Raw genomic sequence first — 53,352 nt, forward strand, 5'->3', positions numbered from 1 at the left:
GGGCAGGACAGGGGGCCGGACAGAGGGGCGGCAACCAGACGCCGATCGTCGTGACGCAGGCGGCGGGCGAGGCCGTGGTCAATGACCGGCTGAATGCGATCGGCAATGGCGACGCCATCCTGTCGGCAACGGTGACGCCGCTGGCCACCGGCAATCTCACCGAGGTTCTCGTGAAATCCGGCGACCGGATCGAAACGGGCCAGGTGGTGGCGCGTCTCGACAGCGAGGACCAGAAGGTTGCGGCGGAGCAGGCCAAGCTTGCCCGCGACAATGCCGCCGAGAAGGTCGAGCGCAACCGCAGGCTTGGCAATACGGTGGCGATCGTCGCGGTGCGCGACGCCGAATTTGCGCTGCAGGCAGCCGAACTGGCGCTCCAGACTGCGGCGCTCGACCTGAAACGGCGCGACATCATCGCGCCATCGAAAGGCATTGTCGGCATCATCACCGTCAATCCGGGCGACTACGTCACCACATCGACGCCGATCGCCGTGGTCGATGATCGGTCGCAGATCCTCATCGATTTCTGGATTCCGGAACGCTTTGCAAACAAGATTGCCGTGGGCCAGCCGGTTTCGGCCACGGCGATCGCACAGCCGGGGGCGGCGTTCAGCGGTGTCATCCACGCCGTCGACAACCGTATCGACCAGGCGAGCCGGACGCTGCGCGTGCGAGGGCGTGTCGACAATCCGGACGACACGCTGCGCGCCGGCATGTCCTTTTCCGTGGCCCTGACCTTCGATGGCGATGCTTATCCGACGGTCAATCCGCTGGCGATCCAGTGGAGTGCCGACGGTTCCTATGTCTGGCGGGTTACCGGCGAAAAGACGCAGAAAGTGCCTGTGACGATCGTCCAGCGCAATGCCGACAAGGTTCTGGTCGAGGCCAAGCTTGCCAAGGGCGATGTCGTCGTGATGGAGGGTGTGCAGCGCCTGCGCGAAGGCGGCGCCGTGGAGATCGTCGCCGGTCCGGGTGCAGACGCTCCGGGGGCAGACGCGCCAGCCGACAAGACCGGCGCGGACGGGCAGCAGAAGGTTTCTGAAGCGGGGGCCGGCCAATGAGCGGCGACGGTACCTCGAAGCAGGGCGGGACCTCCGGTTTCACGGCGCTTTTCATTCGCCGGCCGATTTTTGCCCTTGTCGTCAACACGCTGATCATCGTCGCCGGCTTGGCCGCGCTGAACGGCATCGAGATCCGCGAACTGCCGCAGGTCGACAGGCCGGTGGTCTCCGTCAATACGGATTTCGAGGGTGCATCTCCGGAAACCGTCGACCGGGAGGTGACCGCGCTCATCGAGGGCGCTGTTTCCCGCGTCCAGGGCGTCCAGGATATTTCCTCGACCTCGCAATTCGGCAGAAGCCGGGTCACGCTGCAATTTTCCGATACGACCGATATCGGCCAGGCCTCCAATGACATTCGCGACGCGCTTGGCCGGGTGACGAACCAGCTGCCTGACGATGCCGACGAACCGCGCATCGTCAAGGCGGATGCCGACAGCCAGCCGATCATGCGGCTGGCGCTGACCTCCGACACGCTGTCGATGGAAGACATGACGCTGCTCGCCGAAAACGAGATCACCGACCGCCTTGCCGCTGTCGAAGGCGTCGCGGATGTGCAGATCAATGGCGACCAGGAAAAGATCTTCCGGATCGACGTCGACCAGTCGAAGCTGGCCGGGCGCGGGCTGACCGTCGCCAATCTGCGCACGGCGCTGGCGACCGCATCGCTCGATGTGCCGGCGGGATCGCTGACCAGTGTCGACCAGGACATTTCGGTGCGCGCCACCGCCGACCTGCAAACGCCGGACCAGTTCGAAGACCTGATCATCGGTGACAATGTGCGGCTGCGCGATGTCGCGACGGTGACGCTCGGTCCGGATGTCGGGACGTCGTCGCTGCGTTCCAACGGACGCCAGGGCATCGGGCTCGGTATTATCCGGCAGGCGCAGTCCAACACGCTCGATATTTCCAATGGCGTCAAGGCGGCGGTGGCGACGATCTCCGGCATTCTGCCCGAGGGAACGCGGATCGCGATCACCAGCGATGACGCGGTGTTCATCGATGGTGCCATCCACGAGGTGGAGATCGCGCTCGGTGTTGCCGTGATCATCGTCACGCTGGTCATCTACATGTTCCTGCTCGACTGGCGCGCGACGCTGATCCCGACAATCACCATGCCGATCGCGCTGATTGGCACCTGTGCGGCCATCTATATGGCCGGTTTCTCGATCAATATCCTGACGCTGCTGGCCATCGTGCTGGCGACCGGGCTCGTGGTGGATGATGCCATCGTCGTGCTCGAAAACATCGTCCGGCGGCGCAGCGAGGGCATGGGGCCAAGGGCTGCGGCCGTGCACGGGACGCTGGAAGTGTTCTTTGCCGTCATCGCAACGACTGCGACGTTGGCCGCCGTGTTCATCCCGCTTTCCTTCCTGCCGGGCCAGACCGGTGGACTGTTTCGCGAATTCGGCTTCGTGCTGGCCTTTGCCATCCTTTTGTCCTCGTTCATTTCGCTGACACTCTGCCCGATGCTCGCCTCGCGCATGCTGCGGGCTGATGGCCATCAAAAGGCCCATACCGGCCTGCTTGCGCGCTTTGGCGGCGTGGCCGCCGGCTTCTACCGCGTCACGCTGCGGGCCTGCCTCAATGCGCCGTTCATCGTCTTCATGGTGGCCGCGCTGTTTACCGCCGTTGGGGGCGGTGCCTTCACGCTGCTGAAATCGGAACTGACGCCGACCGAGGATCGCTCGCGCGTGTTGCTCCGGGTCCTGGCGCCGCAAGGGGTTTCGCTCGAGTATACGCAGGCGCAGATGCGGCGCATCGAGGACGGCCTGCAGCCGCTGCTTGCGTCCGGCGAGATCGCCAATGTGTTTTCGATCTCCGGCCAGGGCGGTTCGGTCAACAGCGGCTTCATGGTGCTGACGCTGGCGCCCTGGAGCGAACGCGACCGCACGCAGCAGCAGATCGCTGCCGACATCAACCGGATGACGGCGAAGATCCCGTCGATCCGCGCCTTCCCGATCCAGCCCAACAGTCTGGGCATTCGCGGTGCCGGCAACGGGCTGCAGGTCGCTTTGGTCGGCAACGATTATACCAAGCTCGGTGCCGCCGCGGCGACGCTGGTGCGCCAGATGGAGGACAGCGGCCGCTTTGAAAACGTGCGGCTCAACTACGAGGCCAACCAGGCACAATTGTCGGTCACCATCGACCGCGAACGTGCCTCGGATCTGGGCGTCGATATTACCGGCCTGTCTTCGGCGCTGCAGGCGATGCTGGATGGCAACAGCGTGCTCGACGTCTATGTCGAGGGCGAGTCTTTCCCGGTGAAACTTCTGTCCTCGACCAATCCGATCAATGACCCGACCGACCTGCAGAACATTTTCCTGCGGACCGGGGACGGGCGTATCGTGCCGATGTCGACCATCGCTAGCGTTGAGGAAAAGGCGGTCGCGCCGGAACTTTCGCGTGAATCGCAACTGCGTTCCGTCTCGCTCTCTGCCGGTCTCAAGGATGGACTGGCGCTGGGCGATGCGCTGGGCATGGTCGAGACCATGGCCGAGCCGCTGCTGCCGCCGGGGTCGCGCATCCTGCCGCTTGCCGAAGCAGCGACGCTGAACGAGAACGCCAACGGCCTGTTCATCACCTTCGGCTTTGCGCTCGTCATTATTTTCCTGGTGCTGGCAGCGCAGTTCGAGAGTTTCGTCAGCGGCCTGATCATCATGTCGACGGTGCCGCTCGGGCTGGCCTGCGCGGTGTTTGCGATGCTGGCCACCGGCAACACGCTGAACATCTACAGCCAGATCGGTCTCGTTCTTCTGGTCGGGATCATGGCGAAGAACGGCATCCTGATCGTCGAATTCGCCAATCAGCTGCGCGATCGCGGGCAGGACCTGCGCGAGGCGATCGAGAATGCCTCCAATATCCGGCTGCGGCCGGTGATGATGACGATGATCGCCACCATCGTCGGCGCGGTGCCCCTGGTTCTGGCAAGCGGTGCGGGTGCCGAAGCGCGCATTGCGCTCGGCTGGGTGCTGGTCGGCGGTCTCGGCCTCGCCACGGTCGTGACGCTCTACCTGACGCCGGTTGCCTATCTCGTCATCGGCCGCTTCACCAAACCGCATGCCGACGAGGAGCGCCGCCTGCAGCAGGAACTGGCCGCGGCCGAGCGGCTGCAGCCAGCGGAGTGACGGCGCGGATAGCCCGCTGGCAAGCGTCGCTGCCAAGCGTCCTGGCACCAGTTGCGGGGAACGACGGATGGCGCATGATCTCGCGCCATGCGCCGCGGCCGAACCGGTGACGTGCGCTTGAGCCGGCTATGCTCCCGGAGGCATGACATGCATCTGCACGCTGCCGTTGTTCAGAAAGCACATCCTGTCGAAGAGCTGCAGATCCAGCGGATTGGGCAGGCGTATGTCCTGACGATCGGGGAAGCGTCTCTTGGCGGCCTCATAGCTCCGGTCTATCTGGGAGATGAACACCATGATCAGTCCGCGATCGCGCGCAAATGACTTCAGGGCACTAACCTGAACGGACAAAGGCGGACTGTCACGGTTCTGGTCGAGCAGTTGAAGATAGTCGATGACAACAAGTGCGCCGGGCGCCGCCGAGGCGAGCCGCTGCATGATATAGGCGGCATTGATGGCATCGGAGCAGTCGAACTGGAACAGGTTCTGGAACGCCGACGGTTCCACCTTGAGGGCGCGCAACCGATCCAGAATATCGATTTGCGTATATTCGAGCGTGAAGAATGCGCTGGCATTGCCGGCTTTCATCGCTTCCACCGCCAGTTCAAGGGCCATCAAAGTCTTTCCCTGACGTGGTCGTGCGCCGATCAGGACCAGATCGCCCTGGCGCAGGCAATCCAACAGCTTTTTGGCCGGTGTGGTCGCGGCATGTCGTGCTGCAAGCAAGCTCCACCCGCTATAGCCTTCCTCAATCGCAACGCTGTCGAGCGCTTCGTTCAGGGCAATGCGACTGTCGCGGGATGCGCGTCGGGCCTTGCGTTTCAAGGCATAGATGGGAGCAGACAATTTCATCGGAAACCTCCTGTCGCGAGCGGTGGCTGCAATCCCTCCGTATGCATTTGCTCGACCAGTTGGTTCGATGTCTGGATAGCCCCGTAGGATGCTTACTTTCCCGCTGGAGGGGGGAGGCGTGGGCGACGCCAGAATCAGAGCATAGCCCATTTCAGCCGAATTCCTTCCTGATTTTGGCCTTGTGTTGAATCCAAGATGCCGTTTCAACCGTGCTCTGTGACCCTCCGGTCGCACTTGTCTGGCAATCCTGCCGAAAGGCGTTGTGCTTTTGGTTGAGGTTCTGGACAAATCGATTCCGATTTGCACAGTAGCGCCTTGAAATCAAAGAGGTTCCGAGATCCGTTCAAGCGGGCGTGGCAGGCCTTGGGAGGACGAAGATGGCATTGGAGGCGATCCGGAGCGGAGAGCGCAACGAGGCGGGCATTGCCGCCGTGCTGCGGCTGCTCGGCGCGCGGTTTGGGCCGCGCGTGCAGACCGGCCAGGACATGCGCGCCCAGCATGCGCACTCCACCACCTATATCCCGGCGCAATTGCCCGATGGCGTGGTCTTTCCCGAGACCGCTGGCGAGGTTTGCGAGATCGTGGCTTTGGCGTCAGCGCATCGCGTGCCGCTGATCGCATTTGGAACAGGCTCTTCGCTGGAAGGGCATATCAATGCGCCGCATGGCGGCATCAGCGTTGACCTTGGCCGGATGGACAGGGTCCTTTCGGTCAATACAGGCGATCTCGACTGCACGGTCGAGCCCGGCGTGACGCGCGAGGCGCTGAACACCTATCTGCGCGATACAGGCCTGTTCTTCCCGATCGATCCGGGGGCGAATGCCTCGATCGGCGGCATGGCTTCAACCCGGGCCTCGGGGACCAATGCCGTGCGCTACGGTACAATGAAGGACAATGTTCTGGCGCTGACGGTCGTTACCGCCGGCGGCAAGGAAATCAGAACGGCCCACCGGGCGAAAAAATCCTCGGCCGGATACGACCTGACGCGGCTGTTCGTCGGTGCCGAGGGCACGCTTGGTATCATCACCTCCGTGACACTCAGGCTGCAGGGCATACCGGAAACGATCGCCGGCGGCGTCTGCCCCTTTCCAAGCATCAGCGACGCCTGCAATGCGGTGATGCTGACCATCCAGTCCGGCATTCCGGTGGCGCGCATCGAGCTTCTCGACGCCTTGCAGATGAAGGCCAGCAATGCCTATTCCGGCCTGAATTTCGCCGAACTGCCGACCCTGTTCCTCGAATTCCATGGCAGTCCCGACAGCGTCGCCCTGCAATCGAAGCAGTTTGCCGAGATCGCTGCCGACTTCGGCGGAGGCGCGTTTCTCTGGACCGCCAATGCGCAGGAGCGGGCGACACTGTGGAAGGCGCGGCATAATGCCTACTGGGCGCAGAAGAGCCTGGCGCCGGGGCTGGCCATCCTGTCGACCGATGTCTGCGTGCCGATCTCAAGGCTTGCCGATTGCGTCGAGGCAACGCAGGCGGACATTCTGGCGCATGGCTTGATCGCGCCGATCGTTGGCCATGCCGGTGATGGAAACTTCCATGTCGGGCTTCTGTTTGATGACAAGGACACGGCCGATGTGGCCAGGGCCGAGGACTTTGTGGCGCGTCTCAATGACCGCGCGCTGGCGATGGACGGCACCTGTACAGGCGAACATGGCATTGGCCAGGGCAAGATGCCCTTCCTGGAGGCGGAACTGGGCGGCGCGCTCGACCTGATGCGGCAGGTCAAGCGGGGGCTCGACCCGGACAATATCTTCAACCCCGGCAAGATCTTTTCGCTTTGAAATTCGCAGGCTTTAAAGGCAAACAGTGTTTTCGGCCGGGAAAGATCGATAGGGACTGGCATGCGTCATGAATAACGCTAGGTTCCGTGTAACCGGTTCGGCTGGACAAGAGAGATAGGACTTCTAACAGGTGCTTGCACGAATTCTGGTTTTCATCGGGGGGTTGATGGTCGTGGCGCTTTTTGCAGCGCTGATCGCTCCGATGTTCGTGGACTGGACGGATTTCCGCAAGGATTTCGAGCGCGAGGCGAGCCGGATCATGGGCAAGCCCGTGGTCGTGCATGGCAGTGTCGATGCGCGCCTCATTCCGTTTCCCTCTGTCACGCTGAACGACGTGCGGGTCGGCCAGTCAGAGGACGGCGAACCGCTGATCCAGGTCCAGCGCTTCTCCATGGACGCCGAACTGGCACCGTTCCTCTCCGGCGAAGCGCTGATCTTCGATATGCGGCTCGAGGCGCCGAAAGCCAAGATCCGGCTGCTAGCGGATGGCACGCTCGACTGGGCGCGCGGCCGCAAGGCGTCGATACCGGCCAAGACGGTCATTCTCGAAAGCGTCTCCATCACCGACGGCCAGATCGATTTCATCGACGAGCAGACCGGACGCACAAGGCGGATCACCGATCTTTCCGCCGATCTTTCGGCGCGCTCGCTGGCCGGGCCCTGGAAAGTGGATGGACGGGCGGCGCTCGACGGCGAGGCCGGCAGTTTTGCCTTTTCCAGCAGCGAGGTCGACAGCGAAGGCACGCTGAGTCTGCGCACCCGCCTGACCCCCGACAAGCGCCCCTTCGGCGTCGAGCTGGATGGTTATCTGAAGATCGTCGACCTGAAGCCGCTCTATGAGGGCAAGTTCACGCTGACCGAAAACCGGCAGGTGGCCGAGGCGCAGACAGACGGTGCGAACGAGGCGCGCAATGCGCTGCGCGTGACCGGCAATTTCGAGCTCAACAACGAGCGGATCCGTGTGCCCGAATATCGTCTCGAAGTCGGACCGAAGGATGATCCCTATCTGGTCACCGGCGAGGCGACGCTCGACACCGGCAAGGTTCCGGAATTCCTGTTGCTGGCCGACGGACAGCAGATCGATGTCAGTCGGATCGGCAATACCGGCGAGGCCGGCAAGACCGGTCGCGACCCGGCCGTGTCGGTGCGCCAGCGCCTGGCCGCAATGCTGGCGATTGCCGCCGATATTCCGATCCCGCAGGTGCCGGGCCGGGCCAGCCTGAAACTGCCGGCGATCGTCATCGGCGATACGACGGTGCGGGACGTGCGGCTCGACCTTCGTCCGGACGGGGCGGGGTGGATGATCGACAATGCCGTGGCGCTGCTGCCGGGGCGGACGCAGCTCGAGGCCAAGGGCCGGCTCAACCTGCGTGGCCAGCGTGCCTTTCGCGGCGAGCTTCTGGTGGCGTCTAACCAGCCGTCGGGGCTGGCGACCTGGCTTGCCGGCTCCGTCGATCCTTCCATCCGGACGCTGAAGACGGCCGGGTTTTCGGCCAGCGTCAATCTCACCGAGACGCTGCAGCAATTCGAGCGGCTGGAAGTGGCGGCCGGGCCTGCCACCCTGCGCGGCCGGATCGAGCGGCAGGCGCTGGACGGTGTGCCGCCGAGCCTTTCGCTCGAGTTGAAGGGCAATACGATCGACCTCGAGGCCCTGCAGGCGCTGGCCGGTCTGGTTGCCGGTGAAGCCTCCAGCGAGACGCTTCTCTCCCATGCCATCGCGGCCGACCTGTCCGCCGATGCGTTTTCGGTGTTCGGGGAGACCGCCCGCAATGTGCAGGTGGTGGCGACACTGAAGAACGGCCAGTTGCAGGCCGAGCGCGTCTCGATCGGTGATCTGGCCGGTGCGCAGGTGGCGCTGTCTGGACGGATGAGCGGCCAGTTGGCGGCGCCGGTGCTGTCGGCCAAGATGAAACTTGCCTCGCCGGACCTGACGCCTTTCCTGGCGATGCTCGAGCGGCATGCCGCCAGCCACCCGGCGTTGACACGGCTGGCGCGGAGCGGGCCTTATTATACCGATGCGGCGCTCGACCTGACGCTGACAGCGGGCAGCAAGGACGGCAATTCGCTTGTGACCTTCGGCATACTGGGGGCGGCAAACGGCACCAATATCGCCGCCAACTACCAGGCGCCGGACCTCGCACTGGCGCTGGCCGGGCAGGGCATCCTGCTCGAAGCCACGCTGGAAAACCCGTCGACGCCGATCCTGCTGGGCCAGATCGGCTTCGATCCCCTGCCATTCGACGCCGATGCGAACGGCATCCTGTCGCTCAAGCTGCAGAGCAGCGAGGCGGACAAGGCCAATGGTGCCTTGACCTTCACGACGGAGAACACGGCGCTGAGTGCCAAGGGCGACGTCAACCTTTCCCGCAGCAATTTTCTTGACGGAACCCTGAAGCTGACGCTGCAGAGCGAGGATTTCGAACCCTTTCTGCTGCTGCAGGGCATCGGCCTGCCACAGATGGGCAGCGGTCTTCCGCTTGCAGGCACAGCCGATGTGGCAACGACCGTCGACGCCATCACCCTGTCGAACATCGAAGGCAAGGCCGATAACAATGCGTTTGCCGGCAGTCTGACCATCGACCGCAAGACGGCGGGGCGTCCGGTGACGGGACAGATCGGCGTCGATACGCTCGACCTCGCCTGGCTGGGCGAAAGCATCGTCGGACCGGTGGAGGATGCGGTGTCCGGCGAACTCTCCGATGTGCCGGTGGCGCAATCGGCCTGGAGCGGGCTCAACGTCAATCTCGATGTCACGGCCAAGCAGTTCTGGCCGAACATTCTCGGTCCGATGACGGATTTTTCCGGAAAACTCGGCTGGAAGGGCGATCAGGTCGAGGTGACCGATGCAGCCGGCGATTGGCTGGGCGGCAAGGCCGATGGTCGGCTGCTGCTTGGCAATGGCGACGGATCCGGTTTCCTCCAGGCGCGGTTGAACCTCAAGGGGGCCGATCTCTCGCGCATTGCCTGGACATCGCATGGATCACCGGTCGCGGAAGGAAAGGTCGATGTCTCGCTGGCGCTGGAAGCATCCGGCAAGACCGTGATGACCATGGCGCAATCGGCCAGCGGCTCGGGCACGGCCAGTATTGACGGCCTGACTGTGCAGGGCCTGAACACGGCCGCCTTGCCCGCGATCCTGACGGCGGCGGACGGGCTGCAAGGCGAGATCACGCCGCAGGCGATCGAACGGGCGGCGGCAGCCTCCGTCTTCAGCGGTCAATCGGTGCTCGGCTCCGTCAAGGTGCCGTTCAGCATCGCCGGTGGAACGGTGCGGGCGCAGAATGTTTCGGCTGGGGACGGAACGGCTCTGGTTTCTGCAGATGCTGAAATCACCTTCCCGGAAAACAGGATCAACGCCTCGCTTCAGCTCAATTACCGCCCCGGAGACGAGGCGCTTGCCGGCGCCGAAGCGCAGGTCAGCCTCGATTATGCCGGCGTGCTCCGTTCGCCGGGCGTGACGCTCAATGTCACCGACCTCGCCAATTTCCTGTCGCTGCGGGCTTTCGAGCGGGAACGGCGCCGGGTTGAAACGCTGCAGGCGAACGTGCTTGAAAAACAGCGCCTGCGCCGCGAGGTCGCACTCTACAAGGCCAATGCAGCAAACCGCGAGGTGGAGCGCCTGAGGGCCGAGGAGGAGGCTCGCCGCCGCAAGGCAGCCGCAGAGGAGGCCGTCCGGCTGAAACAGCAGGCCGAAGCGAAAGCACTTGCCGAAAAACAGGCGGCCGAAGCGGCGGCAAAAGCTGCTGCCGAGAAGGCCGTGATAGACAAGGCTGCCAGTGAGAAGGCTGCCGCTGAAGCAAAAGTCGCTGCCGACGATGCCGCCCGCAGGGCGCGCGACCTGCAGGATCGGCGCACGTTACCGGTCGATCCGTCCGAAGGCGTCGAGCGTGGCGCATTGCCACCTGTCGGCGGCAGGTCGCTGAATTTCGATAGCCTGCCTGGCGTTCGGGTGCAGCCATAATACTTTGGTATAGGTTTCTCTAATTTAGGATCTTATTTGGACCTGTAACACGATATCCCATGCATTTTAGGGAAGAGTTTGAGCGGAATTTATACTCTTTGCCCGATATTTTCTTCAGGAGTGGAGAGACGCGCATGAGGTCCCTGCTGTGCATGTTCGATAGTCGCGGAATTGGCTGGATCGCGGTCTGGACAATCAGCGGAACGGTGGTCTGTACGGGTATCGCGCTGATCATCACCTATGTCGTCATCGCCCCCTACGGTCCGCAGGTCCTGCGTGCTTCGTTGGGGCTTGCGTTCTTCATTCCGCTTCTCCTGGCCATTCCACTGTTCACCTACATCGGCATCAAGCTCCAGCAACTGTCGCGGGCGAACTACCTGTTGAAGCAGGCAAACCGGATCGACGGCCTGACGCAGTGCCTGAACCGGGCGACGTTTACGGCAGACGTGAACCGCATTTTCACGCAAAGGGCTGCCGACAGATCGGAGATAGCGTCCGGGCTGCTGATCATCGATGCCGACCATTTCAAGCAGGTGAACGACCGATTCGGCCATCTGGTCGGCGATCAGGTGCTCGTGTCGATATCGGCATGGGTCCGCTCGATCGTGGGCGAGGCCGGCCTGGTCGGGCGGCTTGGCGGCGAGGAGTTCGCGGTTTTCCTGGAGGATACATCACCGCAGGCGCTGCTGGCGGTCGCCGAGCAGATCCGGCACACCATAGCGGACAATGCCGCAGGACTGGACGCCGCCTGTTTCTCCGTGACGGTCAGCATTGGCGGTGCGTGTTTTGTCTATCCCGGACACTATGAGGACGTCTTCCGGTTGGCCGACGAAAGGCTTTATCTGGCAAAGAATGCCGGGCGCAACCGGGTCTGCCTGCCGGATGTCGCGGATCGGGCCGATCTCATGGTCCGCAACCTTTTGTCGGTCGGACGCGACCTGCAGCGGGAGCCGGCGGAGCTTTCTGCAGCAAGTGTCAGTGCATAGACGCCGCTGCGAGGCTTATCCCCGTTGGTATGGCTCACGCCCGGACTACAGCGATGCATCAGCGCCGTCAGGTTTTTTGACCCAGGCGAGCACATAGACGCGCAGGGCCGACGACAGGTTGCTACCCTCGGCCCTGTTGTCGTCGATTTCAGCAATCAGCCGCGCAAGCGAGATCTCGCGGTGCGCGGCGATGCGGTTGAGCTCCTCGAAGAACGGCTCCTCCAAAGAGAAGCTGGTACGGTGCCCATGCAGGGTTGCGGAATGTTTGCGGATCACGGCTGTCCTTGAGAAAAGGATTCAACGGCTTGTCGTCCTGATTCAACGGGCGGTGCCATCCCCTTGATGCGCAACGGCAATCCGCACTCAGTCGGAGGTCTCGCTGCCGTCCCGGGGGACGCGCTTCGACTGGTCGAGATGCTGCTCGGCCTTTTCGTTGCGCGCGCGGGTCAGCGATTTTTCCGCCTTGGTGCGACCGAAGGAAACACGATTCTGCTCGGCCTGCCTGTCCTTCTCGGCACGCGTCTTCTGCTTTCGAACCTGGCGCAGATTGACGACATCGCCGGTCATGAAGGGTCTCCCGGTGAAAGGATCAGTTCTTCTTGCGGAAGGAATCGAGAGAAATGACAGAGCCGCCCGGCTTCTTGTCGTCCTCGCCCGATTTTTCGCCAGCCTCGGGGGTGCTGTCGGCTTTTTCGACGGTGGCGACCGGATAGGCGGTGATTTCGGCGGTCGTGGCGGTCTCTTCATCGATCGCCGCAACATCGAACTCAAGTTCGAAATTGACGGAGGGATCATAAAAGCCGCGGATGGCACTGAACGGAATGACCAGCTTTTCCGGCGTGTCGGAGAAGGATAGGCCGATCTCGAACTGCGTATCGGTGATCTTCAGGTCCCAGAACTGATGCTGGACGACAATGGTCATCTGCTCGGCATATTTCGCCTTGAGATGCTGGGAGATCCGCACCCCCGGTGCACCGGTCAGGAAGGTAATGAAAAAATGATGGTCGCCGGGGAGGGAACCGGTGGCTGCGACCTCCGTCAGGACCTTTCGGATGACGCTGCGCAGGGCGTCCTGTGCGAGAATGTCGTAGCGGATATGGTCTTGGGCCATCAGATCCCCGTCTTTCTGGAAACACAACTCAGTTACTGTTTATGCCGCTTTACACATTATGTCATTGGCACGAACCCGTTGAAAGACCCGCTGACCGAGTCATCGCAACATCTATAGACCATTTCGAAAGATTGGAGAAGGTGAAGGCTTCTGTTGCCAGGTGCCTTCGGACCCCGCCTTACGGTGCGAACCGGAAGGACTTGATTTGAAGTGTCACACTGCGATTAAGCAGCGAGACGAGCTTCCGCATAGTTGTCATTTGCAACTACAAGTTTAGCCCGATAACGGTGGTACAATGCCGAGCAAAGAGTCGATCTTTACGCCCTTGTCGATCCTATTTCGCCCCCATCAAAAGCCGGTCCGGCTGGTGTGATGACCGGTTTTTGGTGGAGGCGCCGGGTACCGCCCCCGGGTCCAATAGGTTTATTTCATCGCTGGTTTATCGCCATATCCGCCCGAAGACGGCAAGACTGATATAGGTCTTTCGAGCCGTCATGAAAAGGCCCCTGCTGAAAATAGCTGTATCTCCGCATCCGCTGAAGGCAGGGCGGCACTTCGACATAGGACGGGGTTGAGGATATGCGGGAAAAACGGCTTTTGGGTTTGGCCGCAAGGCGGCTTGCGCGTAATTTACCGGCAAACGAATCGGCGGCGACCCATGCAGCAATATCTCGACCTTCTCAGCCATGTGATGGAACACGGCTCCGATCGCGGCGACCGGACCGGAACCGGCACGCGCTCGGTTTTTGGCCACCAGATGCGCTTTGATCTTTCCAGGGGCTTTCCGGTCCTGACGACCAAGAAGCTGCACCTGCGCTCGATCATCCACGAACTGCTCTGGTTCCTGAAGGGCGACACCAATATCGCCTATCTGAAGGCAAACGGCGTCAGCATCTGGGACGATTGGGCGGACGAAAACGGTGATCTCGGGCCGGTCTATGGCTATCAATGGCGCTCCTGGCCGACCCATGACGGCCGCCACCTCGATCAGATCGAAACCGTGCTTCATTCGATCCGCAGCAATCCGAATTCCCGCCGGCACATCGTCTCGGCCTGGAACCCGGCACTCGTCGACGAGATGGCGCTGCCGCCCTGTCATTGCCTGTTCCAGTTCTATGTAGCCGACGGCAAACTGTCCTGCCAGCTCTACCAGCGGTCCGCCGACATCTTTCTCGGGGTACCGTTCAACACGGCCTCCTATGCGCTGCTGGTGATGATGGTGGCGCAGGCCTGCGATCTCCAGCCTGGCGATTTCGTGCATACGCTGGGGGATGCACATATCTATCACAATCATTTTGACCAGGCCCGCGAGCAACTGACCCGGCGGCCAAAAGCCCTGCCGCAGATGACGATCAATCCGGATGTGAAAGATCTTTTTTCCTTTCAGTTCGAAGACTTTGCGCTTGTCGGCTACGAGGCTGATTCAAACATCCGGGCGCCGATCGCGGTGTGACGGCATGGCCGGCAAACAAACGGCAAGCCGGCCGCCCATGCACCGCTCCTGACGCAGAAGAAGACAGGTCCTGATACATGTCCGCAATGTCCACCAGCATCATTGTCGCCGTTTCGGCAAACGGCGTGATCGGCCGTGACGGCGGCTTGCCATGGCATCTGCCGTCCGACCTGAAACACTTCAAGGCGCTGACGCTCGGCAAGCCTGTGATCATGGGCCGCAAGACCTTTGCATCGATCGGCAGGCCCTTGCCGGGGCGACCCAACATTGTGATCAGCCGCAAGGCCGATTTCAAAGCAAACGGCGTCATCGTCGTTGCGTCGCTGGAGGCGGCCTTGCAGACAGGGCGTGAACAGGCCGCCATGCTTGGCGTCAACGACATCTGCATCATCGGCGGCGGCGAGATCTATCGGCAGGCGATGGACTTTGCCGATGTGCTGCACATCACGAAGGTTGCCGTCGAGGTCGATGGCGACACAACGTTTCCGGTCATCGATGCCTCGATTTTCGAAGAAATCGCCAACGCGGTTCTGCCGCAGGGTGAAAAGGATAGTCATGCAATGCAAAGCGTGACTTATCGCCGCAAAAATCCCGCAAAATGAACTATTTTGCCGCATTTGCCTTGAAGTTGGATGCGCTGCGTTGAAAGCGGTTCGCCTGATACCTATAACGGGTTCACGTTACGACCGGCGCGTTTGCGCGACGGCGTGATTTGGGAGTTTATCAACAGAAGAGGTATTGATGCCCTGGAGCAATCAGAATGGCGGCGGCGGCCCTTGGGGCGGCGGCGGCGGCGGTGGTGATAACGGCAACAATAAGGGGCCGTGGGGCCAGGGGCCGAACCGTCCGCTTGGCGGTGGTGGTCGAGGCAATGGCGGACCGCCGGACCTCGAGGAAATTCTGCGCCGCGGCCAGGACCAATTGAAGAATGTCGTTCCCGGCGGCTTCAATGGCGGCATCGTCGTTATCGGGCTGCTTCTCGTTCTCGGCTTCGTTCTGATGAATTCGATCTACACCGTGCAGCCTGATGAGCGCGGCGTCGAAATGCGCTTCGGCAAGCCCAAGGAAGAAATTGCCATGCCGGGCCTGCACTATCATTTCTGGCCCTTTGAGACGGTCGAGATGGTCAAGATCACCGAGCAGCAGCAGAATATCGGCAGCCGTGGCGGCGCCGGCGACCAGGTTGCATCCGGCCTGATGCTCTCGGGCGACCAGAACATCGTCAACGTTCAGTTTTCCGTGCTGTTTTCCGTGACCGATCCGAAGGCCTATCTCTTCAACGTCGAAGATCCGGCCGACACGCTGCAGCAGGTCTCCGAAAGCGCGATGCGCGAAGTCGTCGGCCGTCGTCCGGCGCAGGATATTTTCCGTGACAATCGTCAGGCCATCGCTGCCGACGTGAAGACCACGATCCAGGCGACCATGGACACCTACGGCGCCGGCATTTCGGTCAACACTGTCGCCATCGAGGATGCGGCACCGCCGCGTGAAGTGGCCGACGCGTTCGACGAAGTCCAGCGCGCAGAGCAGGACGAAGATCGTTTCGTCGAGGAAGCCAACCAGTATGCCAACCAGGTTCTCGGTCGCGCCCGCGGTCAGGCCGCACAGAATCGCGAAGAGGCGGCCGCCTACAAGGACCGCGTCGTCAAGGAAGCCGAGGGTGAGGCGCAGCGATTCATCTCCGTCTACGACCAGTATGTGAAGGCGCCGGAAGTCACCCGCAAGCGTCTCTATCTCGAGACCATGGAGGACGTTCTGGGCAAGTCGAAGAAGGTCATCATCGACGAGAAGGACGGCCAGGGTGTCGTGCCTTACCTGCCGCTCAATGAAATCGTCAGGCCGGCAACGACATCGACGACCGGAGGGGCACAGTAATGACTAACCGCATCCCTTATATCCTCATCGTCTGCGCGATTGCGCTGATCGGCATCTATTCGTCGGTCTTCGTGGTCAATGCCCGTCAGCAGGCGATCGTCGTCCGCTTCGGCCAGATCAAGGAAGTGAAGACCGAACCCGGCCTCTACTTCAAGCTGCCCTTCGCCTTCATGGATGCTGACCGCGTCCAGTATGTCGAAAAGCAGGCCCTGCGCTTCGATCTCGACAATATCCGCGTCCAGGTTTCGGGCGGTAAGTTCTATGAAGTCGACGCTTTCGTCGTCTACAAGATCGCCGATGCACGGCGCTTCCGCGAAACGGTTTCCGGTGATCGGGAATCAGCCGAATCACGGCTTCGCACCCGTCTCGACGCATCGCTGCGCCGGGTCTACGGTCTGCGTGGTTTTGAATCCGCACTGTCCGAAGAACGCGCCTCGATGATGCGCGAAGTGCGCACCGACCTGAAAACGGACGCCGAATCACTCGGCCTCAACATTGAGGACGTTCGTATCCGTCGCACCGACCTGACGCAGGAAGTCTCGCAGCAGACTTACGAGCGCATGAAAGCGGAGCGCTTGGCGGAAGCCGAACTCATCCGTGCGCGTGGTAATGAAGCGGGCCAGCGTCGTCGCGCTATCGCCGACCGTCAGGTTGTCGAATTCGTGGCGGAAGCGCAGCGCGATTCGGAAATCCTGCGAGGCGAGGGCGAAGCCGAGCGGACAAGCGTGTTTGCCGATGCCTTTGCGCGTGACCCCAGCTTCTTCGAGTTCTATCGCTCGATGACGGCCTATGGTGCAGCGATCGGCAGCCCGGACACGACGCTTGTTCTGTCCCCGAATTCGGAGTTCTTCCGCTATTTCAACAATTCGGATGGAACGCCACAGCCGGCGGCAACCGCACCTGCGGCGGCAAACTGAGCCTGTCATGAGCGATTTTCTGACAGGAATCGCATTTTTCCTGATAATCGAGGGGCTGGTGTACGCACTGGCCCCTCTGGTTTTGGTGGAAATGGCAAAACGGCTGCCGGAGGTTCCCGTGCAGCAATTGCGGATTTTCGGGCTGGTCTCGGTCGCTGCGGGCGTTGCGCTCGTGTGGATCTTGCGAGGATAGAGAATGACACACAAACTGCTCATCCGTCTGGTGGACGCTGAATATGCGATCACACGGCTGACGATCGGCACACCCTTGCCGGAATGGCTGATGGGACAGGGCTTCTGGGCCGTCTCGAGTTCGCGCGAGGAGATGACGCTGGTCTGTCGCGCCGCCCGTGTGCCGTCCTACATCCAGTCCTCCGGCGGCTGGCGCTGTTTCCGCATCGAGCAGCATTTCACCTTCGATGTGCCGGGGATCCTGTCCTCTGTTCTCGACCCGCTGTCGGCGGCCGGCGTCGGTATTTTTGCCAATTCGACCTTCAGCACCGATTATGTCTTCATCATCGGATCGGACCTCGACAAGGCCGTTGCCGCATTGAAGGCGCATGGCCACGAGATCATGAGCTGAGAGGCGGCATTCAGGCGATGTGCCATCCTGTCGTTGACGAAAAGATGACTGGACGCTTCCTGAAACCGCCTTATCTTCGCACTAAGAACCAAGTGATACGGGCCTGCGCCGAATTATCCCTGTGAGTGAACACGCCCATTGAGCTGAATAAGCGCAGGGAACTGAATAAGCACAGTCCGGCAACGTTTCGGATGAAGACCATTTGCGAGCGGCGTTATCAGGGCCGACGCGCCATTTCAAATCGAGAGGACCCCCATGGACCTGTCCCACCGCTCGCGCTCCTTCCGGTCTGTCGTCGTGGCGACGGGACTTGCCCTGTCGTTGACGACCATTTCTGCCCCCTTGTCGGGCGCATGGGCGCAGGGCGCCCCGACGCAGCAAGGTCCAGAATCGGTCGCCGATCTGGCAGAGGGCCTGCTGGATGCCGTCGTCAACATTTCCACATCGCAGAACGTCAAGAATGACGACCAGGCCGTCATGCCGCAGGTTCCCGAGGGCTCGCCGTTCCAGGATTTCTTCGACGAATTCTTCAAGGGCGGGCAGGGTGGCGGGGGCGCGCAACGCCAGCGCAAGGTCGAATCGCTTGGGTCGGGCTTCGTCATCGATCCCACCGGCTTTATCGTCACCAACAATCACGTGATCGAGGGTGCTGACGATATCGAGATCAATTTCGCCAATGGCTCGAAGCTGAAGGCCAAGCTGATCGGCACCGATACCAAGACCGATCTCGCCCTGCTCAAGGTGGAGCCTAAAAAGCCGCTGACGGCGGTGCCCTTCGGCGATTCGCGGCAGATGCGCATCGGCGACTGGGTGATGGCCATCGGCAATCCCTTCGGCCTTGGCGGCACGGTGACGGTCGGCATCATTTCTGCGCGCGGCCGCAACATCAATGCCGGCCCCTATGACAATTTCATCCAGACCGATGCGGCGATCAACAAGGGCAATTCCGGCGGACCGCTGTTCAACATGAACGGCGAGGTCATCGGCATCAATACGGCGATTATCTCGCCGACCGGCGGCTCGATCGGCATCGGTTTTTCCGTGCCGACGGAACTGGCGCAGAACATCATCGGCCAGCTGCGCGAATTTGGCGAAACGCAGCGCGGCTGGCTTGGGGTGCGCATCCAGCCGGTTACCGACGACATTGCCGAAAGCCTGAAGATGGATGTGCCGCGGGGCGCGCTTGTCGCCGGCATCATCAAGGGCGGACCGGTCGAGAAGGGCGAGATCAAGACCGGCGACGTGATCCTCAAATTCGACGGTCGCGACGTGCTGGAAATGCGCGACCTGCCGCGGGCCGTGGCGGAAAGCCCTGTTGGCAAGGCGGTCGATGTCGTCATCATGCGCGACGGCAAGGAACAGACCGTCAAGGTGACACTCGGTCGTCTCGAGGATGGCGAGGCAGTCGCTGCGGCATCGGGCGGCGATGAAATCGTGCCGGGTGACGAGACCGAAGACGGCGTTGACCAGGCCGAGCCGCCGGAAGAGACCGCACCTGCGAGCGACACGGTGCTCGGCATGACGTTACTGACGCTTGACGACGAAAGCCGCACAACCTTCGGGATTTCGGCGGATGTGGAAGGCGTTGTGATTTCCGAGGTCGATCCGCAATCGGCCGCCGCCGAACGTCGGGTCACTTCCGGCGATGTCATCGTCGAGATCGGCCAGGAACCGATGAAGACGCCGGAAGATGTGACGGCCCGGATCGAGGCGCTTAAATCGGCCGGGCGGCGCAATGCGCTGTTTATGATCGCCAACAAGACCGGCGAATTGCGCTTTGTCACGGTCAGGATGGAGTAGGGCGTCAGGTCAGGGCACGCGATCTGGAACATGGGAGGGCGGCAGTCGGGCTCGCCTTTTTCCGTATCCGGCCGATGGCCGCCAATTGTGTTTCGACCTGGTCGTGTCGCTCGACTTGACAGCCTGGCCTTACACCACGTCGATGAAATCGGTCCGGCGATAGCCCTGGATGTAGAGCAGGGCGGTCAGGTCGGAATGGTCGATGCGGATTTTGGCCTGGGCAGCGACTGTCGGCTTGGCATGCAGGGCGACGCCGGATCCGGCAAGCTGGATCATGCCGAGGTCGTTGGCGCCATCGCCGACGGCCATGGCGTCATCCGTGGTGATGCCCAGACGGGAGGTAATCTCGATGAGCGCATCGACCTTGGCCTGCTTTCCGAGGATGGGGTCTGCGACCTCTCCGGTGAGATAACCATCTTTTTCGATGAGGAGATTGGCACGGTTCTCGTCAAAACCAAGCGTGGCTGCGATGCGGCTGGTAAAGACGGTAAAACCGCCGGACACCAGCGCCGTGTAGTAGCCCCTGGCCTTCATCGTGGCGATCAGCTGCGGGCCGCCGGGGGTCAAGGTGATGCGCTTGGCGATGACGTCGTCGACCACGCCGATCGGCAGTCCCTTGAGCAGCGCGACGCGTTCGATCAGCGCCGGTTCGAAGGCAATCTCGCCATTCATGGCGCGCGCCGTGATCGTCGCCACCTTCTCCTTCAGGCCGACTTCGGCAGCAAGTTCGTCGATGCATTCCTGGCCGATCATGGTGGAATCCATGTCGGCGATCAGAAGCTTCTTGCGCCGCGTTTCGGAGGGCTGGACGACGACATCGATCTTTTGCGAACCGATGGCGGCGCGCAGGCTGGCTTCCGCTTCCCGCGGGTCGGTTCCGTCGCGAAGGACGATGTCGCAGGCGACGCCATCGGCAAGCCAATAGAGGCCTGACGACGCAACCCAGGCTTCGGCCGCTTCGGCAAGGGCTGGCGTGAGAACAGGATTTGACGGATTGGCAACAAGCGTGGCAACGAAGGCCATGATGAGAAACCTTGAAAACGGACAGGATGCGATCCTGATAACCGGGCCGACCGCCAGCGGCAAGTCCGCTCTTGCGGTGCGGCTGGCGAGAGAGCATGGCGGCGCTGTCATCAATGCCGACAGCATGCAGGTCTATGACACGCTGCGCATCCTTACCGCGCGGCCGTCGGAAGCCGAGATGGAGGGCGTGTCGCATCATCTCTATGGCCATGTGCCGGCCGGACAGCACTATTCCACGGGTGAGTGGTTCCGGGATGCCGTCGCCGTCTTGAAAGCGGTCCGTGAGGCCGGGCAGATACCGGTGTTTGTCGGCGGCACGGGGCTCTATTTCAGGGCGCTGGCGGGCGGTCTCTCCGACATGCCTGCGGTACCCGACGCAATCCGGGTCGCGTTTCGTGCACGGCTTTCGGTAGAAGGTCCCGAGACAATGCATGCACTGCTGGCGGAGAAGGATCCCGAGACTGCGGCCCTGTTGCGCCCCGGGGACGGGCAGCGGATCCTTCGGGCGCTGGAAATCGTCGAGGCGACGGGCCAGTCGATCCGCGTGTTTCAGGCGCGCAAGGGGCCGGTCGCGCTCGATCCCGACAGGGCGCTGAAGATGATCGTCCTGCCGGACCGAGCGATCCTGCGCGAGCGCATCAACCGGCGGTTCGCGCAGATGCTCGATGCCGGTGCGGTGGAGGAGGTACGGGCTTTGCTGGCGCTCGGTTTGAAACCCGAAATGCCGGCGATGAAGGCGATTGGCGTCCCGCAGATCACGTCCATGCTCGAGGGCGCCATGAGCCGCGAGGCCGTTATCGAGACGGCGTCTGCGGCAACGCGGCAATATGCCAAGAGACAGATGACATGGTTCCGCAACCAGCTGGACGAGACCTGGGCGGTGGTTGCGCCGTAACCGGTGATTCACCCTCTTGTTTCACCGGTTTTTGGGAGATTTTTGCGATGGTGGCATCCGAAGGTCAAACAAGGGGCATCCGATGCAAAATCTCCCGGTTCAGTCGCGAATCATCAAGTCGGTCTGGTTCAGCCGGGAGGATGGGCGTTTGCTCGTTTGCTTCAAGAGCGGCGAAGAGCGCCGCTTTGAAGGCGTGCTTGAGGACGTAGTGCTCAATATGGTTGCTGCGCCATCGCCGGGTCAGCACTATATCGATCACATCCGCACGAAGTTTAAGCGACTGGCGGCCTAGAGATATCGATCGTCGCTCTGGACGTTTGCACGATTCCGACCATTTATGGGGAACCGGAACTCTGGAGACGAACAATGACGGAACGCTTTTTGAAAACCACGACGCTTGCGATGATTGCAGCGTCCCTCTGTGCAGGATTTCCGGCTGCGGCCGCCGACATGATCGACGACGCTGCAGCGCCGCCGTTGGCCGCAGACTACCGACAGTATCAGCCGGTGCGCAGCGCCTATGTTTACCAGCCGGCGCAGGATTGCAACGAACTGCTGATCACGTATCGGCACCCCTACAAGCCGCACTCCGAAATTGTCCAGTTCTGCGAACCCCTGTAAGGGGCCATAAAACGCGTATCACCGGCCGTGGCGCGCCCGCTGCGAGCTGATCGCGGATCACCTTTGACGACTGCAATCACTTGCGGATGAGGCTGCTCAGCGGTTTTTTGAGCAGGCTTTCGCGCAGGGATGGTGGACGGGCTGGCGGGTCGCCAGGCGGTGTGAGCGAGGGTGTCTCGCGCAAAGGCGTGCGGTAGGCATCCGCCTGCTGTCTGGGCGCCGGCTCCTCGGACAGGATCTGGCTGCGGATCTGGTTGAAGCGGTCGAGTTGCGGATTGGCAGGGCCGTCTGCACGGGGGAGCATGCCGGAATTATAGGGTTCCGGTGCGGGATAGGGTTGTGGCGCGGGTGCGGCCAGGGATGCCGGAGGCGTCCGGCGGCTGGCGATCTCGTCCGCTGACGGTCGCTGTTCATAGGCTGGCTGTTCGTATGGATTGGCCAATTCTTCCGTTGCCACCGGTTTCTGACCGGCAAGATAGCTCTGCTGGAAGCCGGAAATATCCGGTCCGCCCATAGCCCGCATGCGGCTGACGATGTTGCGCAAATCGACCGTTGCCGGGTTTTCATCCGTTATCTTGGCCGAGGCACCGTTCGCCTTCGGCAGCCGCTCGTCGATGACCCGTGTAAAACGCATGCGCATGGGCACGGCGACCGCCTCGCCGAAGGCGATGGCTTCGCCATTGCCGATCGACGAGATGAAGCTGGTTGTCGATGCCGAGGAATTGGAAATGGCGGCGCGGATGATGTCCTGGTCGCGGTCATTGGCAAGCCGCATCGCGAAAACCGTCGAACATTGCGACAGGATCGTCGGATCGAGTTCGCCGGGGCGCTGCGTGATGATGCCAAGCGAGACCCCGTATTTCCGGCCCTCCTTGGCGATGCGGGCAATGGCCTGCCGGGTGGGCAGGAAGCCGAGGTTCGGATCGGCGGGCACGTAGCGGTGCGCTTCCTCGCAGACGACGAGCATGTGCACGCCACCATTGCTCCACAGCCCGATTTCAAATGCCATGCGGCACAGAACGGAGGCAACCGAATTGACGACCTCGGAGGGTATGCCGGCGAGCTGGAAGGTGGCGATCGGACGGCCATCGCCGGGGATGCGGAAGATGCTGGCGATCGTCTCCAAGATGGTGTCGGTGATCGTGTTCGAGGAGAACATGAAATTATAGCGCGGGTCGTTGATCGCCGCGATGACCTTGACCTTCAACGAACGCAGATGTGGTTTTTCGCTGCGGCCTTCCAGCCGTCCGATGCGTTCGTCGATCGTCGCCAGCAGATCGGCCATGCGGTAGGGGACGGGTGTATCGGCCGTGATCGAGCTTTTTTCCGTGGCACGGCGCATCAGCCCGGAATCCATTGAGCCCTTGAAGGCCTTCTTGGCGTCCGGGATCGCGTCGCGCAGCACGTCGAGTTCTTCGGGCACCGGCGGGCGGCCGCGGAAGATCACCTCGGCGAACTCCTCCAGCTTCATCAGCCAGAAGGGCAGGTCCAGCGTATCCGTGTCGATGACCACCGCGAGATCCGGAAAGGCGGCGGCGAATTCGTTGTGCGGGTCAAGGATCAGGACCCGCAGCTTGGGGTCCGAGGCGATCGCCTTGTTGAGCAGCAGGGAGACGGCCGTCGACTTGCCGACGCCGGTTGTGCCGACGATGGCAAAATGTTTCGACAGCATCGAGGGGACATGGATGGCGGCATCGATCGTCTCGTCCTGCGTCAGCTTGCCGATGACGCAGGTTTCGTCCTTGCCTGTGTCGTAGATGCGGGCAAGGTCAGCCGTGCGGATGCGGTGGGCGATGGCGCCGAGATAGGGATACTGGCTGATGCCGGCGGAAAACTCCTCGCGGCCGGACGGGCCGACGTGGACTTCACCCATGAGTTCGACTTCGATGCTGAAGAGGTTGTCGACTTCCTCGCCCCAGTCGTTCGTGGTCGTGTGCATCGAATAGACGAGGGCGACGACGCGGTTTTCGCCGACCGAAATCGAGATCAGGCGGCCCACGGACCAGAGTTCGGCCAGAGCGGTCTCGCCATTTTCCGCAAGCGCCGCGATTGTTGCGCGCGCTCCGCTGCACGCAACGACGCGTCCAAGAAAGCGGTTGCCGCGCTTCAAGGTATCGCGCCGCTCCTGCTCGCCGGCGCTGATGGATGTATGAAGCTCATTATTCAGCAAACGCAAAACCTCTGCACATTCGATTCGGAGACTATCGAAAGGGCTTTAACAAGTCGTTTCGGGTATTTGAGCCATTTTGTATCCTTATCCTTCCAGAAGGCCGGTTTCTGCAAAAGCCGTTGACGCTCCCGAGGTTTGCGTCTATCAATCGCAACCATGAAAAAACTCTTTGCAATTCTTGTGGTGGGACAGCGCATGGGCAGGACGGTATAACCGTCCGGCGATAGCCACCCATGCGCGATACGAGGCTCCTGACGGGGCCTTTTTTTATGCCCTGAAACCAGCTATTCACCTTCAAAAAACGCGAGACATGGACGGAAACAGGCCAATGAGCGGGACAGACACACAGACAACCGAAAATCAGGCGGCGGGAAACCAGGCTGCTGGCATCCAGATGACAGGCGCCGAGATCGTTCTTCAGGCCCTGCGGGACAATGGCGTCAAGCACATCTTCGGCTATCCCGGCGGTGCCGTCTTGCCGATCTATGACGAGATCTTCCAGCAGGAGGACATCGAGCACATCCTGGTGCGCCACGAGCAGGGGGCCGGCCACATGGCCGAAGGTTATGCCCGCTCGACCGGCAAGGTCGGGGTCATGCTGGTCACGTCCGGTCCCGGTGCCACCAATGCCGTCACGCCGTTGCAGGATGCGCTGATGGACTCCATCCCGCTTGTCTGCCTGACTGGCCAGGTTCCGACCTCGCTGATCGGCTCGGATGCCTTCCAGGAATGCGACACCGTCGGCATCACGCGGCCCTGCACCAAGCACAACTGGCTGGTCAAGGACGTCAACGAACTGGCTGGCATCATCCACGAAGCCTTCCGCATCGCCCAGTCCGGGCGCCCGGGACCGGTTGTTGTCGATATCCCCAAGGACGTACAATTTGCCACCGGCACCTACACGCCGCCGTCCGCCGGTCCGATCCAGGTTAGCTACCAGCCGAAGACTCAAGGCGACCTGCGGCAGATCGAGGCAGCCGTTGCGCTGATGCGCACGGCGCGCCGTCCGGTCATCTATTCCGGCGGCGGTGTCATCAATTCCGGGCCGGAAGCGTCGCAGCTGTTGCGTACCCTGGTCGAGCTCACCAATTTCCCGATCACCTCGACGCTGATGGGGCTCGGCGCCTATCCGGCGTCCGGCAAGAACTGGCTTGGCATGCTCGGCATGCACGGCACCTACGAAGCCAACATGGCGATGCATGATTGTGACGTCATGGTCTGCATCGGCGCGCGTTTCGACGACCGCATCACCGGTCGCCTGAATGCGTTTTCGCCGAACTCCAAGAAGATCCACATCGATATCGATCCGTCGTCGATCAACAAGACGGTCCGCGTCGACATTCCGATCCTTGGTGATATCGGCAATGTTCTGGAAGACATGGTTCGCGTGTGGCGCGCCTCGGATAAAAATGTCGACAAGACGCAGCTGGAAGACTGGTGGACCAGCGTCACCCGCTGGCGCGGTCGCAATTCGCTTGCCTACAAGATGAACGACGACGTGATCATGCCGCAATACGCGATCCAGCGTCTCTATGAGCTGACCAAACATCGAGACACCTACATCACCACGGAAGTCGGCCAGCACCAGATGTGGGCGGCACAGTTCTATGGTTTCGAACAGCCGAACCGCTGGATGACGTCTGGCGGGCTTGGCACCATGGGTTATGGTTTCCCGGCCGCCATCGGCGTCCAGGTTGCGCATCCGGACGCCCTCGTCATCGATATTGCCGGCGATGCCTCAATCCAGATGTGCATCCAGGAAATGTCCTGCGCCGTGCAGCATAACCTGCCGGTCAAGATCTTCATCCTCAACAACCAGTACATGGGCATGGTGCGCCAGTGGCAGCAGCTGCTGCACGGCAACCGCCTGTCCAACTCCTACACCGAGGCGATGCCCGATTTCGTCAAGCTGGCCGAAGCCTATGGCGGCGTCGGCATCCGCTGCGACAAGCCGGCCGCTCTCGACGCTGCGATCATCGAGATGATCGACAGCCCGGCACCCGTCATCTTCGATTGCCGCGTCGCCAATCTCGCCAACTGCTTCCCGATGATCCCGTCGGGCAAGGCCCACAACGAGATGCTGTTGCCGGACGAAGCGACGGACGAGGCGGTCGCCAATGCGATCGACGCCAAGGGCCGCGCCCTGGTTTGATGGATAGGAAAGAGACACGATCATGAAAGCACATCTTCAGCCGACAGGCTCTGCCTATTTCATCGCCAAGGAAACCGAGAAGGCGGAAAACCATACGCTTTCGGTTCTCGTCGACAACGAGCCGGGCGTGCTTGCCCGGGTCATCGGCCTGTTTTCCGGCCGTGGCTACAATATCGAGAGCCTGACCGTCTCGGAGACCGAGCATCAGTCGCACCTCTCGCGCATCACCGTCGTCACGCGTGGCACGCCGCATGTGCTCGAACAGATCAAGGCGCAGCTGGAGCGTATCGTTCCTGTCCACCGCGTCGTCGACCTGACGGTCCGCGCGGCAGAACTCGGCCATGACCGGCCGATCGAGCGTGAAGTGGCGCTGATCAAGGTCAGCGGGAAGGGCGAAAGCCGGGCGGAATCGCTGCGGCTTGCCGATGCCTTCCACGCCAAGGTAATCGACGCGACGCTCGAACACTTCATCTTCGAGATAACCGGGAAGTCCTCGAAGATCGACCAGTTCGTGGCCATCATGAAGCCGCTCGGCGTCATCGAAGTCTGCCGCACCGGGGTCGCTGCCATGAACCGCGGCCCGCAGGGCATGTAACGATCACGAGGGCGCCGCTCTTACCGGCGTCGCCCTCAGATCATCTCCAGCGGCACTTTTGCTGCCGGTGCCGGAAAGGCCTTGTCGAGAAGGTCAAGGTCATCCGTGGTCAGCCGGATCGCTGTGCTTCCCCTGTTTTCGCGCACCCGCTCCGGCATTCCGGTTTTTGGAATAACGATCACGCCGGGATTGCGCAGCAGGAAAGCGAGCGCGATTTGCGCAACGGTCGCCTGGTGCGCCTTGGCGATGTGGACGAGATCGGGGTGACGCAGCAAACGGCCTTCGTCGAGCGGCGAATAGGCCATGACCGGAATGCCGGCTGTCCGGCTTTGCGGCAGGAGATCGTGCTCGACGCCGCGACGGGCGAGGTTGTAGAGCACCTGGTTGGCCGCGACATGGCCGCCATCCGGCACGCCGGCGAGTTCCTCCATGTCGTCCGTGTCGAAGTTGGATACGCCCCAGGAACCGATCTTGCCGGCTGTTTTCAGCGCTTCGAAGGCTTCGACCGTTTCGGAAAGGCGGTAGCGGCCGCGCCAGTGCAACAGATAGAGATCGATGCGATCGGTCGCGAGCCGCTTGAGGCTCGCCTCGCAGGCCTTGATGGTTCCCTCGCGGCTGGCATTGGAGGGCAGAACCTTGCTGACGATGAAGGCATCGTCGCGCCGACCCCGCACGGCTTCGGCCACCACCCGCTCCGCGCCGCCATCGGCATACATTTCCGCCGTATCGATCAGCGTCATACCGAGATCCAGCCCATGCCGCAGGCTTTTGGCTTCGTCCGCGAATGACTTCTTGTTCTCGCCCATGTGCCAGGTGCCTTGGCCGATGACGGGCACGGCACGGTCGGAGGAAGGTCCGAAAGGAAGGCGGGTCGTCGGGATCGGATCTGGCATGGGTAATACTTTCTCGGCGAATTTCTGTTTCGTCGTGAGACGGCGCATGAACTGATCTAAGGCACCGATCACGATCTTAAAGACCCTCGAGCGAAATCGTCAAACCCAATGTCGTTCTTGTCACCGTGACAAGTTCGATCTGGCCAATCCGGATAGGTCAACTATACTGACCTAAATTCCGGGGAGGATTCCATGCCTTACGATACGCTTCTGGCGCTGATCCTGTTTGCCTTCACGACGTCGATCACGCCGGGGCCGAACAATATGATGCTGTTTGCGTCGGGGGTAAATTTCGGCTTTGCCCGGACTATCCCGCATATGTTCGGCATCGGTATCGGTTTTCTGTCGCTGCTGATTGCGGTCGGCCTTGGCCTCGGCGCACTTCTGCATTCCGTTCCGCTGCTCTACATGGGCCTTAAATTCACCGGCTGTGCGTATCTCCTCTCTATTGCCTGGAAAATCGGCATGTCGCGCAGCCTGGGCGAAGGGCGTTCGGGTGCCGTGCCGATGACGTTCCTGCAGGCTGCCGCCTTCCAGTGGGTGAACCCCAAGGCCTGGGTCATGGCGGTTTCGGCGATGGCCACCTATACCAGCGCGCAGAGCTATATGACGAGCGTTGCCATCGTCGGCCTGGTCTTTGCGGCCGTCAATCTTCCGAGCGTTTCGACCTGGGCCGGGTTCGGTTCGGCGCTCCGGCAATGGCTGTCCGATCCGGTTCGGCTCAAATGGTTCAACATCACCATGGCGGTCTTGCTCGTCGCCAGCCTTTGGCCGATGCTACGCTAGAAAATGCCGGAATGGTTTGGGTGCAAGATGCCGGGCTTCGTCATATCGATCATCATGGGACTTCTGTTCGCCACCGGTGCGCTGGCGATCGTCTTCAGCTCATACGCGCTTTCACGCAAGCTGCTTGGGCCCGGCGCCGAGGGCGACAGGACGCATGAGGCCGCCAGCACGATCGCCGTGCGCATCGCTGCCCTGCATGGCCTCATTCTCGCACTTGTCTATGCGCAGGAACTCAATGACTACCAGGATATACGCAAAAACCTGATGGAGGAATCGGTCGCCATTGCTGATGTCTACAACGATGCCAAGCGATTTGGCGGGGTGCGGGTTGTGCCTGTCCAGGAAGGACTTGCGCGTTACCTCGTGCTCGTCGTCGGCGAGGAGTGGACTATGCTTGGTCACCGGCAAGGACTGTCATCCAAGGCATGGGCGGAATGGGACGGTGTCTACGAGCGGCTGCTCGACCTCACACCTGCGACGGATCGGGAACGCTATCTGGTCGAGCGCATGCGCAATCGCGTCACCGAGATCGCCCGTTTCCGGCAGATCCGCGAGCAGACGGCGATTGGCGGGTTCAGCGGATTGTTCTGGGCGCCGGCCCTGATCGGCCTGGCACTTCTGGCGATCCCGTTCTACGTCTACCGCCCGACGCGCACCCATATATTCCTGCTGTCAATCTTCGGCGCCTATTCCGGCGTCATCCTGTTTTTCATCTTCGCCTTTTCCAACCCGTTCGAGCAACCCGGGAAACTGGAGCCGCGACCGTTCCAGAAACTGCTGGAGGGCGACATCGGCCAAAGCCTGCCCGCAGCGCAACAGCAGACACAACCCGCTTCCTAACGGTCCAAGAGGACACCATGCAGCACGACGATCACCACCATCATCATGATGACCATGACAATCATTTTTCGGAGATGCAGGCGCGGGTGAAAGCGCTCGAGACCGTGCTGACGCAGAAGGGTCTGATCGATCCGGCGGCGATCGACGCGATTGTCGAAACTTACGAGACGAAGATCGGACCGCGCAACGGGGCGCGGGTCGTCGCCAAGGCCTGGACGGAGCCGGATTTCGCCGAATGGCTGACACGCGATGCGACCGCCGCGATCGCCAGTCTCGGTTATACGGGACGGCAGGGCGAACACATGCGCGCCGTCTTCAATACGCCGGAGACGCACAATCTGATCGTCTGCACGCTCTGCTCCTGTTATCCCTGGGCCGTGCTCGGCCTGCCGCCGGTCTGGTACAAAGCGCCGCCGTACAGGGCTCGCGCCGTGATCGATCCGCGTGGCGTTCTGGCGGAATTCGGCGTGACGCTGCCGGAGAGCATAAAAATTCGGGTCTGGGATTCCACGGCCGAATTGCGCTATCTCGTCATCCCCGAGCGGCCGTCCGGCACCGAGCATCTGGATGCTGAACGATTGGCCGATCTGGTGACGCGGGACGCGATGATCGGGACAGGGCTGGTATCGTCGTCGGGGGATGTCCGATGAACGGCCCGCATGATCTCGGCGGCCAGCATGGGCTGGGGCCGGTGGCGCCGGAAACGGACGAGCCGCTGTTCCACGCCGAATGGGAAAAGCGGGCGCTGGGCATAACGCTCTCCTGCGGCGCCTTCGGTGCCTGGACGATCGACGAGAGCCGTCATGCCCGCGAGAATGTTGCGCCGGCCACCTATCTTTCGGCGAGCTACTACGAAATCTGGATACGGGCGCTGGAGACACTTCTGGCACGGCACGGGTTCGTTTCGGCCGCAGAACGCGAGACCGGGCAGTGGCTGGAACAGGGCGCTGCGCCGAAACGGGTGCTGAAGGCGGAGATGGTGCCTGCGGTTCTGGCCGCGGGCGGCCCCTGCGACCGGCCGCTGGCTGCGCCGGCAGCCTTCCGTGTGGGTGAGCGGGTGCGCACGAAAAACTTCAACCCGCAGACCCATACCCGCCTGCCGCGTTATGCCCGTGCCCGGATCGGCACGGTCGAGGCGGTGCAGGGCAGTTTCGTGTTTCCGGATGACAATGCCCATGGCAAAGGCGAAAATCCGCAATGGCTCTATACCGTCGTGTTCGACGCTGCCGAAATCTGGGGCGAGGGTGCCGATCCGTCGCTGACTGTCTCTATCGATGCCTGGGAGAGCTATCTTGACCACACCTGACGCAATCTCGCCGCTTGTCCTTTCGCCGGGACTGCCGAAATCCCGCGAAGGCGATCCTGCCTTTGCCGAGCCCTGGCAGGCGGAAGCCTTCGCCATGACGGTGCAGCTCCATGAAAAGGGCGTGTTCTCCTGGAGCGAATGGGCGGAGGTGCTGTCGCAGGAACTCTACGGGCCGGGACGCCGCGCGGATGCCAGTGACTATTATGATTGCTGGGTTGCGGCCCTGTCGCGTCTGGTCACGGAGCTGTCGATCACCTCCAGGGCCGATCTCGACCAGTTGACGCAGCGCTGGCAAGAGGCGGCAGAGGCAACGCCGCACGGCGCGCCCATTCGCCTGGAAAATGCACCGGGGCGCTGACGCGACAGCGTCTGCGTCGACCGTCTCTGCAGCGCTACGGGCGGCGTTCGCGACCGCCTGCCTTGTGCGCCACGAAGCGGGCAAGCGCCGGGCCGAAGGCCATGATCATCAGCAGCCGCGCCGTTTGCAGCGCCATGACGAAGGAGACGTCGACATTGCTGGAGGCGGCGATGATGGCGATCGAATCCATGCCGCCTGGGCTGGTGGCCAGGTAGGCGGTGAGCGCGTCGATGCCGGCAAAGCGTGTCAGCAGGTACGCCAGACATCCGCAAAAGCCCATGAGAAAGGCGATGGACAGCAGGATCGGCAGCAGCGCGCGCCGGGCATGCGCGAGGATCGGCCGCGTAAAACCGAGGCCGATGTTCCAGCCGAGCATGGCATAACCGAGCGCCAGCAGCCATTCCGGCAGTTCGATGGCCAGATGGCCCGTGGTGCTCAGGACAGTGCCGGCGATGAAGGGCACGAGGAAGATGCCCGCCGGGATACGCAGCAACCGTCCAGCGACCGCACCGACGGCGGCTACCGCCAGCGTTTTTGCAAAAGCGACGGTATCGATTGCGCCGAACCAGACAATGGCCGGTGTTGCGGCATCACCGTCCACCCAGAGATGGGCGACGATCGATGCCGCGGCCGCGACGCAGAGAACACGCAGATACTGCATGAAGGCGACGAGCCGCGTGTCTGCCCCGAAGGCATCCGCCATCACCACCATCGCGCTTGCCGCACCGGCAGAAGTGCCCCAGATGGCCGTGGTGCCTGGCAGGATGTTCAGGCGGCTGAGCGTGAAGCCGGACAGCGTGCTCATCGCGATGACGGAGAACACGATGCCGAGAAACAACGGCCAGTTGTCGAGAAAGGTCGAGACAATGCCGCCATCGATCGCACCCGCAACCATCATGCCGATCAGGGCCTGGGCGCAGAGATAGAGCGGGCGGGGCAGGCGAATGGTACCGCCATTGATGCCGACGATTGCCGCCGCAACCATCGGCCCCATCAAAAGTGCTGCCGGCAGGCCTGACAGTTCGAGCAGGGCCGAGAGGCCGAGCGACAGGACCAAAAGCGCTGCCCATTGCAGGACGGGTGGCCATCGGCCGATGCCGGATGCAAGCGGAGGCGGCGGCATGTCGGCGGGATCGGATGTCACGCGTCTTCTTTCGGTCGTTTCGGCTCGTCTTTTCGCAGCAGTGCTAACACGCCGGCGATAGCGGGGATATGTACGACCTGTGGTGCTTTTTCACAGTTTTGCGCTGAATGTCCAAAGCCGGATCGTTGTGCATGATCCGTTGTGCGGGGGCGGGCGGCGTGTGTCGGGTTTCCACAATACAGTGCGTAGCAGACGGCCGGAGCGACCGGGGCAGCGACAGCGGCTGGCGAATCGGGCAATAGATCGCAGATGGAATTTGCACCGCAACAGGACGAGGCCCTCAAGGCCGTTTCGCGCTGGCTGAAGGAAGGTCGTTCGCCGCTGTTCCGGCTTTTCGGTTATGCAGGCACCGGCAAGACGACGCTGGCGCGGCATTTTGCCGAACATGTCGAAGGCGAGGTGCTGTTTGCAGCCTTCACCGGCAAGGCGGCACAGGTTTTGCGCTCAAAAGGCGCGAAGAATGCGCGAACCATCCATTCGCTGATTTACAGGCCGCGCGGCGAGGAAGAGATTTCCGACGAGGAAACCGGCAAGACCTCGGTATCGCCGATGTTTTCGATCAACCGGCAAAGCCCGGTTGCCAAGGCGGCGCTGATCGTCGTCGACGAATGCTCGATGGTCGACGAGGCGCTCGGCAAGGATCTGATGAGTTTTGGCACGCCGATCCTCGTGCTCGGCGATCCCGGACAGTTGCCGCCGGTGACAGGTGGTGGCTATTTCACCAATGAGGAGCCGGACTACCTGCTGACCGATATTCACCGGCAGGCCCGCGACAACCCCATCATCCAGCTTGCCATGCATGTGCGCGAAGGCAAGGAGATCATGCATGGCGATTGGGGCACGGCGCAGGTGATCTCCAAGAACGAGGTAACCCAAAGCCTCGTGCTCGATGCCGATCAGGTTCTGGTCGGCACCAACAAGACACGCCGCCGCTACAATACGCGCCTGCGCGAACTGAAAGGTTTTGCGACAGAGTATCCGCAGTCGGGCGACAAGCTGGTCTGCCTGCGCAACGATCCGGCCAAGGGCCTGCTCAACGGCTCGCTCTGGCAGGTGATGACATCGTCCAAGGAGACGGTGAAACCGGGCATCAACCTGATGATCCGCCCGGAGGACGACGACATGGACCGGGGGGCGGCCAAGATCAAGCTGCTCAAGTCCGCCTTCGAGAATGTCGAGGGGGAAATTCCCTGGTCGACGCGCAAGCGCTATGATGAATTCGACTACGGCTACGCCCTGACCGTGCACAAGGCGCAAGGGTCGCAGTGGAACAATGTCGTGTTGTTCGATGAAAGCTGGGCGTTTCGCGACACGCGCGAGCGCTGGCTCTACACGGCGATTACGCGGGCGGCCGAGACACTGACGATCGTCCGCTAGCCCGGCCGATCGCTCAATCCGTAGCCACATGTCCGAGAAGGACAGCCTTGGCGACCGCCTGGAACCGATTGTGGCCGTTGAACTTGCGGATGATGTCGGATTCGAGCGTCAGAACGGCCGTGAGGTCCATGTCCATCAGCGCCGCGATGCGGTGCCCCGGATAGCCCTCGGCCATAAAGCCAAGACATTTGATCTCGATCGGCGAAAGATGGATGTGGAGCGCTTTGCCGGTGCTTTCGCCATCGCGCTGGGCCGCCGATTCGAGCAGTTCGCTGATGCGCTGCATCTGCCGACGCAGGATCGACTGCTGGGCGGCCAGTTCGCGCTTGCGCGCCTGCAACGCCGTTTCGAACAATTGGTCTGCCTCGGACTGATCCGCGGTGCCGGACAGGCTGTCCATCAATTCCTGGATCATCGCAATCGGCATGTCGATTTCCCGACAGGCGTTGATCACGGTCATGCGGCGGATGTCGTCGATGTCGTAGACCCGCATCGGCCCGACGCGCTTGGCCGAGAGCAGACCTTTTTCCTCGTAGAAGTGCAAGGTGCGGTGCGTGACGCCGAAGGCGTCGGCCATGTCGGCAATGGCAACCTGTTGCGTGGCGATCGTACCTGGCAAGGGCAGGTATGGCAGAAACCCGCCTGTGGTTTGCCGGTGCAGATAGGCCGTCGTCATTTTGTCCTGCATGTTTCCATCGCCCCTGATTGCAGTATGCCTGCATCCGTCGTTTGGAAACCGATCTCCGACCTCAGGCAGCAAAGCGCGCCGTCGCGACGGTTTATTCTGAACACTTCCAGAATCCTGCCTGCCCCCCGAAAATGCACGTCTGTCCGCAAAACGGATACGCTGAACCCTGTGCTTGCCTGATGAGCAACCAGGCCGATCTCCCGACTTACAGCTTCACGGTATACGGGCGGAGGAAAATTGGATAGTCCGTAATGTTAGGGATAAAATCCGCTATTTTTCAGCCTTTTTGTCGAAAAATATGAGTTTCTACGGTGATTTCTCATATCTTTGCGGCGGCTTTTGCCTTCATCGGTCGAGAGTGCCGGGTAGCGCACTGGCGCTGATAACGAAGTTGAGGGATTTCCTGTGGGACGCCGACAACCGTTCCTGGCAGTCATTGGCCACCCGGAATGTCTCCTTCGTCTGGATCCGCCGATAGGAATCGGTGCTCACCATGCAGTCCATCAGCGTGCTCTGGATGTTCCTCGCTTCGGCGAAACGAAAGATATCGCCGCGAACGGACAGGATGCGGGCGACCAGTGAAAGGCTTTCGAAAAGAACGTCTGCCTTATGCGCAACGCGTGCATCTGCGATGACATCGGTGCTGAGTTTTTCGCCGGTGCTGTCGTTGAGCAGGACGACGACCAGTCCGGCTGGCGTCTCCTGTCGGGAGATTTCCATGGTGAACGAAAGGGGCGAGAATGCGCGCTTCTCCGGCATGCGCTTGGCCGAGTTCCGGGTGGTCGTGATGGTGCTGTAGTTTGCGGATGCGGCCCGAACCGCGTCGGCAAAATCCTTTACCTTGTCGGCTGCAGGCCAGGTCGCGTTAACGGCGAGGCTCGGCAAATCATAGGACACGCCTTCCGCTGCTGGCAGGATGGCGATCAGCTTGGCATTTGCTTCGATGTTGCCCGTTGTGCCGTGGGATGCGAGCGGCGCCAGCAGCAGAAGGGGCAGGACGGACAGAAGGGCAAGTGGCGAGGAGAGGGGTGCCGGCAGCCAGGCAGCCGATTTCCCGTTGCGTTTTTTTGACGGATGCGCCGCCTGTATTGCCTGCTTTTGTGGTGCTGCAGCCGGCACGGTTTCCGGCGTGCTGATCGGGGTGGCCTTCAGGCGATGGTATTCGGGAATATAGGTGCCTTTCGGAATGACGATCTTCCATTCGTCGTCGGCACCTTCAGCAGCATAATAGGCATCAAGCAGCTTGCGCAGCTTACCGGCATGCACCCGCACAAGCGGATCGCTGTCCGCATTGAAGGCGTGGGGACGTCCAAAGACATCTATGCCAATCGTATAGCCCTTCAACTGGTGTCCCGCACCCGCCACCTCTTCGGTGACGACATAGCTGAAAAAGGTGCGCAGCCGCTCGGAGCGTGCAAAAATCGCGCTGGAAATGATGCGCGCCTGCAAGCTTCGGATCGTCTGGTCGCAGGGTCTTTCGGCCTGTAACATGATCAGAATTTCCTGCCTGTTTGTGCTGGCTGATTCCCATTCAACCGGCCGAGCCAAGACTGTACCCGCTCCCTCGGGCGCGGCAGTATCGCATCTTCAATGCACGCGTCCATTGCGACAGCATTTCGGTTCTGTTGCATAATTTCAACCCAGGGATCGGTCAGATGTTGGAAATAGGGAACACTTGAAAAAACGTTTAATCATCGGAATCAAATGACACTGCCGTTCATACTTTCGTTTGATCTGCTCGTTTTGGCAAATCCGGCAGGTGCTCAACATCGTATAAGAGGTCCAGTGGTTCGAGTCGGCATTAAAGCGGATTTTTGGCTGCTTGTCAGGTGTTCATCCTGCTAAACTTGAGTATTACAGGAGATATTTGAACAGGGCTTTTCGTCGATTTCTCGAGGCTCGCCCCGTGCATTGATTGCGGGCCTTTCGGCGAACCGCTAGAAAGGGTGCGGCACCTGTCGTTGTTTCCTTGGAAAGTCCTGAAATGCCTGCAAAACTCTCCGTGAATCTCAATGCAATCGCGATGCTGCGCAATCGGCGCGATCTGCCGTGGCCGTCCGTCATCGATCTCGGGCGTATCGCGCTCGAGGCCGGCGCCAGCGGGCTGACAGTTCATCCGCGACCCGATCAGCGGCATGTCCGCTTTTCCGACCTGCAGCCAATCCGCGACCTGATCGACGATTTTTTTCCCTCGACCGAGTTCAACATGGAGGGCTTTCCCGATCCGGGCTTCATCGACCTGGTCGAAGCCCATCAGCCCGAGCAGGTAACACTGGTGCCTGACGATCCTGAGCAGGCGACGTCCGACCATGGCTGGGATTTCCGAAAGAACCATAACGTGCTGGGCGATGTCGTCGGACGGCTGAAGAAGAAGGGCTTCCGGGTCTCGCTGTTTGCCGATGGTGATCCGGATGAAGAGGCTCTGCGGATCGCCCGGGAAACCGGCGCCGACCGCATCGAACTCTATACCGGGCCCTATGGCGGCTGCTACGACGATCCTGAAAAAGCGGCGCGGATCTGCGAATTGCTCGGCCAGACGGCCGATATTGCCATCGGACTGGGTCTCGAGGTCAATGCCGGGCACGACCTGACGGTTGCCAACCTGCCGGCACTTGCTGCGCGCATTCCGGCCCTTGCGGAGGTCTCGATCGGCCACGGGCTGACGGCGGATGCGTTGGAATACGGCATGGCGGAGACCGTTCGCCGCTTTTGCCGGGCCTGCGGCCAGGATATCTGAAGAACAGACCGTCATCATTAATGGGCTCCGCAGACGATGCGGAGCCCTTTCCGTTTCCCGGACTGTTGCCGGGGCTTTCCCGGGGAGCCGGTTCAACCTGCCAGCGCTGCTGCGTTGGCTTCGAGGAAGCTGGAGAGGGTGGTCAGCGGCTTGCCGGACAGCGTCGCGGCATCTTCCGTGACCATGCTGATATGGCCTTCGCGGGTATTGGCGTCGAAAGAGACGATGACCGGGATCATGAAGCCTGGGATTCCAGCCGCCTGAAGCCCGCCCGCAAGCTGTTCGTCGGTGATCTGGATGACTTGCAGCGGCTTGCCGGTCATTTCCGTGACGAGGGCTGCGATGTCTTCCGTCGTATAGGCCTTCGCCCCGGTCAGCGTGTATGTCTTGCTTTCGCCGGATGCGGCGATGAGCGCTGCTGCGGCTGCGGCAGCAAGGTCGGCGCGGGCAATATGGGCGAGCGAACCTGCACCGGCACTGGTGAACCACTGTCCGGTCGACAGCGCATGCGGCAACGACAGGAACAGGTTCTCCATGTACCAGCCGTTGCGCAGGATCGTGTAGGGAATGCCGGTTGCCTTGATGGCATTCTCGGTGCCGAGATGGTCGGGCGCAAACGGGATGACCGAGGTTTCAGGGTTCGGCATCGAGGTATAGAGAATATGCCTGGTGCCGGCCTTCTTGGCGGCGGCGACGGCGGCCAGATGCTGGCGCAAGCGCTTGCCGGGCGCGTCGAGAGCATCCGTGGAAATGATCAGGATCCTGTCGGCGCCGGCAAAGGCAGCATCGAGCGAGGCTGCGTCGTCAAAGTCTGCCTGGCGGGTGACGACGCCCTTCGCAGCATAGTCGGCGAGCTTGGCGGTATCGCGGCTGATGGCGATGATGCGCGCAGGTTTCGTACCGGATGCCAGGAGTTTGTCGAGCACGAGGCGGCCGAGCTGGCCGGTTGCGCCGGTGACGAGAAGGGTGTCGGACATCGCGAATTTCCTCTGGTTTTCGAACGACGAGGAGTGTTGTTTCCTGGTCGTGTTCGAGATATGGTTCCTAAATGAGACCTGCTCTTATTTCGTCATCTCCGGATGTTTGTAAAGGAGGCAGTATTTTCTGCGGAAGTTACCTGGAGGGAACCGAGCCCCGTGAACAAGATTGCTGGCAAGGTGGATGGCGAACAGGTCATCGTCGTGATGGGACGGGTGTTTTCCAGGTCCGATTGCCCCGTGCGCGACGTCATTGAAAACATTGGCGGCAAGTGGAACACGCTGATGATCCTTGCTCTGGCGGACGGGCCGATGCGCTTTTCCGCGCTTAGGCGGCTCATCCCCGATATTTCACAACGCATGCTGACGCAGACGCTGCGCGATCTGCAGCGGGACGGCTATATCGACCGGACGGTCTTTCCAACCCAGCCGCCGAGCGTCGATTACCGGCTGACCGTCCTTGGCCAGTCATTTTTGAGCCTCGTCAAGCAGCTGGTCGACTGGTCCAGCGAAAACCACGGCGCCATTCGTGCCGCCCGCGACGTCTATGATGCCAGAGATGTTTGACGAATGAAGGCCTTGCAGATCGGCATTGCAGGCGCCGGGCCGGCAGGTCTTGCGACCGCGCTGTTTCTGGCGCGCTCCGGGCACCAGGTCGAAATTCTCGAGCGCTACGACCAACCGGCACCGGTCGGCTCCGGGCTTCTGATGCAGCCGACCGGCCTGACCGTGCTTCATGCGCTCGGCCTGTTTGATAAAGTCCGCGGGCTCGGCAGCCGCATCGACCGGCTGCATGGCGCGGATGCGCTCAGCGGTCGAACGGTGCTCGATGTCCGCTATGACGCGGCGCCCGGCGGGCGATATGGTCTTGCCGTGCAGCGCGCCGCCCTGTTCAATACGCTGCATGACGCCGTGAGGGCAGCCGGGATCCCGATCCGCACCGGTATCTCGCTTGCGCGCGCTGCGCCGCAGGGCACACGCGCGGTGCTGATCAGCGATACGGGCGAAGCGGTCGGGGCGTATGACCTCGTTGTCGATGCGAGCGGCGCCCGGTCATCGCTGATCGGGGGATCGGCCGTGGCGCCAAAGGTGCGGGATCTTGCCTATGGTGCCTTCTGGGCGACGCTGGACGGCGGCGACGCGGTTTATGACCGTGGTGCGCTTTCGCAGCGCTATGACCGGGCCAAGGTGATGATCGGTGTGCTTCCGGCGGGCCGGGTAACCGCTGACACACCGGAGCGTGTGGCGTTTTTCTGGAGCCTCAAGGTTGCCGATGCCGAGGCGGTGAAGGCCGCCGGGCTCGAGCGCTGGAAGGCGGTGATCCGGAGCTATTGGCCGGACTGCGCACCGTTTCTCGACCAGATCCGCGATTGGGACCAGTTGACGCTGGCGCGCTACGCACATCGCACGGCGCGGCCGCCGTTTTCCGGTGCAATCGCCTTCATCGGTGACAGCGCCCATTCCACCAGTCCGCAACTCGGCCAGGGCGCCAATATGGCGCTTCACGATGCGGCGGCGCTGTCGCATGCGCTGTCTGCTGCGCCGGACCTCGCATCGGCGCTGCGGGCCTATGGGCTGGCGCGGCGCAACCATGTCGTCCTGTTCCAGTTGCTGTCGCTGGCCTTCACGCCGTTTTATCAATCGGATTCGCATGCCATCGCGTGGATCCGAGACCGGTTGGTGTCGACCGTCGCCAAAGTGCCACCGGTGCAGCGACTGCTGGCCTCCATCGTTGCGGGGACGCTGATCGATCCGTTTGCCGCCACGGGTTTGCGTGAAACGGACTGGCTGGGCGGTGTTTTGTCGCCGCGCCCGCCGGTCTGATCCGAGCGCGGACAGGGGTGCCTCTCAGAGGTCGCGCTGCCATGTCTGGCCGTTGAGGTCCATGCCGAAACTGTGATGCGGTTCTTCCGCGACAAGGACGAAACCTTCGGCCTCGTAGAGCCGGCGCGCGGTGACGAGGATGTCGTTTGTCCACAAGGTCAAACTGGTGTAACCGGCTTCCCGGGCAAAGCCTATGCAGGCGCGGACCAGCGCCTTGCCGATGCCAAGACCGCGCGCAAAAGGCTCGACATAGAGCAGGCGCAGCTTGGCGACATTGTCACCGCCATCGACCAGGAACACCGATCCGGCGATGGTGCCGTCCTTTTCGGCGATCCAGCAATATTCGCGGCCAGGATTGAATGCCGCCAGGAAATCGCTCGTGATGCGGGCGATCAGCGCCTCATATCCACTGTTCCAGCCGTATTCCGCAGCATAGAGCCTCATCTGACGGTGAATGACCCAGCCGATATCGCCGGGCTGGTGGGCGCGGATCGCGTAGACCGGTGTCACGGCCTCCGATGGCGCAAGCAGCGTCGCAAGGGTTGCCATGGCTGATTCCATCGTCTGCCGCTGGTCGGCGGAAAGTCCAAGCAGTTGTTGTGCGACCTGCCGGCGGGAGCGGTCGGCAAGGTCGGCCGCCTCGGCCCGGCCTTTCGGTGTCAGGGCAATGGTCTGGCTCCGCTTGTCGGCCGGGTCCGGTTGCGTCGTCAGCAGGCCTTTTTCGCGAAATGCTTTCAGCGTGCGGCTGAGATAGGCGGTGTCGAGCTGCAGATCCTCGGCGATCTGCCGGGCGACCGGGGCTGGTCGGGCGTTGAGCTCGAACAGGATGCGGGCTTCTGTCAGGGAATAGGGACTGTCGAGAAACGCCCGGCCGATCAGGCCGAGCTGGTTGGTGTAGAAACGGTTGAAGCTGCGAACGGCTTCGATTGTCGCAAGATCGCTTTTTGGATCTGCAGGCGTGGTCATCGGCAAGGCCCTCATTCCGGGGCTTTGTCCGCCAATTGGTTGACTAAGTCAACTAATATTCACTTGATCACGCAGCGCTCTTCGATTGGTCTGTTGTCTCGGCAAGCGCGAATTCAACGGCGGTCGCGGCGTGCAGCGCAGTCGAATCAAAGCCGGGCAGGGGCAGAGCCTTGGGGTCGAGGATGAGGCAGATTTCCGTGCAGCCGAGAATGACGGCATCCGCACCTCTGGCCTTTGCGTCGTCGATGACGCGCATCAGGGCTTCGCGCGAGGCCGGCAGGATCTTGCCGGCGCAAAGTTCGCTGAAAATGATGTCATGCACCAGCGTACGGCCGGCAGCATCAGGAACCATCATCTCGATGCCATGGCCGGACATTCGGTCGCCGTAAAAACCGTGTTCCATCGTGTAGCGCGTGGCCAGCAGAAGCGGGCGCCGGATGCCGGCGGCTTTCAGGCCCTGTGCGGTCTCGTCGATGATATTGATAAGGGGAACAGTGATCGATGCCTGCACGGCGTCGGCGATCAGGTGCATGGTGTTGGTGCAGATCAAAACGCAATCGGCACCCGCCTTTTCCAGCCCGCGCGCGACGTCCGAAAGGCGCTGTGCCGCATCGTCCCAGCGGCCGGCTTTCTGCAGGTCGACGATGGTCTGGAAATCGACCGAATGCAGCATGACTTCCGCGGAATGCAGCCCGCCGAGACGCTGTCGAACGGCCTCGTTGATCATCCGGTAATAGACCGCCGAACTTTCAAAGCTCATTCCGCCGATAAGGCCAATCTTGCGCATGTCCCGTCTCCAGTTCCTGTTCGATGCGCAAATTATGGGGGCAGGCGGCCGAAAAGTCTCGTCTTTCTCAGGTGACTTTTGGATGTTTGACGCGTATTGTTCGCGCATAAACTTATAAATGCGCGTAATTTTCGCGTTTGGGACGGTTTCTGCGATGGGAGTGTGGCGTGCTGGATGAACGGGACAGGCGGCTTCTTGCTTTGCTGCAGGAGGATTCGAGCCTTTCGGTCGGGGATCTCGCGGAAAAAGTGCATCTGTCTGTCTCGGCCTGCTCGCGGCGCATCCAGCGGCTGGAGGAGACCGGTTATGTCGCACGCCGGATCGCCGTTCTCGACCGCGCCCGCATGGGGGTGCCGACGACGGTGTTTGCGCTGATCAAGACGGCGCATCACGCCGACGACTGGATCGAAGCCTTCCGCAAGGCGATCAGCGACATTCCCGAAATTGTCGAGGCGCACCGGCTGACCGGCAATTACGACTATATCCTGAAAGTCGTTCTGCCGCGCGTCGAGCATTATGACGTCGTCTACAAGCAGATCGTCCGCAAGGTCGAACTGTTCGACGTCTCTGCATCGATCTCTATGGAGGTGCTGAAAAGCGGCCTGGGCGTTCCGGTGGAATATGCCGAGTGAAGTGGATTACTCGGCTGTCGGCAGCGCCGCATCGTTCTCGCATTGCGACAGGCTGAGCTGTCGGAAGGAGAGGATTTCGGTGATCTTTGCCTCCGCACTGTCGGTTTCGACCGACATGCAGGCGCAGGCGTAACCGTAATTGCCATTGGTGGCGACATAGTCTCGCTCGGATATGTCGGGGATAAGGTCCATGCCGGGCGGTCCATCCTCGTCGCCCTGCGAGCGCATTATCCACATGCCCTTATTGTCCACCAGCCACCAATTGCCCGGTGTCGGGTTCTGCAGCCAGCCGCAGCGCGTTTCCGCGGCAAGGGCAGGGGCTGCACTGAGCGCAAGCGCAAGCAGGAGCGTCGTTGTCCGGTGTCTCATGGCTGTCTCCCCCGCTGGTCTGGAGTTATCTCTCAATTGTTGATGCTGATGATCGCCCAGTGAGTCTTCGAGCAATCGTCAGTGTCGCATATGCCGGCCATCCAAAGCGCGCCGTTGGCGAAGCCGACGCCGTCGCTGTTGACGATCAGGTCGCCAAAGCGCTGTTCGGACACGGCGGTCTGGGTCTCCTGCATGACGAGCGTGTCGTAATTGTCGAGCAAGTCCTTGGCCGCCAGGATGTCATAGGTCTCGCCATTGGCGTTGACGGTCAGCGGATAGTTTCCAAGGTCCGAGATCGTCACCGGGTCGCCGAATTTCATCGCTTCCGTCACCAGCTTGAAGGCCTCGTCGAACCCCGGCGCGTCGCCATGCAACTGTTCGATGCGGGCAGAGACCTCTTCGGATGACTGCGCAAAGGCGGGTGCTGTGGATAGCGCCATGGTGGCAGACAGAAGAACAATTGCGGCACGCCTGAGCATGAAACCTCCCCGGAGAAACGAACCTGCTCTCTATAGCCGAAGGAGCGCGTCCTCGTCATCGGGCAAATGCGCGGTTGCTGCGGAAAGAGCGACACATTTTCGGGTGGATGCGGCCCGCGAAGCGATCGTCCTGCCGTTCGCGTGAGGAAGGCACTTTTGGACGCATGGCATAGGAATTTGCCTGATTTTTCTGCAGCTGCATCTTGACCCTGCAGAATCTTTACGCCATAAGCAGAACCGTACCGTACGGTACTTAAGTGGAGTTTGAAATTTTGCTTGCCAGTCACCTCTCCCAGCCGGAGTTTTCGCCGCGCCAGAACGCCGTTCTGGACAGCGCGCTGCGCCTGCTGGTCGATGGTGGCGAAAAGGCGCTGACGACGGCGGGCGTGGCGCGGGCCGCCAATTGCTCGAAAGAGAGCCTCTACAAATGGTTTGGCGATCGTGACGGCATTCTGTCGGCAATGATCGGTTTTCAGGCCAGCAAAGTACGCACCTTCGATGAAGGCTCGGAACGGCTGACAAACGAGAGCCTGCGGGCCCATCTGGTGGTGTTTGCGCGTGATCTGCTGGATGTTCTGGCCGGTGACGTCTCGCTGGCGCTCAACCGTCTGGCAATCGGGCAAGCGAGCCGCGACGGCTCGAAGCTCGGGCAGATGCTGCAGGAGCACGGTCGCCGCCAGATCGGCAAACGGGCCGGTGCCCTGTTGGACGCCGGACGCCGCGTCCGGTTGCTGCAGTTTGACGATGGCGAGGAGGCTTATGGCACGCTCTACGGGCTGGTCGTCTCCGATCTGCACCTGCGCATGCTGCTCGGCGAAGACATGAGCCGGGCAAAACAAAGTTTCAGCTTAAGGGCGGAGCGGGCAGTGGATGCCTTTCTTCTGCTCTGCGGCTCGAAGAAAGACACGGTCAAGCCTTGAGGGGCTGCCGGAAATCAAACGGACCAAACAACGGGAAGGAAATTACAATGCGCGTCTATTACGATCGTGATGCCGATCTGAACCTCATCAAGTCGAAGAACGTGGTCATCGTCGGCTACGGCTCCCAGGGCCGCGCCCATGCGCTGAACCTGAAGGATTCTGGTGCTTCCAACGTGGTCATCGCGCTGAAGGCCGGTTCCGCGACGATCAAGAAGGCCGAAGCCGATGGCTTCAAGGTCATGACCGTTGCCGAAGCCGCCAAGTGGGGCGACCTGCTGATGATGGCGACCCCGGACGAACTCCAGGCCGACATCTACAAGGGCGAGATCGCACCGCACATCCGTGACGGCGCCGCCATCGCTTTTGCGCACGGCCTCAACGTGCATTTCGGCCTGATCGAGCCGAAGGAGACGCTCGACGTCGTCATGATCGCACCGAAGGGTCCCGGCCACACGGTTCGCGGCGAATATCAGAAGGGCGGCGGCGTTCCCTGCCTCGTGGCCGTTGACAAGAATGCGTCGGGCAACGCGCTCGATCTCGCACTGTCCTATGCCTGCGGCGTCGGCGGTGGCCGTTCCGGCATCATCGAGACGAATTTCAAGGAAGAGTGCGAAACCGACCTCTTCGGCGAACAGGTCGTTCTCTGCGGCGGTCTGGTCGAACTGATCCGCGCCGGTTTCGAGACGCTGGTCGAAGGCGGTTATGCGCCCGAGATGGCCTATTTCGAGTGCCTGCACGAGGTCAAGCTGATCGTCGACCTGATTTATGAAGGCGGCATCGCCAACATGAACTACTCGATCTCGAACACGGCCGAGTGGGGCGAATACGTCACCGGTCCGCGCATCATCACGTCCGAAACCAAGGCTGAAATGAAGCGCGTCCTGCACGACATCCAGACCGGCAAGTTCACCTCCGACTGGATGCAGGAATACCGTTCGGGCGCCGCTCGCTTCAAGGGCATCCGCCGCATGAACGACAATCACCAGATCGAGGAAGTCGGCGCCAAGCTGCGCGGCATGATGCCCTGGATCGCCAAGAACCAGCTGGTCGACAAGGCCAAGAACTGATTTCTTGCTGCAAAGCAACATCATATTGTTGCGTGTGCGAAATACTGGGGGCCGGGGAGAAATCTCCGGCTTTTTCTTGTTTTACCGATTTCTATTCCGAAAAAATTGAAGAACGGGTGTTTTTGGGGTATCCTCTGCTTCAGGAGGATATTGCTATGGACACGATCTTCTATCACTTCGCCGTCTTTGACCTCGTCATTCTCGGCGTGATCGCGCTGCTGGTCGCCTGCAGTTTCTACGGAAAAGGCGAAGCATAGGCTGCTGCGGCTCCAGGTCGCACGAATACGGCCCACTCTTGAAGGAAGAGCGGGCCGTCGAAAAGACTCGGAAAAACCTGCCGCGTTACTCTGCCGCGACAGTGTCTGTTGCAAGCCTGTCGCTGTTTGCTGGAAGCAAGAGGTCGCCCTTTGCGCCCTTGTCGCCCACCACACTGGCGGTGGTGATGGACGCATCCACGTCCGTCTGGGCGGTCACGTTCTTCATGTAGGAGCACTCAGCGAAGGCCGGTGCCGTCATGGCCAGGGTCGCAGCAATTACCAAAATCGTCTTCATCGTTTCAGTCTCCTTGTTGCAGAAGAACAATAACGCCGCGCGGCAGTATTCCCAAATCACAAAAAACTTCAGACGACACCGCACCGGCGGGATGGTTGTCTCTCGACAGATCGAGGCATCGTGTTTCGTGCCGGGAGGTGAATTGGGGTGGGCTTTTCGACCGGCCCCTGACCCTACGGACGAGGCGGCCTTTGCCGCATCAAAAAACGATATTTTGCTGCAAAAATAGGTCAGTATTGTTGACTAAATTCCGTGCTCGTGGTCTTGTTGCGGTATAAAATCAAAAACCGAGGAAACATTTCATGCTGGATTGGGAAAGCATATTCGCGACGCGTTCGAGCCGGATGAAGGCGTCGGAGATCCGCGAACTGTTGAAACTTCTGGATCGCCCGGACATCATCTCCTTTGCCGGTGGTATTCCAGATCCGGCGCTGTTCCCCGCCGAAGAATTCAAGGCCGCCTATGCCGGCATCTTCGGCGGCCCGACGGTCAGTGCAGCGCTGCAATATTCGGTCAGCGAGGGTTATCTGCCGCTGCGCCAGTGGCTGGTCGGCCAGATGGCGGAGATCGGCATTGCCTGCGAAGCCGAAAACATCCTGATCACCTCGGGGTCGCAGCAGGCGCTCGATTATCTCGGCAAGCTTTTCCTGTCGCCGAACGATACGGCGCTGGTCACCTGGCCGACCTATCTCGGCGCGCTGCAGGCCTTCAATGCCTATGAGCCGACCTATGACCAGCTGACCACGGCGGGGAACCGCACCCCGGCCTCCTATCGCCAGGCGGCGACCGATGCGGGCGGGCGGGTGAAATTCGCCTATCTGTCGGCGGATTTTTCCAATCCGACCGGCGAGACCGTCGGCCTCGAGGATCGCAACAGGCTCATCGATCTCGCGGACGAACTCGACATCGCGATCATCGAGGATGGGGCCTATCAGTCGTTGCGCTATGATGGCCAGCCGGTGCCGCCGATCCTGTCGCTCGAGATCGCCCGCAAGGGCAGCATCGACGAAACCCGCACGATCTATTGCGGCAGTTTTTCGAAAACGCTGGCTCCGGGCCTGCGTGTCGGCTTCGTCGTCGGTGCGACACCGGTTATCCGCAAGCTGGTGCTGATGAAGCAGGCAGCCGACCTGCATTCCTCGACCATCAACCAGATGGCGATTTGCGATGTCGCGGAAAAAGGCTTCGACGCGCAGGTTTCGAAGATTGCCTCGGTCTACAGCCAGCGGCGCGACAGCATGCTGACGGCGCTTTCCACGCATATGCCTGATGGTACGACCTGGACCAAGCCGGAGGGCGGCATGTTCGTCTGGGTGACGCTGCCGACCGGCATGGACGGCACGGCGCTTCTGGCCAAGTCGCTGGAGACGGCAAAGGTCGCCTTCGTGCCCGGCCGTGCCTTCTTCGCCGACGGCTCCGGCGCCAACACGCTGCGGCTCAGCTTCTCCTGCGCCAACGACGCCATGATCGAAGAGGGCATCTCGCGGCTCGGCCGCCTGGTGCGCAGCGAGATGGTGGCGCTTGCGGCCTGATGGCGTGTCGCGCAAAACGTGTCAGCAGTTTGCGCGACAAGGACATGCCAGAATCTCGGGCCAGAATCTCGGGCCTGAAAGCGCGACAAGCGAAGAGATCGCGTCGCGCGTCAGGCTGTCCCGTCGGCGAGGCAGCGGGTTGCCGCTTCGAAAATGAAGTCCGGCAGGATGTCGAAGGCGTAAGTTGTGTGTAGCCGCTCCCACTTCTGGTGATAGTCGCGGCCCCACGGGCCGATATTGACCACCGGATAGGAGAGAAGCCCGTCCGGGGCTTCGTCGACAAATGCGCGCACCGGCGTGTTTAGCGCCAGCAGCGCGACGTCTCCAACCTCTGGCCGGTGGCCGAAAAAGCTCATGTCGGAAATGCCGGCAAAGAACTGCTTCGTGCGGATCGTCGTTCTGTGCCGCTCTTCAATGCTCTGTGCCGCTGACAGGATGTTGCGCTCCAGGGCTCGTCCGGCTTCGCCCAGGCTGTCGATATGCACCATCGGATAATGCAGGCTGCTAAACCCGATAATGACGGCGGGGCCTTCAAGGCCGGCTTCGGTGACAAGCGCTGCCACGAGACTGCGTGTGGTGGCGAGCGGATCGTCGCTGTTCGACAGGTCGGCCTCGAGCGATGCAATCCGGTCGAGTGCATCCTGTCCACCTTGCGACCGCGCCAGGGTCCACAGTTCGTCAAAGGACAGGATGCGGCCGGCATAGGATAAAGTCCGAGGATTGCCCTGATGCTCAAAGAAGCGCTCGCCGTGTGCACTCTGGCGCGCGAGGGCGGTTTCCATGGCCGTTTCGACGATCGTCTTGAAATCGGCGAGCAGTTCACCCGGCGTGCGCCGGTGCGTCAGCCAGTTGAAGGACATCCAGACATGGGCGGGTGTCGTCACTTCATAGCCATGGCGGACATCCCGGGATTCGAGGCAGACGGGCGCCGGTGAAACCTCGCCATGGGCCTCGTCGCAGAGCGCGCTGTTGGTCTCGATCGCCCGCATGATCTCGGAGGCGATCAGATGGGCGCTGACGCCGTTGAAGGCATAGCCGGCATGGGTGGGACGCCCGACCACGAAGGCAAAGGGCGAGAATTTTCCAACGGAGCCGAGATAGATGGCGCGGCCTTCGGACCCGTCGCCGTCGTCGCTGGTGGCATCGAGATTGATGCCGCCAACGATCTCCAGGTCCCATTTTCGGGCGATTTCGGGCAGGGCGTCGCGCAGGCTGCGCATGCCGCGCGAGCGGTTTTCCTCGTCCGGCGTCGCCACCAGAAGGATATTGCCGATCGGTTCGTCCAGGCTTGCGAACCGCTCCAGCGCCGCGATGCCGGCAGCCACACCGCTTTTCATGTCGAGCAGACCGCGCCCGGCGAGAAAATCACCGCTTTCGAGATCGGCGAGGGCGCTTGCCTCGACGCCGTTGCAGGCTCGGCCCGAGAGTTCCCGGATCAAGGCTTCAGTCAGGCGCGCGGGATCACAGGCAAGCGGTGAAAGCGTGCCGTAATTGGCGATCGAGACCGTATCGAAATGGCCTGCCAGCACGATGCAGCGCCGACCCTTGCCGCGGGCGAGGGCAAGCACGTTCTGGCGCGCCGGTGTGCCGTGGCTGTCGATGACAAGCAATTGTTCGGGGCGAGTCTTGAAATAATCCGTCGCGGCAAGCAGGTCGAAAAGTCGGCCGGAAAACGCAGCCTCGCCATCGCTGCCGGTCACACTCGGCCAGCGCGTCATGTCGCAGGCAAGGTCCGCCGTGCGACTTTGTGTCGAGAGCGTATCGGGATTGGCGATAGGGGGCATGGAGAGGCCTTTTGAATAGGTGCGGCAGCGGTGGAGCCGCGGATGAAAACCATCCCCGGCCGCTCCGTCAAGCACAAAAGGACTTGCCCGGACTGGTCGTCAAGTGCAGCCTTGAGGCTTGTCTATTGGATGTGTGGTTGCAACAGCGAGAGGTCGGCCTCGCCAAGCCGGTCGCTGGCCGTGCGCAACTGGTGCCAGTAGGGATAGAGGATCGGCGGAGCGCTGACCGTGTCGAGCCGGCTGCGCTCTTCGGCGCTCAGCGTAAGCTCGGCTGCACCAAGGTTGTCCTTGAACTGCGCTTCCGTCCTTCCACCGATGATGACCGATGTCACCGCCTTGCGGCCGATCAGCCAGGCGAGTGCCACCTGCGCTGCCGACACGCCACGCTCGTTTGCGATCGCCACAAGCGTATCGACAATGGTCCAGAGGCGATCCTCGTCGCGAATAGGCGGTTCGTCCCAGCCGGCAAGCTGCCGGGAGCCTTCGGCCATCTTGTCGCGCCGGTGTTTGCCGGAGAGAAGGCCGCCTGCCAGGGGGCTCCAGACGAGCACGCCGAGACCCTGGTCGATCGAAACCGGCAGCAGTTCGTATTCGGCCTCGCGGGCTTCCAGCGTATAGTGGATCTGCTGGCTGACAAAGCGCTGGCGGTGATCGGCGGCACTGATGCCGAGCGCCTTCATGATGTGCCAGCCGGAAAAATTCGAGCAGCCGATATAGCGCACCTTGCCATGGCGCACGAGCATGTCGAGCGCCTCCATCGTCTCCTCGAGCGGCGTCAGCCCGTCCCATTCGTGCAATTGGTAGAGGTCGATGACATCCGTCTTCAGTCGTTTCAGGCTGGCTTCGCAGGCCCGGATCAGATGATGGCGGGAGGAGCCGGCATCGTTCGGGCCGTCGCCCATCGGGAAGCGTGCCTTGGTGGCGATCAGGACGCCGTTCTTGCGCACCCCGCCGGTCATCTCGCCGACAATTTCCTCGGAGACGCCGTTCGAATAGACGTCGGCGGTATCGATCAGGTTGACGCCGGCATCGAGGCACAGGTCCATCAGCCGGCTTGCCTCGGTGACACCAAGATCGCCGACGGTTTTCGCCCATCCCTTGCCGCCCATGGTCATCGTGCCCATGGTCAGCGTCGAGACTTTGAGGCCGGAGCGGCCAAGCAGGCGATAGTCCATGATCGTCTCCCGAAAGAATTTGCGTCAGGTCAAGGTAGTGTCGCTGCGACAAAAGAGAAGCGGTCGCTATTGCTTTGTCCCGTCCTTGCCGTCGACGGTCAATCCCGGGCGAGCACGATCAGCCTGTCATCGCTGCTATAAAGCACCTTTTCCGATTTCGACGGATTGACGACGACGCCGCCGAGATTGCGCGGGTCGGCATCCTCGAGCCGCTTGCGCCGGTATCCGATCGCGACTTCGCCCCGCTTCAGGGCGGCCAGGCAGATCGTGTAGAAGGAAATCGGCTGGTCGATGGTGATATAGTCGCTGACCGGGCGCATGTAGATTTCCGAACCGTCTTCGTCCAGCAATTCGTCGAAGATCGCCGCCATGTGGGCGTTTTCCGAGGCCTGCGCCAGCATCAGACTGACCAGCTTGTTGCTGACGACAAAATCGTCGGCGCGAGTGACTTCGGCAAGCTCGCGGTTACGCACATCGGTCATTTCGCTGACGACGCTGATGTGGCGACCGGCCGATTCGGCAATCTTGCGCAGTTGCAGCAGCGTCACCAGCGTGCGGGTATCGGCCGGCTGGGCTGCCATGTGGTCGCTGTATCCGAGCACCAGGACATGGTCGTAGCCGGGAATGTCGAGCGCGTCGAGCGACGCCCGGTGGCTGGTGTCGATGATGCGGTAATCGACGGCCATGTTGCCGTTGGCAACCTTCAGGGCTGCGATGTCGTCCTTCAGCTGCGGCGTGTCGGCCGCGATCGTCAGCAGCGAGCCGGCTGCCACATAGCGAGACAGTTCGAAAGTGATCATCGGGCCGCGCCGGTTCCAGCCGAGGATCAACGTGCGCTCCGGCGTGGGGTCGCGGTGCGGGACCGGAAGGATCGCATCCTTTTCGATGCGGATATCGACGCTGCCGGCTCTGATGGCCGCATCGTCTTCGGCGATGATGATGGCCTTTTCGCCGGCCGCGAAGATGCGGCCCGGGGCTGGGTTGAGCTGGACGAGGCCCTCTTCGTTGCAGACGCCGATGAGCGTCGAGTTTTCGTAGGCCATCACCGCGGCGGCGAAGGACTTGCCGACGATGTCGGGCTGATCGATCGTGTAGATCTCGCAGCCGTCGAAATCGAGCAGTTCGGAATAGACGGCACTCAGGCCTGACTGGCGGCTCGAATGCACGACGATACGGGCAATCAGATCGTCTGCGAGGATCAGCTGCAGTTCCTTGCCGCCGACGATGCGGGCAACATCGGCATTGCTGCCATCGCGGATTTCGGCAGCGATCTGGTAGGGCTTCTGCCGCCGGTTCGGGGCGTTGACGAGGGCCAGGACGCTCTTGATGACCTGGGAATCGGCATCGTCGCCTTCCGGCGACAGCACGATCACCGAACGGGAAGTTTGCGGGTTGACGATGTTGAGGTCGTAGAGATCGGTCGGGTCGCCGCTGCGGCAGATGATCCGGGTGTTGCGCAGGTCGTCGACTTTGCCGGCGATCTCATCCTCCATCTCCACCTTGTCCTTGGCCGCCATGATGACGATGCGTGGATGCTTTCGGCTGGTATTGGCAATGACGAGCTCGGAAATGACGTCGAAGATCGAGGGCGACCAGTTGAGGATGATCGTATGGTCGCTTTCGAGAACCTGCGAGCGGCCCTTGCGCAACTCGTCGAGCTTGCTTTCCAGGCCGGAACTCAGAACGCCGATCAGGGCGGAAAAAACAAAGATGCCGGCGACGGTGACGAACAGCGACACGCCGCGAAAACCCCAGCCGACATCGCCGCCCATGGCGCCGGCGTCCATGGTCCGCATCAGCGATTCCCAGGCACCCTCGATGAAGCTGACCGGTTGGCCGCCTTCCGGTGCGATCTGCGTCAGGGCAAGGAACAGGCCGGCAGCGACAATGACGATCAGCGACACCACGGCGAGCCAGCCGATCAGCGCGATGGGCCCCGCCGCCATGCTCTTGTCGAACTCATAGCGCAGGCGTGCGCGCCAATGCGTTGTCTTATTCATTATTTCCCCCGACCTGCGGTCCCTGCTGCTTCCTGCATCCCGTCGCAGATATTGTCGGTGGTATCAACAGATTTGGTCGGCTTTGCGCGGTTTCGCCCTTTAATGGCTCGGGCCGGGCATGTCCGCCTGAGCACAGGGGCGCACCGGAAACTAATGCCGGCAAAGGCTTGGCGAAGAGGGCGACCAGCCTCTGATTGCCAAAAAACGTTTGCCGGACGCGCTGTGGAGCAAAACGTCGTGCACGACAAAGGCGGATGTTCGCAGGAACAATAAAACCGCACCTCTTTCGAGATGCGGTTTTCTGGTGGTCGCGGACAGGGTCTGGGGGAATGGCCCGCCCGCGCCGTTTCTGGTCCGATTAACGGAAGAGCGACAGGATGTTCTGCGAGTCCGAGTTGGCGATCGACAGGGCCTGGATGCCGAGCTGCTGCTGTGTCTGCAGAGCCTTGAGGCGGGTCGATTCCTCGTTCATGTCGGCGTCGACGAGACGACCGACACCCTTGTCGATAACGTCCATCAGGTCGGCCATAAAGTCGTCCTGCATCGAGATGCGCTTGTTGGTCGCACCGAGCGTTGCAGCCGAATCCGTCATTGCCGTCAGCATGGCGTCAACCGCGCTGATCATGCCATCGATGTTTTCCGAGCTGGTCGACGAGGTCAGTTCGATGACCGAACCGGTAGCAGCTGTCGTCGAGGAAACGTTCACCAGGAAGTAGGTGGCGTTTGCCGTTGTCGTGCCGGAAGGCTGGACAACTTCGACGCCCTTGGTGAGTGCACCCTTGCCTGCGTCGCTTGTGTCCATCAGGACAGAGGTTGCAGCATCGAATTCGAGGATGCCGACCGAAACCGCGCCGGACGCGGAACGGGTGAACGAGCCAACCATTTCCTTGGTGCCGATCGCCGTCGTCGAATCGTTGTAGAGCCAGTTTTCACCCGAGAACGAAGCCGATTCAGCAGTCGAAACCAGCTGGTTCTTGAGTTCGGTGAGTTCCTTGTCGATCTTGGTCTTGTCGACGCCCGGTTCGCGCGCAGCAACCAGCTTGGCCTTGATTTCGGAAACCACGTCGATGGCGGCGTTCAGACCGGTATAGGCTGTGTCGGTCTTGGCAGCGCCAAGGCCGAGGGCATCCTGAACCGTCGAAAGTGCCTTGTTGTCCGAACGCATGGTGGTCGCGATCGACCAGTAGGCGGCGTTGTC

Annotated in this window: 50 protein-coding genes and 1 other RNA gene; 30 read left to right on the plus strand and 21 right to left on the minus strand. The window is 61.5% G+C overall.

From position 1 onward, the window contains the following. Nucleotides 1-1,058 (plus strand): efflux RND transporter periplasmic adaptor subunit (locus AX760_RS14045; protein WP_071833540.1); only part of this gene is annotated, 1,058 nt, incomplete at its 5' end. Next, nucleotides 1,055-4,183, plus strand: coding sequence for an efflux RND transporter permease subunit (locus tag AX760_RS14050; RefSeq protein WP_071833542.1), 3,129 nt, complete (start codon nt 1,055-1,057; stop codon nt 4,181-4,183). The genes AX760_RS14045 and AX760_RS14050, both read left to right, overlap by 4 nt. Nucleotides 4,184-4,309: 126 nt before the next feature. On the opposite strand, the gene AX760_RS14055 is transcribed toward AX760_RS14050, so the two are convergent. Continuing rightward, nucleotides 4,310-5,032: a DNA helicase gene (locus AX760_RS14055; protein ID WP_071833544.1), complete on the minus strand. Its 723-nt coding sequence runs from the start codon at nt 5,030-5,032 to the stop codon at nt 4,310-4,312. A gap of 377 nt (nt 5,033-5,409) precedes the next feature. Between AX760_RS14055 and AX760_RS14060 the strand changes: the two genes are divergently transcribed. The 3 genes from AX760_RS14060 to AX760_RS14070 all read left to right on the plus strand — a co-directional run bounded on the left by AX760_RS14060 (nt 5,410) and on the right by AX760_RS14070 (nt 11,766). Then, complete coding sequence (locus AX760_RS14060) at nt 5,410-6,819, plus strand: FAD-binding oxidoreductase (RefSeq protein ID WP_071833547.1); 1,410 nt, start codon at nt 5,410-5,412, stop codon at nt 6,817-6,819. A gap of 130 nt (nt 6,820-6,949) precedes the next feature. Next, nucleotides 6,950-10,780: an AsmA family protein gene (locus AX760_RS14065; protein WP_071833548.1), complete on the plus strand. Its 3,831-nt coding sequence runs from the start codon at nt 6,950-6,952 to the stop codon at nt 10,778-10,780. A 134-nt stretch (nt 10,781-10,914) separates the two neighbouring features. Then, complete coding sequence (locus tag AX760_RS14070; protein ID WP_071833550.1) at nt 10,915-11,766, plus strand: GGDEF domain-containing protein; 852 nt, start codon at nt 10,915-10,917, stop codon at nt 11,764-11,766. Nucleotides 11,767-11,811: 45 nt separating this feature from the next. Here the strand turns inward: AX760_RS14070 and AX760_RS14075 are convergent, their stop codons facing one another. The 4 genes from AX760_RS14075 to ssrA all read right to left on the minus strand — a co-directional run bounded on the left by AX760_RS14075 (nt 11,812) and on the right by ssrA (nt 13,382). Beyond that, entirely contained in the window at nt 11,812-12,042 is a 231-nt protein-coding gene (locus AX760_RS14075; protein ID WP_071833552.1) for a ribbon-helix-helix domain-containing protein, read from the minus strand. Nucleotides 12,043-12,129: 87 nt separating this feature from the next. Beyond that, the gene (locus AX760_RS14080; protein ID WP_071833554.1) at nt 12,130-12,333 is read right to left on the minus strand and encodes a DUF4169 family protein; all 204 of its coding nucleotides are present in this window, start codon (nt 12,331-12,333) and stop codon (nt 12,130-12,132) included. Between the two features lie 22 nt (nt 12,334-12,355). Further along, nucleotides 12,356-12,877 carry an SspB family protein gene (locus AX760_RS14085; RefSeq protein WP_071833555.1) on the minus strand — a complete coding sequence of 174 codons (522 nt, stop codon included), beginning with the start codon at nt 12,875-12,877 and terminating at the stop codon, nt 12,356-12,358. A gap of 139 nt (nt 12,878-13,016) precedes the next feature. Beyond that, nucleotides 13,017-13,382: a transfer-messenger RNA gene (ssrA, locus tag AX760_RS14090) on the minus strand. A gap of 153 nt (nt 13,383-13,535) precedes the next feature. Between ssrA and AX760_RS14095 the strand changes: the two genes are divergently transcribed. The 7 genes from AX760_RS14095 (at nt 13,536) to AX760_RS14125 (ending at nt 19,505) form a co-directional block, all read left to right on the plus strand. Continuing rightward, the gene (locus AX760_RS14095; protein ID WP_071833557.1) at nt 13,536-14,330 is read left to right on the plus strand and encodes a thymidylate synthase; all 795 of its coding nucleotides are present in this window, start codon (nt 13,536-13,538) and stop codon (nt 14,328-14,330) included. A 77-nt stretch (nt 14,331-14,407) separates the two neighbouring features. After that, nucleotides 14,408-14,932 carry a dihydrofolate reductase gene (locus tag AX760_RS14100; RefSeq protein ID WP_083531189.1) on the plus strand — a complete coding sequence of 175 codons (525 nt, stop codon included), beginning with the start codon at nt 14,408-14,410 and terminating at the stop codon, nt 14,930-14,932. Between the two features lie 139 nt (nt 14,933-15,071). Then, nucleotides 15,072-16,205, plus strand: coding sequence for an FtsH protease activity modulator HflK (hflK, locus tag AX760_RS14105; protein WP_071833561.1), 1,134 nt, complete (start codon nt 15,072-15,074; stop codon nt 16,203-16,205). Next, nucleotides 16,205-17,122 (plus strand): protease modulator HflC, encoded by a 918-nt coding sequence (gene hflC, locus AX760_RS14110; protein ID WP_071833563.1) that lies wholly within the window; start codon nt 16,205-16,207, stop codon nt 17,120-17,122. Before hflK ends, hflC begins: the two co-directional genes overlap by 1 nt. A gap of 7 nt (nt 17,123-17,129) precedes the next feature. Then, a complete protein-coding gene (locus AX760_RS14115) occupies nt 17,130-17,315 on the plus strand; it encodes a DUF2065 domain-containing protein (protein WP_071833564.1) in 186 nt (61 codons plus the stop codon). Nucleotides 17,316-17,318: 3 nt separating this feature from the next. Then, nucleotides 17,319-17,705 (plus strand): ACT domain-containing protein, encoded by a 387-nt coding sequence (locus tag AX760_RS14120; protein WP_071833565.1) that lies wholly within the window; start codon nt 17,319-17,321, stop codon nt 17,703-17,705. 261 nt (nt 17,706-17,966) lie between these two features. Beyond that, a complete protein-coding gene (locus AX760_RS14125) occupies nt 17,967-19,505 on the plus strand; it encodes a DegQ family serine endoprotease (protein WP_071833595.1) in 1,539 nt (512 codons plus the stop codon). A 129-nt stretch (nt 19,506-19,634) separates the two neighbouring features. On the opposite strand, the gene serB is transcribed toward AX760_RS14125, so the two are convergent. Further along, nucleotides 19,635-20,528, minus strand: a complete 894-nt coding sequence (gene serB, locus AX760_RS14130) for a phosphoserine phosphatase SerB (RefSeq protein WP_071833566.1) — start codon at nt 20,526-20,528, stop codon at nt 19,635-19,637. Here serB and miaA point away from each other — a divergent pair. From miaA to AX760_RS14145, 3 genes are all read left to right on the plus strand, one after another. Then, nucleotides 20,527-21,423 (plus strand): tRNA (adenosine(37)-N6)-dimethylallyltransferase MiaA, encoded by an 897-nt coding sequence (gene miaA / locus AX760_RS14135; protein WP_083531190.1) that lies wholly within the window; start codon nt 20,527-20,529, stop codon nt 21,421-21,423. The genes serB and miaA overlap by 2 nt on opposite strands. Before the next feature lie 82 nt (nt 21,424-21,505). Continuing rightward, nucleotides 21,506-21,715: a KTSC domain-containing protein gene (locus AX760_RS14140; protein WP_071833568.1), complete on the plus strand. Its 210-nt coding sequence runs from the start codon at nt 21,506-21,508 to the stop codon at nt 21,713-21,715. Between the two features lie 74 nt (nt 21,716-21,789). Next, nucleotides 21,790-22,044, plus strand: coding sequence for a hypothetical protein (locus AX760_RS14145; RefSeq protein ID WP_083531191.1), 255 nt, complete (start codon nt 21,790-21,792; stop codon nt 22,042-22,044). A gap of 76 nt (nt 22,045-22,120) precedes the next feature. On the opposite strand, the gene AX760_RS14150 is transcribed toward AX760_RS14145, so the two are convergent. Next, complete coding sequence (locus AX760_RS14150; protein WP_071833569.1) at nt 22,121-24,214, minus strand: ATP-binding protein; 2,094 nt, start codon at nt 24,212-24,214, stop codon at nt 22,121-22,123. Nucleotides 24,215-24,542: 328 nt separating this feature from the next. On the opposite strand from AX760_RS14150, the gene AX760_RS14155 reads away from it, so the two are divergent. After that, the gene (locus tag AX760_RS14155; RefSeq protein ID WP_071833570.1) at nt 24,543-26,366 is read left to right on the plus strand and encodes an acetolactate synthase 3 large subunit; all 1,824 of its coding nucleotides are present in this window, start codon (nt 24,543-24,545) and stop codon (nt 26,364-26,366) included. Nucleotides 26,367-26,388: 22 nt separating this feature from the next. Beyond that, entirely contained in the window at nt 26,389-26,961 is a 573-nt protein-coding gene (gene ilvN, locus AX760_RS14160; RefSeq protein ID WP_071833571.1) for an acetolactate synthase small subunit, read from the plus strand. Between the two features lie 35 nt (nt 26,962-26,996). Here ilvN and AX760_RS14165 read toward each other — a convergent pair whose 3' ends face one another. After that, complete coding sequence (locus tag AX760_RS14165) at nt 26,997-27,854, minus strand: aldo/keto reductase (RefSeq protein ID WP_071833572.1); 858 nt, start codon at nt 27,852-27,854, stop codon at nt 26,997-26,999. A 192-nt stretch (nt 27,855-28,046) separates the two neighbouring features. Between AX760_RS14165 and AX760_RS14170 the strand changes: the two genes are divergently transcribed. The 5 genes from AX760_RS14170 to AX760_RS14190 are packed head-to-tail and all read left to right on the plus strand — an operon-like array spanning nt 28,047 to nt 31,144. Further along, nucleotides 28,047-28,640 (plus strand): LysE family translocator, encoded by a 594-nt coding sequence (locus AX760_RS14170; protein ID WP_071833573.1) that lies wholly within the window; start codon nt 28,047-28,049, stop codon nt 28,638-28,640. Between the two features lie 27 nt (nt 28,641-28,667). Then, on the plus strand, nt 28,668-29,480 hold the full coding sequence (locus tag AX760_RS14175) for a bestrophin-like domain (RefSeq protein ID WP_071833574.1): 813 nt from the start codon (nt 28,668-28,670) through the stop codon (nt 29,478-29,480). A 17-nt stretch (nt 29,481-29,497) separates the two neighbouring features. Continuing rightward, entirely contained in the window at nt 29,498-30,130 is a 633-nt protein-coding gene (gene nthA, locus AX760_RS14180; protein ID WP_071833575.1) for a nitrile hydratase subunit alpha, read from the plus strand. Beyond that, nucleotides 30,127-30,786: a nitrile hydratase subunit beta gene (nthB, locus tag AX760_RS14185; RefSeq protein ID WP_071833576.1), complete on the plus strand. Its 660-nt coding sequence runs from the start codon at nt 30,127-30,129 to the stop codon at nt 30,784-30,786. The genes nthA and nthB overlap by 4 nt, the downstream gene beginning before the upstream one ends. Beyond that, nucleotides 30,755-31,144 carry a nitrile hydratase accessory protein gene (locus AX760_RS14190; RefSeq protein WP_071833597.1) on the plus strand — a complete coding sequence of 130 codons (390 nt, stop codon included), beginning with the start codon at nt 30,755-30,757 and terminating at the stop codon, nt 31,142-31,144. The genes nthB and AX760_RS14190 overlap by 32 nt, the downstream gene beginning before the upstream one ends. A gap of 34 nt (nt 31,145-31,178) precedes the next feature. On the opposite strand, the gene AX760_RS14195 is transcribed toward AX760_RS14190, so the two are convergent. Continuing rightward, nucleotides 31,179-32,288: an AbrB family transcriptional regulator gene (locus AX760_RS14195; RefSeq protein ID WP_425348853.1), complete on the minus strand. Its 1,110-nt coding sequence runs from the start codon at nt 32,286-32,288 to the stop codon at nt 31,179-31,181. A 249-nt stretch (nt 32,289-32,537) separates the two neighbouring features. Here AX760_RS14195 and AX760_RS14200 point away from each other — a divergent pair, with 249 nt between their 5' ends. Continuing rightward, nucleotides 32,538-33,665, plus strand: coding sequence for an ATP-dependent DNA helicase (locus AX760_RS14200; RefSeq protein WP_071833577.1), 1,128 nt, complete (start codon nt 32,538-32,540; stop codon nt 33,663-33,665). A gap of 13 nt (nt 33,666-33,678) precedes the next feature. On the opposite strand, the gene AX760_RS14205 is transcribed toward AX760_RS14200, so the two are convergent. Both AX760_RS14205 and AX760_RS14210 read right to left on the minus strand, forming a co-directional pair. Beyond that, the gene (locus AX760_RS14205; protein ID WP_071833578.1) at nt 33,679-34,353 is read right to left on the minus strand and encodes a MerR family transcriptional regulator; all 675 of its coding nucleotides are present in this window, start codon (nt 34,351-34,353) and stop codon (nt 33,679-33,681) included. 345 nt (nt 34,354-34,698) lie between these two features. Next, entirely contained in the window at nt 34,699-35,844 is a 1,146-nt protein-coding gene (locus tag AX760_RS14210) for a hypothetical protein (protein ID WP_071833579.1), read from the minus strand. 493 nt (nt 35,845-36,337) lie between these two features. On the opposite strand from AX760_RS14210, the gene AX760_RS14215 reads away from it, so the two are divergent. Next, on the plus strand, nt 36,338-37,090 hold the full coding sequence (locus tag AX760_RS14215) for a pyridoxine 5'-phosphate synthase (RefSeq protein ID WP_071833580.1): 753 nt from the start codon (nt 36,338-36,340) through the stop codon (nt 37,088-37,090). A gap of 92 nt (nt 37,091-37,182) precedes the next feature. Here the strand turns inward: AX760_RS14215 and AX760_RS14220 are convergent, their stop codons facing one another. Beyond that, nucleotides 37,183-38,067 carry an SDR family oxidoreductase gene (locus tag AX760_RS14220; protein ID WP_071833581.1) on the minus strand — a complete coding sequence of 295 codons (885 nt, stop codon included), beginning with the start codon at nt 38,065-38,067 and terminating at the stop codon, nt 37,183-37,185. 207 nt (nt 38,068-38,274) lie between these two features. Between AX760_RS14220 and AX760_RS14225 the strand changes: the two genes are divergently transcribed. Further along, complete coding sequence (locus AX760_RS14225; RefSeq protein ID WP_425348856.1) at nt 38,275-38,634, plus strand: winged helix-turn-helix transcriptional regulator; 360 nt, start codon at nt 38,275-38,277, stop codon at nt 38,632-38,634. 3 nt (nt 38,635-38,637) lie between these two features. Continuing rightward, nucleotides 38,638-39,891, plus strand: coding sequence for an FAD-dependent oxidoreductase (locus AX760_RS14230; RefSeq protein ID WP_071833583.1), 1,254 nt, complete (start codon nt 38,638-38,640; stop codon nt 39,889-39,891). A 24-nt stretch (nt 39,892-39,915) separates the two neighbouring features. Here the strand turns inward: AX760_RS14230 and AX760_RS14235 are convergent, their stop codons facing one another. Together AX760_RS14235 and AX760_RS14240 are read right to left on the minus strand one after the other, a co-directional pair. Further along, a complete protein-coding gene (locus AX760_RS14235) occupies nt 39,916-40,857 on the minus strand; it encodes a bifunctional helix-turn-helix transcriptional regulator/GNAT family N-acetyltransferase (protein ID WP_071833599.1) in 942 nt (313 codons plus the stop codon). 67 nt (nt 40,858-40,924) lie between these two features. Next, nucleotides 40,925-41,644, minus strand: a complete 720-nt coding sequence (locus AX760_RS14240) for an aspartate/glutamate racemase family protein (RefSeq protein WP_071833584.1) — start codon at nt 41,642-41,644, stop codon at nt 40,925-40,927. A 167-nt stretch (nt 41,645-41,811) separates the two neighbouring features. Here AX760_RS14240 and AX760_RS14245 point away from each other — a divergent pair, with 167 nt between their 5' ends. After that, nucleotides 41,812-42,276 (plus strand): Lrp/AsnC family transcriptional regulator, encoded by a 465-nt coding sequence (locus AX760_RS14245; RefSeq protein WP_071833585.1) that lies wholly within the window; start codon nt 41,812-41,814, stop codon nt 42,274-42,276. 6 nt (nt 42,277-42,282) lie between these two features. On the opposite strand, the gene AX760_RS14250 is transcribed toward AX760_RS14245, so the two are convergent. Next, nucleotides 42,283-42,645, minus strand: coding sequence for a DUF4087 domain-containing protein (locus tag AX760_RS14250; RefSeq protein WP_071833586.1), 363 nt, complete (start codon nt 42,643-42,645; stop codon nt 42,283-42,285). Between the two features lie 32 nt (nt 42,646-42,677). Further along, complete coding sequence (locus AX760_RS14255; RefSeq protein WP_071833587.1) at nt 42,678-43,124, minus strand: hypothetical protein; 447 nt, start codon at nt 43,122-43,124, stop codon at nt 42,678-42,680. A gap of 269 nt (nt 43,125-43,393) precedes the next feature. Between AX760_RS14255 and AX760_RS14260 the strand changes: the two genes are divergently transcribed. After that, nucleotides 43,394-44,044: a TetR/AcrR family transcriptional regulator gene (locus tag AX760_RS14260; protein ID WP_083531193.1), complete on the plus strand. Its 651-nt coding sequence runs from the start codon at nt 43,394-43,396 to the stop codon at nt 44,042-44,044. A 47-nt stretch (nt 44,045-44,091) separates the two neighbouring features. Next, nucleotides 44,092-45,111, plus strand: a complete 1,020-nt coding sequence (gene ilvC / locus AX760_RS14265; protein ID WP_071833589.1) for a ketol-acid reductoisomerase — start codon at nt 44,092-44,094, stop codon at nt 45,109-45,111. A gap of 342 nt (nt 45,112-45,453) precedes the next feature. Here the strand turns inward: ilvC and AX760_RS14270 are convergent, their stop codons facing one another. Beyond that, entirely contained in the window at nt 45,454-45,663 is a 210-nt protein-coding gene (locus tag AX760_RS14270; RefSeq protein WP_139276171.1) for a hypothetical protein, read from the minus strand. Nucleotides 45,664-45,965: 302 nt separating this feature from the next. Between AX760_RS14270 and AX760_RS14275 the strand changes: the two genes are divergently transcribed. Then, nucleotides 45,966-47,195 (plus strand): aminotransferase-like domain-containing protein, encoded by a 1,230-nt coding sequence (locus AX760_RS14275; RefSeq protein WP_071833591.1) that lies wholly within the window; start codon nt 45,966-45,968, stop codon nt 47,193-47,195. A gap of 110 nt (nt 47,196-47,305) precedes the next feature. Here AX760_RS14275 and AX760_RS14280 read toward each other — a convergent pair whose 3' ends face one another. The 4 genes from AX760_RS14280 to AX760_RS14295 all read right to left on the minus strand — a co-directional run. After that, nucleotides 47,306-48,979: a M20/M25/M40 family metallo-hydrolase gene (locus AX760_RS14280; RefSeq protein ID WP_245295026.1), complete on the minus strand. Its 1,674-nt coding sequence runs from the start codon at nt 48,977-48,979 to the stop codon at nt 47,306-47,308. A gap of 122 nt (nt 48,980-49,101) precedes the next feature. After that, nucleotides 49,102-50,154: an aldo/keto reductase gene (locus tag AX760_RS14285; protein ID WP_071833592.1), complete on the minus strand. Its 1,053-nt coding sequence runs from the start codon at nt 50,152-50,154 to the stop codon at nt 49,102-49,104. A gap of 98 nt (nt 50,155-50,252) precedes the next feature. Further along, nucleotides 50,253-52,154: a CASTOR/POLLUX-related putative ion channel gene (locus AX760_RS14290; RefSeq protein ID WP_071833593.1), complete on the minus strand. Its 1,902-nt coding sequence runs from the start codon at nt 52,152-52,154 to the stop codon at nt 50,253-50,255. Between the two features lie 358 nt (nt 52,155-52,512). Next, a partial coding sequence (locus AX760_RS14295; protein ID WP_071833594.1) for a flagellin occupies nt 52,513-53,352 on the minus strand: 840 nt, incomplete at its 5' end.

The sequence above is a fragment of the Pararhizobium antarcticum genome (genome assembly GCF_001885585.1).
Lineage (GTDB): Bacteria > Pseudomonadota > Alphaproteobacteria > Rhizobiales > Rhizobiaceae > Pararhizobium > Pararhizobium antarcticum.

Excerpts from the sequence above, each read along its gene's own strand:
- nthA (WP_071833575.1), top strand. The coding sequence starts at position 29,498 with ATGCAGCACGACGATCACCACCATCATCATGATGACCATGACAATCAT.
- AX760_RS14225 (WP_425348856.1), top strand. The coding sequence starts at position 38,275 with ATGGGACGGGTGTTTTCCAGGTCCGATTGCCCCGTGCGCGACGTCATT.
- AX760_RS14055 (WP_071833544.1), bottom strand. The coding sequence starts at position 5,032 with ATGAAATTGTCTGCTCCCATCTATGCCTTGAAACGCAAGGCCCGACGC.
- AX760_RS14270 (WP_139276171.1), bottom strand. The coding sequence starts at position 45,663 with ATGAAGACGATTTTGGTAATTGCTGCGACCCTGGCCATGACGGCACCG.
- AX760_RS14190 (WP_071833597.1), top strand. The coding sequence starts at position 30,755 with ATGCCTGGGAGAGCTATCTTGACCACACCTGACGCAATCTCGCCGCTT.
- serB (WP_071833566.1), bottom strand. The coding sequence starts at position 20,528 with ATGGCCTTCGTTGCCACGCTTGTTGCCAATCCGTCAAATCCTGTTCTC.
- AX760_RS14080 (WP_071833554.1), bottom strand. The coding sequence starts at position 12,333 with ATGACCGGCGATGTCGTCAATCTGCGCCAGGTTCGAAAGCAGAAGACG.
- AX760_RS14115 (WP_071833564.1), top strand. The coding sequence starts at position 17,130 with ATGAGCGATTTTCTGACAGGAATCGCATTTTTCCTGATAATCGAGGGG.
- AX760_RS14235 (WP_071833599.1), bottom strand. The coding sequence starts at position 40,857 with ATGACCACGCCTGCAGATCCAAAAAGCGATCTTGCGACAATCGAAGCC.
- nthB (WP_071833576.1), top strand. The coding sequence starts at position 30,127 with ATGAACGGCCCGCATGATCTCGGCGGCCAGCATGGGCTGGGGCCGGTG.
- AX760_RS14050 (WP_071833542.1), top strand. The coding sequence starts at position 1,055 with ATGAGCGGCGACGGTACCTCGAAGCAGGGCGGGACCTCCGGTTTCACG.
- AX760_RS14290 (WP_071833593.1), bottom strand. The coding sequence starts at position 52,154 with ATGAATAAGACAACGCATTGGCGCGCACGCCTGCGCTATGAGTTCGAC.
- AX760_RS14085 (WP_071833555.1), bottom strand. The coding sequence starts at position 12,877 with ATGGCCCAAGACCATATCCGCTACGACATTCTCGCACAGGACGCCCTG.
- AX760_RS14175 (WP_071833574.1), top strand. The coding sequence starts at position 28,668 with ATGCCGGGCTTCGTCATATCGATCATCATGGGACTTCTGTTCGCCACC.
- AX760_RS14145 (WP_083531191.1), top strand. The coding sequence starts at position 21,790 with ATGACGGAACGCTTTTTGAAAACCACGACGCTTGCGATGATTGCAGCG.
- AX760_RS14230 (WP_071833583.1), top strand. The coding sequence starts at position 38,638 with ATGAAGGCCTTGCAGATCGGCATTGCAGGCGCCGGGCCGGCAGGTCTT.
- AX760_RS14095 (WP_071833557.1), top strand. The coding sequence starts at position 13,536 with ATGCAGCAATATCTCGACCTTCTCAGCCATGTGATGGAACACGGCTCC.
- ilvN (WP_071833571.1), top strand. The coding sequence starts at position 26,389 with ATGAAAGCACATCTTCAGCCGACAGGCTCTGCCTATTTCATCGCCAAG.
- miaA (WP_083531190.1), top strand. The coding sequence starts at position 20,527 with ATGATGAGAAACCTTGAAAACGGACAGGATGCGATCCTGATAACCGGG.
- AX760_RS14200 (WP_071833577.1), top strand. The coding sequence starts at position 32,538 with ATGGAATTTGCACCGCAACAGGACGAGGCCCTCAAGGCCGTTTCGCGC.
- AX760_RS14100 (WP_083531189.1), top strand. The coding sequence starts at position 14,408 with ATGTCCGCAATGTCCACCAGCATCATTGTCGCCGTTTCGGCAAACGGC.
- AX760_RS14205 (WP_071833578.1), bottom strand. The coding sequence starts at position 34,353 with ATGCAGGACAAAATGACGACGGCCTATCTGCACCGGCAAACCACAGGC.
- hflK (WP_071833561.1), top strand. The coding sequence starts at position 15,072 with ATGCCCTGGAGCAATCAGAATGGCGGCGGCGGCCCTTGGGGCGGCGGC.
- AX760_RS14285 (WP_071833592.1), bottom strand. The coding sequence starts at position 50,154 with ATGGACTATCGCCTGCTTGGCCGCTCCGGCCTCAAAGTCTCGACGCTG.
- AX760_RS14240 (WP_071833584.1), bottom strand. The coding sequence starts at position 41,644 with ATGCGCAAGATTGGCCTTATCGGCGGAATGAGCTTTGAAAGTTCGGCG.
- AX760_RS14250 (WP_071833586.1), bottom strand. The coding sequence starts at position 42,645 with ATGAGACACCGGACAACGACGCTCCTGCTTGCGCTTGCGCTCAGTGCA.
- AX760_RS14275 (WP_071833591.1), top strand. The coding sequence starts at position 45,966 with ATGCTGGATTGGGAAAGCATATTCGCGACGCGTTCGAGCCGGATGAAG.
- AX760_RS14255 (WP_071833587.1), bottom strand. The coding sequence starts at position 43,124 with ATGCTCAGGCGTGCCGCAATTGTTCTTCTGTCTGCCACCATGGCGCTA.
- AX760_RS14070 (WP_071833550.1), top strand. The coding sequence starts at position 10,915 with ATGAGGTCCCTGCTGTGCATGTTCGATAGTCGCGGAATTGGCTGGATC.
- AX760_RS14170 (WP_071833573.1), top strand. The coding sequence starts at position 28,047 with ATGCCTTACGATACGCTTCTGGCGCTGATCCTGTTTGCCTTCACGACG.
- AX760_RS14220 (WP_071833581.1), bottom strand. The coding sequence starts at position 38,067 with ATGTCCGACACCCTTCTCGTCACCGGCGCAACCGGCCAGCTCGGCCGC.
- AX760_RS14215 (WP_071833580.1), top strand. The coding sequence starts at position 36,338 with ATGCCTGCAAAACTCTCCGTGAATCTCAATGCAATCGCGATGCTGCGC.
- ilvC (WP_071833589.1), top strand. The coding sequence starts at position 44,092 with ATGCGCGTCTATTACGATCGTGATGCCGATCTGAACCTCATCAAGTCG.
- AX760_RS14165 (WP_071833572.1), bottom strand. The coding sequence starts at position 27,854 with ATGCCAGATCCGATCCCGACGACCCGCCTTCCTTTCGGACCTTCCTCC.
- hflC (WP_071833563.1), top strand. The coding sequence starts at position 16,205 with ATGACTAACCGCATCCCTTATATCCTCATCGTCTGCGCGATTGCGCTG.
- AX760_RS14120 (WP_071833565.1), top strand. The coding sequence starts at position 17,319 with ATGACACACAAACTGCTCATCCGTCTGGTGGACGCTGAATATGCGATC.
- AX760_RS14280 (WP_245295026.1), bottom strand. The coding sequence starts at position 48,979 with ATGCCCCCTATCGCCAATCCCGATACGCTCTCGACACAAAGTCGCACG.
- AX760_RS14140 (WP_071833568.1), top strand. The coding sequence starts at position 21,506 with ATGCAAAATCTCCCGGTTCAGTCGCGAATCATCAAGTCGGTCTGGTTC.
- AX760_RS14210 (WP_071833579.1), bottom strand. The coding sequence starts at position 35,844 with ATGTTACAGGCCGAAAGACCCTGCGACCAGACGATCCGAAGCTTGCAG.
- AX760_RS14060 (WP_071833547.1), top strand. The coding sequence starts at position 5,410 with ATGGCATTGGAGGCGATCCGGAGCGGAGAGCGCAACGAGGCGGGCATT.
- AX760_RS14155 (WP_071833570.1), top strand. The coding sequence starts at position 24,543 with ATGAGCGGGACAGACACACAGACAACCGAAAATCAGGCGGCGGGAAAC.